Source organism: Pseudomonas sp. LD120, assembly GCF_009861525.1.
GTDB lineage: Bacteria > Pseudomonadota > Gammaproteobacteria > Pseudomonadales > Pseudomonadaceae > Aquipseudomonas.
The window spans coordinates 459,677-515,909 of sequence record NZ_WVHL01000002.1; the positions used below are offsets into that span (position 1 = coordinate 459,677).

Consider the following 56,233-nt stretch of genomic DNA (forward strand, 5'->3'; position numbering starts at 1 on the left):
GCCTATGAACAATTGCGGCAACAGGTCGAGCACGCCACGCCGTTCAACCGCCTGAGCTGGCTGCGGGGTGCCGAACGCGCCCTGCAGCCGCAGCAGTTGCACATTCTCTTGGGTTGGCAGGGCGAACGCCTGGTGCTGTGCCTGCCGTTGATCGTCGGTCGCGAGTCCAGGGCCGGGCTGTCCCTGCGGGTGCTACGCCATCTGGGCCACCCCTTGAGCGATCGGCTGGCGCTGCTGGTGGCCGAACCGGCGCACGGCGCGATGCTCGAGGCCCTGCGGGAAATCTGCCGGCGGTTGCCCCACGACGTGCTGCAACTCCACGAACTGGTGGACGCCGAACGCTTGCTCAGGCCCTGGCGGCGGGGCAGTTGGTACAGCCACCAGGCCCTGAGCTGCCGGGCGCCGGAACACTTGATCGTTGACAGCGACCGTGAGGAAGCCAAAGGCACCTTGCGCTATGAACTGCGCCGGGCGAAGAAGCGCTGCGCCGAAATCGACGCCCGAGTCATCCGCGTGACCCCCTTGGCCGAAGACATCGACGCGGTGCTCGAAGCGCTGCGCGAGGTGGAACAGGCCAGCTGGAAAGGCGCCGACGGCCTGGGGATTTTTTCCGGACAACCGCGTCAGCAATGGATGCACAGCGCGTTGCGGGGCTTGGCCGCCGAGGGCTGCCTGCGAGTGGTGATGCTTGAGCACCAGGGACGCTGCATCAGCTACCGCCTCGGGTTGCTGGAGCGCGGCCGCCTGTATGACTACAACATCGCCTTTCTCGCCGATTACGCCAACCTCGGCAGCGGTCGCTTGCTGCTCGATGAATGGATTCGCTGGGGGCTCGACGAAGGCTGGCAGTGGGTCGACGCCTCGCGGGTCAGCCTCAGCCGTTCCAGCCATCAATTGCATGAACGCATGAGTGGCGTGGTCGAGCACCAGCGCTGGAGCTTCTATTCCTGGCGCCCTCGGGGCTTGCTGGCCGGTGTCGCCGAGCGCTGCTGGCAGCGCCTCAAACCTCACCTCAACGCCTGGCGCGAACGTCGCCAGAACGCCACAGCACAAGGGGTTCGCCCATGCAACAAACCCTGAGCGTCACCCGCTCGCAGCGGGTCATCGTCAACGCCGACGACTTCGGCCTCGACCTGGACTACAACCAACTGACCCTGCGCGCCTTCAAGCGGGGGGTCATCAGCTCGGCCACCCTGATGGCCAACATGCCGGCCTTCGAGGACGCCTGTCGCCTGAGCCACGAGCACGCCTTGCTCGGGCGCATCGGCCTGCACTTCAACCTGACCTACGGCGCGCCCTTAAGCTCGGCCATCCTCGCTCAGGCGCGGTTCTGCAATGCCCAGGGCCAGTTCGACCTGAAACTGCCACGCTCGGTCCTGCGTCTGCCGCTAGCGGCGGTCGACGCGGTGTGGCAGGAGCTGGAGGCGCAGTGGCAGCGTTGCATCGATCGGGGCCTGCGCCCCAGCCACATCGACTCTCACCAGCACGTGCACAATCTCTGGCCGATTGCCGCAATCGTCGCCCGTTTCGCCGCTCGACAAGGGGTGCCGGTGCGGCTGGCACGCAATGTCGGCGGCAATATCGGCCCGCTCAAACGGGTATTCAAAAGCGCCCTGAACCAGCGTATCCGCTGGCTGTCGGGACCTGGCGTGAGTTCGGTGTGCACCCCCAAGGACCTGTTAGAAGGTGTGGGTCTCGGGAGCTTGGTGGAAGTCGTGGCCCATCCGACACAACTGGCCGATGGCGATTTCGGCGACGACTACCTGCCACCCGGGCAATCTCTGGAACAGTTGCTGAACCGCGCCCTGCCCCAGCATCAACGGATCGCCTACAGCGAACTGTGAAACCGGACCGGGCGGAGGGCGGAAACCGTCGGCAGTCGGCAGTCGGGGTATACGGGACGGGAACGAAATATTTCAAAATCTATCAAGATCTTCTTAATGATAGATTAACCCTAAATAAACACTCTATTGCGCAGCGTACTGGCCCGGAACGCTTTTAGGGCCTCGTGCGAGGGCAGTCCCCAGACTGAACCGTCACTGTCTGTAATGGAGAACCACGATGAACACACGCAAGCGCTTTGCTCTGGCCGCCTTGGCCCTGTGCGGATTCACCGGTCTGGCCCAGGCCTCGGATGTCAATGTTGAAGTTGTGCCCTATGAGTACGGCATGCGCCTGGACGTCGCCAAGGTCATCTCGATGACCGAGCCGCCGACCCGCCGCTGCGAGGTGGTGACCGCCAATATGCGCTACATCAACAAGGCTGGAGAACTGGCGGAAATCTCCTACCAGAAGCACGCCCAAGCCTGCATGTACGAAAACTGATGCGGCGTGCCGCAGCCAACGTGGCTCGCCGCGGTGAGCGGTGTCAGGAAACCGCGCTCAATGGGCCCTGCGCGTGAGGCCAGGCAGCCCGCCCGGGGCGTTGGCCAGGTCATAGCGCAATTCGGCGATCAATTCGTTGATTTCCCGACAGCCATTGAGCTGCGCAGCGTCGATGCCACTGACCACCAGCTCGACTCGGTCGGTTTCATGGTCGCCATAGACCTTGACCGTCATCGACAGGTCCGGGCTCAGGGTGCATTGGCAACGTTTGGGCAGAAAGCTGCTCTCAATGATGTTGCGCAGTTCCAGGGCAGATAAAAACATGCTGACGCTCTCCTTTTATTCAACACGACCAATCAATGGGCAAATGCCTACTGGCCGCAACGTCCGTGTTCGCTAGCGATCCTGGCTCTGGTCCGTTTTTGCCTAACAGACGATGCCAAGTTACAGAGTAAGCCGCTTTGGCGACCTTGCTAAATTCGATTTTGCTCTCAGTACCGGGGGTTTTGACTTTAAGCCGGCCATGGCGGGCGGTTGCGCTGCTGGCTTGCCGCGCCGCAGAATGCCCGGGTCGTTGTGCCTGGGTTGATCCATTGCCGAAGAATCCCGCCTGGAACAACGCTGATCCTTCCCCTCGCCCGGAGCACCCTCCTTGATTACCTGCCATGTCAGATACGTGATCGATCCCTACCAACTGGCCGAGTTCGAAGCCTATTCCAAAGCCTGGATCGCGGTGGTCAGGCGTTTGGGCGGCACCCACCATGGCTACTTCCTGCCTTCGGAAGGGGCCAGCAACATTGCCTACTGCCTGTTCAGCTTCCCGTCCCTGGCCGATTACGAAGCCTATCGCCAGAGCGCTCTGAGCGATCCGGAAAGCGTGGCCCTGGTGGCGTCGGTGATGGAGAAGAAGTTCATCCTCAGTTATGAGCGCAGCTTCATGCGTCCACTGCTCTCGTAGGAAACGCTCGGGCGGCCTACCGCTTTGCCGCGTAAAGGCCGCAAAGGTGGGAGCCCCTTTAGCGGGCGTCTTCGCTGACAAGCCAGCGGCTAGGCCGAGATGCTGCTCAAGGCGGCGCGTTCGGCGACGTGGCGCAGGCTGTCAAAATTGATGTTGGCGCCAGAGTCGATGGCCACCAGGGTCTGGCCGCTGATGCCGTTCTGGGCCACGTACTGCTTGATCCCGGCCACTGCCAAAGCGCCGGAAGGCTCGGTGATCGAGCGGGTGTCGTCGTAGATGTCCTTGATGGCGGCGCACAACTGGTCGTTGCTGACGCTGATCACCTGATCCACGTGATGCCGGCAGATCTGAAAACCATGCTCGCCGATCTCTGCCACCGCGACGCCGTCGGCAAAGGTGCCCACCTTGGGCAGGATTACCCGTTTCCCCGCCGCCAGGGCCTGTTGCAGGCAGTTGGAATGCTCGGACTCGACGCCAACAATGCGCACTTGCGGCCGCAGGTATTTCACATACGCGGCGATCCCGGCGATCAGCCCGCCACCGCCCACCGGGACGAAGATCGCGTCCAACGCGCCCTGCTGCTGACGCAGGATCTCCATGGCCACCGTACCTTGCCCGGCAATCACCAGCGGGTCATCGAAAGGCGAAACGAAGGTGCTGCCCACGTCCTGCGCAAGGCTCAAGGCGTGGGCCAGGGCAAAGGGAAAACTCTCGCCGTGAAGGATCGCTTCGGCGCCCCGGCTGCGCACGCCCGAGACCTTGAGTTCCGGGGTAGTAGCGGGCATGACGATGGTCGCCTTGATCCCCAGTCGCTGGGCCGCGAGCGCCACGCCCTGGGCGTGATTGCCGGCGGATGCGGTGATCACGCCGCGTTGTTGCTGTTGGCTGTCAAGCTGCGCCAGGCGGTTGTAGGCGCCGCGGATCTTGAAGGAAAAAGTCGGTTGCAGGTCCTCGCGCTTGAGCAAAACCTGATTGCCCAAGCGCTGCGACAGAGCGGGTGCCGCTTGCAGCGGCGTACAGATCGCCAGGTCATAGACCGGCGCAGCAAGAATCATCTTCACATAGCGTTCCAGCAAGGCCATGTCAGTGCTGGACGAGGGCGGGTCAAGACGGCTGAGGCAACTCATGGTGGATCTCCTGGCTGTGTTCGGAGCCCGGGAGACAGAGAGAAAAAACCCGCCTCCAGGGCGGGTTGGGTGCAGTCGTCAGCAAGCCCGCCAATCAGGAATGGCGGTAATAATGCTTGGCTGGGAACGATAGGCAGAAAAAGTCATGGACCGGAAACTAACCGCGCCAGCCCCTTGCGGTCAATGCTTTTCTCCAGGACTCACGCACGGCACCAAAGCCCTCCCCTCCGGCTCCCGGGTCCCGACTTGCCGCTTGCCGCTTGCCGCTTGCCGCTTGCCGTTGATTATACGAAACATATACGATTCATATACTTTTTCAAGGGAGCCCCCAAACATGGGCATCGTCAAGATCTCCGATGAACTGCACGAGCAAATCCGCGTGGCCAGTGCCACCATGGACCGCTCAATCAACGCCCAGGCCGAGTTCTGGATCAAGATCGGCCTTCTCGCCGAGCTCAATCCGCACTTGGCCTACAACGACCTGATCAACAAGCTGCTGTTGAACAAACCCGACCTGATCAGGGGCCGCGCATGACTCAAGCCTTGATCAAGACCCCTGAGCAACTGGCGCTGATGCGCGAATCCGGGCGCCTGTTGGCCCAGGTGTTCACCTTTCTCGACAGTTTTGTCGTCGCCGGCCTGTCCACCCTGGAACTGGACAGCGCGGTGGAACACTTCATTCGCCACCAGCTCAAGGCGCGCCCGGCCAGCAAGGGCCAGTACAACTACCCGTATTGCATCAACACCTCGATCAACGAGGTGGTGTGCCACGGCATGCCCCACGCCAAGGTCGTGCTCAAGGACGGTGACATCATCAACATCGACATCACCCTGGAAAAAAGCGGCTACATTGCCGACTCCAGCAAGATGTACCTGATCGGCACGGTCGATCCCAAGGCCCGGCGCCTGGTGGACACCACCTTCGAGGCCATGTGGGCGGCGATCAGGGTGGTGCGTCTGGGAGCGCGGCTTGGCGATATCGGCCATGCGATCCAGTCGTGCGCCGAAGCCAGGGGCTACAGCGTGGTGCGCGAATACTGCGGCCATGGCATTGGTCGGCAGATGCATGAAGAACCGCAGATCCTCCACTTCGGCCGCCCAGGCACTGGCCTGGAACTACGCGAAGGCATGGTGTTCACCATCGAGCCGATGCTTAACCAGGGCAGCGCCCGGGTGCGCGGGCTCAAGGACGGCTGGACCGTGGTCACCCGCGACAACGGCCTGTCGGCCCAGTGGGAGCACACCGTCGCGGTGACCCGCGACGGCTTTGAAGTGCTGACCTTGCAACCGACCTGAGGCGCCCTGCCCAACCGGCCACGAGGCCTGGGCTCCGGCGTATTGCGGCGCGGGCGATCGGCAGCGACGGCGCTACTTCAGACCGAGCTTGTACAGGGCCCCGTTGTACTCGTCGGTGAGGAAATAGAGATAACCGTCCGGGCCTTGGCGCACATCGCGGATACGCGCCTTGAGCTCGCCCAGCAGACGCTCTTCGTGGGCAACCCGGTCGCCGTCAAACTGCAGGCGGATCAGCTCACGACTGGCCAGCGCCCCGATAAATACGTTGTGCTGCCAGGGTTTGAAGCGCTCGCTGTCATAGAAGGCCATGCCGCTGATGCCCGGGGACTGTTCCCACACATGCCGCGGCGCCACGGTGCCCGGCGCAGTCTGCCCGATGGCTTCGGGAATCGGCTGCCCCGAGTAGTTGATCCCGTGGGTCGCCTGGGGCCAGCCGTAATTCTTGCCACGTTCAATCAGGTTGATCTCGTCACCGCCCTTGGGCCCGTGCTCGTTCTCCCACAGGGTTCCGCTCCAGGGATTGAGCGCCGCGCCCTGGGGGTTGCGGTGGCCGAAACTCCAGATCTCCGGCCGCACCCCGGCCTGGCCGACAAAGGGGTTGTCGTCCGGCACCCGGCCATCGGCATACAGGCGCACGATCTTGCCCTGAAGCGTGTCCAGATCCTGCGCGGTGGCCCGGTTGTTGTTCTCCCCCAGGGTGATGAACAGGTAGCCGTCGCGGTCGAACACCAGCCGTGAACCGAAGTGATTGCCGGTGGACAGCTTGGGCGCCTGGCGGAAGATCACCTGAAAATCCTTGAGCTCGCTCAGGTCATCGCTCAAGCGGCCACGACCCACGGCGGTGCCGGCAGTCCCCCCCTCGCCACCGCCCTCGGCGTAGGACAGGTACACCCGGCGGTCCTGCTTGAAGTCCGGCGACAGTGCCACATCGAGCAAGCCACCCTGGCCATTGGCCCAAACCTCGGGCACCCCGCTCAACGGAGCCGAAAGCTTGCCGTCCGGGCTCACCATCCGCAGGTTGCCGGGACGTTCAGTGACCAGCATGCCCTGGCGATCCGGCAGGAATACCAGGGCCCAGGGATGCTGCAAACCTTGCACCACCGGAGTCAGGCTGAGACTGCCCTGCTCACTGGCAAAGGACTGGGCGCTGGCCGCCGAAGCGGGCAAGACACTGCCCAGCAGAGCGCTGGCACACAAGGTGGCAAAAAGGGTTTTACCCAACATGCTCGCTTCCTTCTATGGCTCAAGAGAATCCCTGGCGACCCGCACGACAGCGGCCGCCCATCCAGAGGCACCTCAGCGCCGGTTGCTGTTGTCGTTATCGATATTGCGGGGACTTTGCACACGTGGATCGGGGTTTGGTCGCTGCACTCCGCCACGGGGATAGCCATTGCCAATACCGCGGTTCTCCAGAGTGGGCGGCCGGCCAATGGGCGCGGTGCTGGGCCCACGCACCGGCGCTCCGGGTGCCCTGCATGCTGTTGGGATTGGCCCGGCGAATGGGGTTGCTGTAGGGGTCGTTGTTGCTGCTATTGGGCAGGTTTTGCGCCAGTTGTACGGAACCTGGCAGCGCTTTGAAAGAAGGTGTTTCAGGGCTGGCGGCCCAGGCGCCGCCACTGGTCCAAGCCAGCGTGATCAATGCGGCGAAGCCGCGAGCCAGACTGTTCATGACAAGTCTCCTGAGAAGCGACAAGGTATCGAATACGATTCCACGCTACGCCCAGGGTTCGGCTTTGTTAATTGAATAATCCTTTAGAACCTGTAACACCCGATGTCCACGCTCACGCCATCCGCAGGAACCGCTTGCCGGCGAAGAGGCCGCCGAACCTGGCCTCGGGCTTGAGGGTGCGTTCGCTGGCAAGCCAGCTCCCGTACAAGCCTGCAACCGTACGCCGGTGCAGGCCGAGTGTGGGCTGGGCCGATCAGATGTAGATGAACAGCAGCAGCAATGCGGCAAAGATCGCCCACTTTTCCAGGTAATAGCGGGTACGGTTGCGTTTTTTCAGTTCCTTGCCCCGCAGGCGGATCTTGTACAGCTTGTTGAACGCGCGGTTCAGGCCGCCGGTCTTGTCGCCATCGGCATTGGGCGAACCCGCGGCCGACATCACGGTGCGGCTGAACCAGCTGTTGAACGCCGTGGCCCAGCGATACTTCAGTGGCCGCTCGACGTCACAGAACAAAATAATGCGGTTCTGCTCCGTGGTGTTTTCCGCGTAGTGAATGTAAGTCTCGTCGAACATCACCGCTTCGCCGTCGCGCCAGTGATAGCGCTCGCCGTCGACCTCGATATAGCAGCCTTCACTGTTGGGCGTGGACAGCCCCAGGTGGTAGCGATACGAACCGGCATAAGGGTCGCGATGGCGCACCAACTTGGAGCCCGGCGGCAACTCGGCGAACATCGCCGCCTTGATCGAACCGATGCTCTGCACCAGCTCCGTGGTGCGTGGGCACAGCTTCATCGCCGAAGGATGGCTGTCGCCGTACCACTTCAGGTAAAAGCGTTTCCAGCCGGTCTTGAAGAACGAATTGAAACCCACATCGTTGTACTGGTCCGAACGCTTGATCTCACCGGCCTGCAACAGGTTCTGGCCCTCGGCACGAATCTCTTCCCAGTGTTCCTGCAACTTGTTCATCTCGGGAAAGTCGGCCGGATCCAGGTAAGGCCGGTTGGGCTGTTTGGAAAACAGGTAGAGAAAGCAGTTGATGGGGGCCAGGAAGGTTGAGTGATCACTCAGTTGGCGCCCCAGTTTATGGCGCACGCGCCCCCGCAGGTGTACGTACGCAATGGATAAAACGTATACAGCGGCAATGATGAGTTTCACGGAAATCGTCACACGTCAGAAGAGAACATGCTGCGCCCCTGAAAGCCCGAAGGGCCAAAGGCAAATGGCAGCGTCTGCGTTTAAAAAAGCGAAGTCGGCAACGGACTGCGTCGCCGATCCGACCCTCGGCATCCGGCCGTTGGCGGGCATTTTAGCCACACTCTGTAACAAAGGGTTAACTCAAATTTGTGAAAAACTGCGGTGCTTGCCCAGGCAATCAGCGCCCGCGCGGTGTTTGGATTCAGCTCAATCAACCTTGTCCCAGCGCCGCTGCGCCCCAGCCCGTATCACCTCAGCGCAGGCCAAGGTATCCTGCGCGGCGCGGCCCTCCCTCGGCCCGGCAAGGACCACAGAGTAAATGAGCACTGCGCTGCGCCCGACCCTGATTCTGCTGCCCGGCATGGACGGCACCGGTACGTTGTTCACGCCACTGCTGCAGGCCCTGGAGCCGGGCTGGCCGGTGCAGGTGGTGCATTACCCCGTGGACCAGCCGTTGGATTACCCGGCCCTGGTGGAACGGGTGATGCAAGCGCTGCCGACTGACCGCCCCTTTGTGTTGTTGGGCGAGTCGTTTTCCGGGCCAGTGGCGGTAGCGGTCGCTGCTCGCTGCTCGAACGGTCTGCTGGGGTTGGTACTGTGCAGCAGCTTTGTCTGCAATCCCCGTCCTGGCTGGGCCCGGTTGCACCCCCTGCTCGGTTTCCTGGCGTTGCAGCGGCTGCCGTTCTGGCCGATGGACGCACTGCTGCTGGGGTGCTTTTCCACGCCCGCGCTACGCAGCGCCCTGGCCGCCGCCATCGCTCAGGTCGACGAGGAGGTTCTGCACGCCCGCCTGCGTGCGGTGATCTCGGTGGATGTGCGCCATGCGTTGGCCAACACCCAGGTGCCACTGTTGTACCTGCGAGCGGGCCGCGACCGCCTGGTGCCCCGGAGCTCAGGGCAACAGGTCTTGCAATGGCGCGAAGACGCCCAAGTGCTGGATATCGACGCGCCCCACTGCCTGCTCCAGGCGGCGCCCGTCGAGGCCGCCGCACACCTGTTGCAGTTCATGCGCCGACTGATGAGCCGCCCCGCCCCGGACCACTGACGACGAAACATCCAGCCCACGGGCTAAAATCCCTGCCCGCGCGTCATACAACTGCTCGTTTACATATGCGACAATGCGCGCAAATTCCAACATGCACCCCGCACTCTTTGCTCAGCAACCTGGCCCAACGCTGGAATGTTGCGCTCGACGTACGCCCGCTGGCTCAGCTCCACCCCCAGACCGGTCCGACCTGGAAGGCTCCAGATCGCGCTCTGTGGATTCAAGGTCAGCGCTAAATCATTGGTAGGTAAGTAATTGATCTCCACAGCTAACATCACCATGCAGTTCGGCGCCAAGCCGTTGTTCGAGAACGTTTCGGTCAAGTTCAACGGCGGCAACCGTTACGGCCTGATCGGCGCCAACGGTTGCGGCAAGTCGACCTTCATGAAAATCCTCGGCGGCGACCTTGAGCCATCTGGCGGTCAGGTCATGCTGGAGCCGAACGTGCGCCTGGGTAAACTGCGCCAGGACCAGTTCGCCTATGAAGAATTCACCGTCATCGACACCGTGATCATGGGTCACGAAGAACTGTGGAAGGTCAAGGCCGAGCGCGATCGTATCTACTCGCTGCCGGAAATGACCGAAGCAGACGGCATGGCTGTGGCCGAGCTGGAAACCGAATTCGCCGAGATGGACGGCTACACCGCCGAATCCCGAGCCGGTGAACTGCTGCTGGGCCTGGGCATTCCCCTGGAACAGCATTTCGGCCCGATGACCGAAGTCGCTCCAGGCTGGAAACTACGGGTGCTGCTGGCCCAGGCGCTGTTCTCCGATCCGGAAGTGCTGCTGCTGGACGAACCGACCAACCACCTGGACATCAACACCATTCGCTGGCTGGAAAACATCCTCACGGCGCGTAACAGCACCATGATCATCATTTCCCACGACCGGCACTTCCTCAACAGCGTCTGCACCCACATGGCCGACCTGGACTACGGCGAGTTGCGCCTGTTCCCGGGCAACTACGACGAGTACATGATCGCCGCGACCCAGTCCCGCGAGCAGCTGCTGTCGGACAACGCCAAGAAGAAAGCCCAGATCGCCGAGCTGCAGACCTTCGTCAGCCGCTTCTCGGCCAACGCCTCGAAAGCCAAGCAGGCCACGTCCCGAGCCAAGCAGATCGACAAGATCCAGCTGGCCGAAGTCAAGCCGTCGAGCCGGGTCAGCCCGTTCATCCGCTTCGAACAGACCAAAAAGCTGCACCGCCAGGCGGTGACCCTGGAGCGCATGTCCAAGGGCTTCGATGGCAAGACCCTGTTCCAGAACTTCAGCTTCACCGTCGAAGCCGGCGAGCGCGTGGCGATCATCGGCCCCAACGGTATCGGCAAGACCACCCTGCTGCGCACTCTGGTGGGCGAACTGACCCCGGACGCCGGCACGGTCAAGTGGACTGAAAGCGCGGAGCTGGGCTACTACGCCCAGGACCACGCCCATGACTTCGAAGACGACGTCAGCCTGTTCGACTGGATGGGCCAGTGGACCCAGGGCGAGCAGATGATCCGTGGCACCCTGGGCCGCATGCTGTTCTCCAACGACGAGATCCTCAAGTCGGTGAAGGTGATTTCCGGTGGTGAGCAAGGCCGCATGCTGTTCGGCAAGCTGATCTTGCAAAAGCCCAACGTGTTGGTGATGGACGAACCGACCAACCACCTGGACATGGAATCCATCGAGGCCTTGAACCTGGCCCTGGAAAACTACCCGGGCACCCTGATCTTCGTCAGCCACGACCGTGAGTTCGTCTCGTCCCTGGCCACCCGCATCATCGAGCTGAGTCCAAGTGGCGTGACCGACTTCAGCGGTACCTACGACGACTACCTGCGTAGCCAGGGCGTGATGTTCTAAAGCAGCAGCCTGTTTCAAGCCACAAGCGTCAAGAAAAGCCCCGTCCGTTGTGACGGGGCTTTTTCATTTGGGCCTCGCTGGCCGGTGCAGAAACCTTCGAACCTTGTGCACTATCGGTCAGCGTCTTCGCCGGTAAGCCCGCGCTTGCAGGGCTCGCAGCGCCGCTGGGCTTATCGGCGAAGCAGCCTTCAGGCCTTGCACATCAGCGGTCTGCGAGGCGTTGGGGAAAGATAGTTAGCCTGCTTCCTTTTATGAGCGCGCCACGCGATGATGCGGATCTCTAACCGCCGCCCGCGAACGAGCCTTCATGCCCGAGCCACAGACCTCCGCTCAAAGCTCCATGGCGATCACCCTGCAGATCGTCTCCATCGTCTTCTATACCTTTATCGCCTTCCTCTGCATCGGCCTGCCAATCGCCGTGCTGCCGGGCTACGTCCACGAACAGCTGGGCTTCAGCGCGGTGGTCGCCGGGCTGACCATCGGCGCGCAATACCTGGCCACCCTGCTCAGCCGGCCCATGGCCGGGCGCCTGTCGGACACTGTGGGCACCAAGCGCTCGATCATCTACGGCTTGCTGGGGATTTTGCTCAGTGGCCTGCTGACCCTGGGTTCGGTGCTGGTGCAAGACTGGCCGCTGGCGAGCCTGACTGTGCTGCTGGGTGGACGCCTGCTGCTGGGCGTGGCCCAGGGCCTGATCGGGGTCGGCACCATCAGTTGGTGCATGGGCCAGGTGGGCGCGGAGCACACCGCACGCTCGATTTCCTGGAACGGGATTGCCTCCTATGGCGCCATCGCCATGGGGGCGCCGCTGGGGGTGGCGATGGTGCAGCAGTACGGGTTCGCCAGCCTGGGGATCGCCCTGTCGCTGTTGGCGGTACTGGCGCTGCTGCTGATCCGCAACAAACCCTCGGTGCCGGTGATTCGCGGCGAGCGCCTGGCGTTCTGGGCGGTGTTCGGACGCATCGCCCCTTTCGGGACCAGCCTGTGCCTGGCATCCATCGGCTACGGCACCCTGACCACATTCATTACCTTGTTCTACCTGAGCCGCGGCTGGAGCGGCGCAGCTTACTGCCTGACGGTATTTGGGGTGTGCTTTATTTGTTCGCGGCTGCTGTTCATCTCTTGCATCAGCCGTTTTGGTGGCTTTCATTCAGCGATTGCCTGCATGTGCGTCGAGGCCCTGGGGCTGACCCTGCTGTGGCTGGCGCCCTCCACCACATGGGCGCTGATCGGCGCCGGACTGACCGGCTGCGGCTTGTCGCTGGTCTACCCGGCCCTTGGCGTCGAAGCGATCAAGCAAGTCCCCAGCAGCAGCCGCGGCGCGGGCTTGAGCGCCTATGCGGTGTTCTTTGATCTGGCGCTGGCGATTGCCGGTCCGCTGATGGGCGCGGTGGCGCTGAACCTGGGCTATTCGTGGATTTTCTTGTGCGCCGCCCTGCTGTCGATCGCCGGTTTGGGGCTGACCCTGCTGCTCAAGCGCCGTGCGGGCGCCTGAATCACGGGCCCGTGGTCTGTATCGCCGCCCGGCTCGGCTTGCCGAGTATGTGAGTGAAGAACGCACCGGCTTCGGCAATCAGGCTGCGATGTATGTCGTCGCGGTCAACGCCGTCGGCATCGGTGCACAAGGCCGGCATTGCCACCTGTTGCTCAGCGCTGCATGGCGCCATGAACACGAAATGCCCGGCCCCGGGCAGCAGCTTGAAATCCGGGGCCACTGGCAACTTGCGCGCCAGGGCGGCGGCGTTCTTGTCCAGGGCCACCAACTGGTCGCCATCGCCGCTGTACAACAGCACCGGCACATGCACCCCGGACAAGGCGTCGCGCCCAAACTTCAAGCTCAGAGGCGCCAGCAGCATCAGCGCCTGCACCCGCGGATCAGCCACCGGCTGTAGATCGTCGCGATCAACAATCAGTTCACCCTGGGTGTTGCAGGCATCACGATCATCGGGGCGTTCCTGGCAGTAACGACGCAGACGGTCCAGGTCGGGAGTGGCACCGGACAGGATCAAGGCGGTCTCGCCTCCAGCCGAATAGCCAATCACCCCGACCAGCTCGGCATTGACCGAGGGCCACAGCAGCGGGTCGCTCAGGGTCGCTGTGATGGCTGCTGAGATCTGCATTGGCCGTCCATACAAATTGCTCAGGGTGCCCAGGCGGCTGTGGTCCTGGGCGTTGTCGCCAGGGTGAATCACCGCCACCACGACAAAGCCCTTGCGTGCCAGGGACGTGGCCAAATCATGCAGGGCCAGGGGCGTACCGGTATTGCCATGGGACAGCATCAGCAGCGGGAAGCGTCCGATGGCCGTCTTGGCATCGCGGGAGGCGGCAATCCGATAACCCTCGACCCGGCTGCTGTGCTCAATGCCGGTGGAGGGATAAAACGCGATGGCGTGCATCGGCTGCTGGTCCAGGGGATCGAGAAAGGTCATCTGGTGAAAGCCGACGCTCCAGTGCGGATCGAGCGCTGGCGCGGCGCGCACTGAAATCGGGCCGTAAAACAGGCAGATCAGTAACAGTGCACAGCGAGGTTTCATCACAGGCCCACCTTTGCGGCTGGATCGGCAACGCCGTTGCCCCCTCGCCATCCCTGGCGGCCAGGGCACTGAAGCCGAACCGGCCCGTTATCCAGGTCACGCCGATACCAGGCGTTGCACCTTGCACTGCATAACCTGGGCCATAAACACCCAGAAAGCCTGGATAAAAAACCCTGCGGGCGGATCAGGTGAAGCCCTGATCAACCAGCAGGGTTGAGTGTTGCCTGAGCGGCGACCTGTCTTGACTCAAGTCCTAGGCGGCAAACTGCTGTTCGCTGATGTACGCCAGCGCATCACTCATGGCTTGGCTACGGACCTCTTCACCGTAGCTCAGGCCGTGGGCGCGGACGAATTCGACGTCGCTGATGCCGAGGAAGCCAAACAGCACTTTCAGGTAGTCCTCATGGGCAGCCCCCGTGGCCTGCCCAACGTGCAGACCGCCAGCGGTGGATACCACGATCACCTTCTTGCCAGCGCACAGGCCTTCTGGGCCGGCTTCGGTGTAACGGAACGTCTGGCCGGCCACGGCGATACGGTCGATCCAGGCCTTGAGTTGGGTCGGGATGGTGAAGTTGTACATTGGGGCGGCGATCACCAGCACATCGGCGGCCTGGAACTCGGCCAGGGCCTGAGCACTGAGCTGGGCTTCATGGTGTTGCGCGGCATTGCGCAGTTCAGCAGCGGTGCCGGCGGCCAGCAGCGTGGCGGCGGAGAAGTGGCTGATGGCATCGCCCGCCAGGTCACGGTAAGTGACGACCGTGTCGGGCTGGGCGGCTTTCCAGGCTTGGACCACGCGGTGGCTCAACTGCCGGGAGGCCGAGTGCTCGGCAAGAATGCTGGAATCGATGTGCAAGAGTTTCATCTGGGTTCTCCAAGTGAGGACCGCCCCTGAGCGATCGGATGCCGGCAATCCTACAGATGAATTCAATAGCTGATTAGTCGGCACAAATGCGATAGTTCGTCCCATCAGCAGGACAATAGAGCTTCCCCTCCATGCAAGACCTCAACGATCTGTATTACTTCGCCAAAGTGGTGGAAGCCGGTGGCTTTGCCGCTGCCGGACGTTTGCTGGGCGTTCCCAAGTCCCGCCTGTCACGGCGGGTTGCCGAGCTTGAAGAACGGCTCAAGGCGCGGCTGCTGCAACGCACCACCCGCCAGTTGAAGCTCACCACCGTGGGCGAACGCTACCTGCGCCATTGCCAAGCCATGTTGCTGGAAGCGGAGATGGCCGACGAAGCCGTGGCCAGCATGGCCAGCGAACCCCGAGGCCGCCTGCGGGTGTCGAGCCCGGTGGGCCTGGCCCATGAATTGCTGACCCCGCTGGTCAGCAGCTACCTGCAGAAATACCCGCAGGTGCAGTTGGACATGCTCTTGCTCAATCGCCGTGTCGATCTGATAACCGAAGGTATCGATGTGGCCCTGCGGGTGCGCGAACACGGTGATGAGGACCCGCTGCTGGTGACCCGCCGCCTGCGGCCGGCGCAGACGGCAATGGTCGCCACGCCAGCGTTCCTGCGGGACAACCCGGTGCAGCATCCACAGGACCTGTGCCGCGTGCCGATCCTCGGTGCCCTGGAGGCCGACCGACTGGTGCACCTGCGCCTGCTGGATCAACAAGGCAACGCCTGCGACCTGGCCCTGGAAGCGCGCCTGGGCATCGACGACTTCATCGTGCGCCGCGCCAGCGCCCTCGCCGGACTGGGCTGTACCGTGCTACCCATGCTGTATTGCGAGGAAGAGCTGGCCAGCGGTCGCCTGGTGCAATTGTTGCCGCAGTGGTCATTGCCCGGCGGCTGGCTGCAAGCGGTGTATCCTCACCGCCGGGGTATGCTGCCGGCCGTGCGCGCCTGGATCGAGCACCTGAGTGAATCCTTCAAAGGCTGTGGAGAACGACTGCTGTGAACGACGCATCCCTCAATGAACAACAAGTGGCGGCCTTTTGCCTGAGCCTGCCCGGCGTGCGGGAAGACTATAAATGGGGCGGCGTGCGGGTGTTCTCGATTGCCACCAACAAAATGTTCGCGCTGCAGAACCTGCGGGGCGAATCCCTGGCATTCAAGGTCGACCAGGAGCTGTTTCTTGGCCATGTCGACCGCCCCGGCATTGCACCGGCGCCCTATCTGGCCCGGGCCCACTGGATCATCATGCACACGCCCTACCCGCTGGGCGCGACAGAACTTACGCAGCTGTTGCAGCGCTCCCATCAGTTGGTGGTGAGCAAATTGCCCAAGCGGACCCAGGTCGGCCTGCTGCTCTAGAACAGCGTCAGCAGGCTGCTCTGAAGAAACATTCGGTCGATCCAGTACACCTGATGCAGGGCCACGATCAGCCAGAACAGCGTCTGATAGGAAACCTTGCGGGTCTTGTGCCGTAGCAGTTGCTGGGCCAACAAGGCGCCGGGCCAGCCGCCGGCCAGCTCCAAGGCATGCAGGACATTCTCCGGGGTGCGCTGGCCCTGCATCCGAGCCTGGCGCTTGTCGTGCCAGTAAAGCAGGAAGGTCAACAGGCTGACCGCGCCATAGGCGGCCAGGGGAAGGACCGAAACGGCTCGCCACCACAAGGACAGCGACCCCAGCAACGGCAAGACGCAGAGCGCTAGAAACGCCAGCAACTTGGCCCGTGGGTGCTGGATTCGCGAGCCGCTGCCGGAGCGCGAATCACCACGCGTCGCTTTCACGGCTGGGCAGCTGCCCAATCGACCCAGCCGAACTGCCAGGTCGCCAGGATCAGTAGACCGAAGGCAATGCGGTACCAGGCAAACACCGCATAACTGTGGCTGGCGATGAACTTCAACAGGCCCTTGACGGCAATCATGGCGAAAATGAATGCGGTGACAAAGCCGATGGCGAACACCGGAAAATCATCGGGCTGGAACAGGTGCCGGTATTTGTAGCCGGAGTACACCGCCGCACCGACCATGGTCGGCATCGCCAGGAAAAACGAGAACTCGGTGGCGGTCTTGCGCGACAGGCCGAACAGCAACCCGCCAATAATCGTCGAACCGGAGCGCGAGGTGCCCGGAATCATCGCCAGACACTGAGCAAAGCCGACCTTGAGGGCATCCTTCCAGGTGATCTCGTCCACCGTCTCGGCGTGCACCTGATGCTGCCGGCGCTCGGCCCAGAGCATGATGATGCCGCCTATCACCAGGGCCGAGGCCACGGTGATGGGGTTGAACAGGTAGGCGTGGATCAAGTCGGCAAAAATCACCCCCAGCACCACCGCCGGAAGGAAGGCGATCAGCAGGTTAAGGGTAAAACGCTGAGCCTTGGGTTGGGTCGGCAGCCCCATCACCACATCCAGGATCTTGCGCCGGAACTCCCACACCACAGCCAGGATCGCCCCCAGCTGGATGATGATGTTAAAGGCCATGGCCCGCTCGCCACCAAAGTCGAGCAAGTCGGCCACTATGATCTGGTGCCCGGTGCTGCTGATGGGTAAAAACTCGGTCAGCCCTTCAACAATCCCAAGTACCAATGCCTGCGCGGCGGTCCAAAGATCCATCAATCCCCCATAAGGCGATGCTCGGGGCATGCCTCTTTTTTAAATAGTCAAAGCTGCTGCATCGAACGTAGCCGAGATCACGGCTTGAGTAAGATCACCACAAACCTATGAAAATTCTGTGAAAAATTTAGAAAGGTTCAGGTTTTACGTAAAGTCGCCGAAATCCTAACAGAGCCGCGTAAAACACGTCGCGATGTTATTGGACTTCTGTAGGGTTGGCGCTCAAGGGCAGGCATGCTTGGATGCTCGCGGCCTTTTATGACAAGAATGAGAATCTGGAGTGACCGGATGATGAATAGCTTACGCAAGATGTCCATCAGTCAGCGCCTGTGGCTGATCTTAATCGTAGCGGTGCTGACCCTGGTAACCCTGGGCGTGCTGATGCTCGGGCAGATTCACCGCGATCTGTACCAGGCTAAAGCACAAAAGACCGAACATGTGGTACAGACCGCCGCGGGCGTGCTCACCTACTACCAGGGCCTGGAGGCCAATGGCAGCCTGAGTCGCGAGCAAGCGCAGAAACAGGCGCTGCAAGTGATTCGCGGGTTGCGCTACGACCAGAGCGACTATTTTTGGATCAACGACCTGACCCCGGTCATGATCATGCACCCGACCAATCCCAAGCTCGAAGGGCAGAACTTGAGCGCGATCAAGGACCCGGACGGCTTCGCGCTGTTCAACGCCATGGTGACCCTGGCCAAGGCCAAGGGCGCAGGCATGGTCGACTATCGCTGGCCCAAGCCCGGCGCCCAGGCACCAGTGCAGAAGGCTTCCTATATACAGCTGTTCCAGCCTTGGGGCTGGATCATTGGCTCCGGGGTATACATCGATGACCTGCAGCAAGAGTTCTATGCCCAGGTACTGCAGGCGTCGTCCATCGGCCTGGTGATCGCGCTGCTGATGGCTGTGCTGGTGGTGCTGATCGTACGCAGTATCGTCGGCCCTCTACGGGAAACCGTGCAGGCGATGGCCAATATCGCCAGCGGTGAAAGCGACCTGACCCGCCGCCTCGACACCCACGGCCAGGATGAGGTGACCGAATTGGCCCGCCACTTCAACGGCTTCACTGCCAAGTTGCGCACCGTGGTGACTCAACTGCAGAGCAGCGCCGCCGCCCTTGAACAGTCGTCCAATGAGTTGGGCAGCAACGCCTCCGATGCCCAGGAGCGTAGCCAGCAGCAATCCCAGCAGATGGAGCAGGTGGCCGCCGCCATCAGCCAAGTCACCAGCGGCGTCCAGGAAGTGGCGAAGAACGCCGAACATGCCGCCGGCGAAGTGCGCGAGGCCGAAGCCCAGGCCCAGCAGGGCCAAGTCAACATCGATGGCAGCCTGCAACAGATCGAACAGTTGTCCGGGACTATCGATCAGGCGGTGGACGTGATCCGCACGCTGGCGACGGAAAGCACCCAGATCGGCACCGTGCTGGAGGTGATCCGTTCGATTGCCGAACAGACCAACCTGCTGGCGCTGAACGCAGCCATCGAAGCCGCCCGGGCCGGGGAACAGGGTCGTGGTTTCGCCGTGGTGGCCGACGAGGTGCGCCTGCTGGCCCAACGTACCCAGCAGTCCACCGCAGAAATCCAGGGCATGATCGAGCGCCTGCAAAGCCACTCGGAAGCGGCGGTCAAGGTCATCGGCGACAGCAGTCGGGCTTCACAACTGACCATCGAACAGGCCGGTCTGGCCGGCGCCAGCCTGAACGCCATTGGCCAAGCCCTGCGCACCCTCAACGGTCTGAACGCCTCGATTGCCAGCGCCACCTTGCAACAATCCCATGTGGTGGAGGACGTCAACCACAACATCAATCAGGCCGCCGGACTGTCTCAGGGCACGGCGCTGGCGGCCCAGCATTCCAGCACCGCCAGCCATCATCTCAAGGCGCTGTCGGAACAGCTCAACGGCCTGCTGCGCCAGTTCCGCGTCTAAGCCAGGCTGGCCTTCAGAGGCCCCGGACTAACGTACGGGGCCGACTCTGGGTACAATCCGCTCCCTCCTCCACTTCCCCAAGGAATCGCCATGTCCGGGCTTGAACTGTTTGCCGCTGCGCTCGGCGTCATCGCCGTCTGGCTGACGGTCAAGCAGAACCCTTGGTGCTGGCCCATCGGCCTGGTCATGGTGTTGCTCTACAGCTGGATCTTCTACGAGGTCAAACTCTATTCCGACATGCTGCTGCAGGTGGTCTACGCGGTGTTACAGCTCTACGGCTGGTGGCAGTGGACCCGAGGTGGCGCACAGCATCAGGGGCGGCCGGTCAGTCAGTTGCAGGCCAGCGCACTGCTCCAGGGCCTGGCGCTTGGCGCGCTGGGCAGTCTGTTGCTCGGCGCCGCCATGGCCCACTGGACCGATGCCGCGCAGCCCTGGCTGGACGCAGCGCTGACCGCGTTCAGCCTGGTAGCGCAATGGTGGATGGCACAAAAGCGCGTGCAGTGCTGGCCACTGTGGGTGGCGCTGGACGTCATCTTCGTCGGCCTGTTCATCTACAAGGCGCTGTACCTGACCGCCGCCCTCTATGCGCTGTTTACCCTGCTGGCCCTTCAGGGCTGGCGCACCTGGCGCGCCGATCCGGCCCTGCAATCGTGAAAGTGCTGGTCCTGACCGGCCCTGAGTCCAGCGGCAAAAGCTGGCTGGCGAGCGAGCTGCACGCGCGCTTTGGGGGGCTTCAGGTGGGGGAATACGTGCGCCACTTCATTGAGCAGCAGCGCCGTGATACCTGCCTGGCGGACATCCCCGAAATCGCCCGCGGCCAATTGGCCTGGGAAGATCAGGCACGCTCCCGGCAGCCCGAGCTGCTGATCCTCGACACGCATCTGCTGAGCAACCTGCTGTGGAGCCAGACGCTGTTTGGCGACTGCCCAGCGTGGCTGGAGTCGCAACTGTTGGCTCGGCATTACGACCTGCATGTGTTGCTCTCGCCCGAGGGCGTGGCCTGGAGCGACGACGGTCAGCGCTGCCAGCCGCAACTGGCGCAACGCCAAGCCTTCTTCGAGGCCACGCGGCAATGGCTGGAGCGACATCAGCAGTCTTATCAGGTGATCGGTGGCGATTGGCAGCAGCGCCGGCAACAGGCGTTCGACCGGGTCCAACAGCTTCTCCTGGATTGACCCGGCCGCTGGAGCAACGGCTCCAAGTGTCCACTTGTGAAACACTCCCCTGGCCGCCAAGTGCCTATTTTCCTGGTCTCGGTCCACCGCTCAGGAAATTGTTACGTTACTGATACACCCGAGCAGCAACCCTTGTTCTAGAGCATTTCCTTGCTCATGGCAGAAGGCCTTCTGCGGCTGCTGTTTCAATGCTGAAACAATGCCCCGGCCTTCGCCCGGTGTGTTATCTGTAAGCCATTGAATTATATGCAGTCATGAAAAGCGGCACGGCTTCTGCTCTCTCCCTCTCAACGCTGACTAGGGCCAGCACTGAGAAGAAGGAATGCCGCCGTGGGGACGCTCAACAAACGTTTGACCCGTTTATTGCTGATCGGCTGTGCCGTCAGCGCGGCGTACAGCCTTCCAGCAGTGGCCGCGGGGAATGGCGAGATCATCATCCAGCGCAACGTCCAGGCACAGCCTCTGGGCCGCGCGCCCCTGCAGAAAGACCCCAATCCCGTTTCGGTCAACACCAACTCTTCGTCCCTGGTCAACCAAATGGCCGGGAGCGAAATGCTCGACAGCGACTTCGCCGGCATCAAGACCGGCTCGCTGATTCGCGGCACGCTGATGCAGGGAAACAACGGCATCCCCGGCATGAATGTACTCAATAGCAGCCACAGCAATGGTTTGCCCGGCATGGCCGTCGGCCACGGTGGCGGCTCGGGAGCCAGCATTTCCAATTCGATCAATCGCAGCATCAGTTCCGGCCTGGCGCCGTTGAACAACATCGGAGGGCAGTGACATGCGCCGCTTTATGTTGTTCCTCGGGGTGCTGGCGTGTACCGCTGCAGTGGCCGACCCGGCAAGCCAGGTTACCGACACCTCGACCCTCTACAACTCCGGCGTCGGCTACAACGGCAATTTCAACGTCAATCAGGCCGCCGGCGATCAACAACAGCAAACCAACGTGCGGGCCATCGCCATCGGCACCCACGCCACGGCCACCACCAGCATCCAACAACGCCTGTCCACGCCGGCTGACCGCTCGGTCAACGCCAGCAGCAGCATCGGCGGCAACGCATTCAGCAACGGCAACGGCGCACTGGGCGTTAACCAGTCGGCCGGGGCCAACAACCAGATGGCCAATGTCCTGCGGATCAGCATCAGTGCCCATCCGCAAAGCATTGACGACAGCGTCCTGTCCCAACAGAACGTGGCGCTGTTACCAAACTCGGGAGCAACTGGCACTCAACAAGGCAGCCGCCAGGTCGTTACCAGCGACCAGGCCTTCACCGGCAGCCGTGGAGTGATTCAGGTGAACCAGAGTGCCGGGGTGGGGAACCGCATGGCTAACACCCTGAGCATACGGGTCGCAGACTGACCCCTCGTAGTGCAATTAGAAAGTACCAACACTTAACCAACTAATAAGCACCGGAGAAACACCATGAAACCTACAATGGCTCTCAAACCACTGGTTTTCGCACTGGCCGCAGTCATGGCAATGGCCGCTCAGGCAGGTGGTAATCAAGGCAACAATGGCGGTCATGGAAACAACGATGACCATGGCAATAACAACCAAGGTCCAGACCTCAGCACCCTGCTGCAAATCACCGCTGGGGCCGGTGCTGCCGTGATCGACGTGCAGAACAGCAATACCAACGTGGTGAAAAACCAGGGCACCAACAACAACGCCAAGATGGACAACTCCCTCAACAACTCCAACGGCAACATGGGTGCCAACGTGGCCGCCGGCGACGGCAACCAACAAGATAACGCCGCGGCCCTGGCAACCGCTGACGAAAGCTTCATCTTCGGCAGCGCCGTGGCGGCTTCCAGCGCCACCCAGGTCAACAGCAACAACTATGTGAAAAACTCTTCGACACAGAACAACGCTGTGTTGAACAACTCCGGCAACAACGGTTCCGGCAACATCGGCATCAACGTCACCGCCGGCGACTTCAACCAACAGAAAAACAACCTGGCCATTGCAGTATCCGGTGGTCGCGTAGCAACCGCTGCAGCGGCGGCCAACCAGTCCTCGACCAATCTGGTCGTCGACAACAAAGGCGTCCAAGCCTACAAAAAAGACACCCTCTCGGGCGGCTTCGTTGCCCACGGCAGCTACAAAGGGACCGGCAGCGGCACGATCGAAGGCGACGATGGTCACGGCGGCGGCTATGGCAACAACAACCGCGGTGGTGGCCATGGCAACGACGATCAAAAATTCACCTTCAAGGAACAAGGCTCCATCGAACTGGCTGGCTACTGGACCCAGCAAGTGCTGACCAAAGACGGCTGGAAAAACCCAGTGGTCAACAACGCCAGCATGACCAACTCGATGAACGGCTTCTCCGGCAACGGCGGCGCCAACGTCTCGGCCGGGGTGGGCAACCAACAAAGCAACTCGCTGTCCATCGCCGCTGGCTGCAAAGCCTGCATGTAATCGCGATCGTAACGAAAGCCCCGGAAACGGGGCTTTTCCACAGTCCGACCTAGGCGTAACGATCATGCGTACTGCGATCCTCCCTCTCTTGCTGTGCCTGTGCGCCCCTGTTCAGGCGGCGCAAATGGCCGTCGCCGGCCTGCCGGGCGGCAACCTGATCTTCAAACAGGTGCAGAGCGTGCGCGAACGCAAGTTCAGCAACATCGTCGAGCAGAAAACCGACTTCAGCTGCGGCGCCGCTGCGCTGGCGACGGTTTTGCGCCAAGCCTACTGGCTCGACGTCGATGAAGAGCACGTCATCAAAGGCATGCTGGTGAATTCGGATCAGAACTTGGTCCGCACCCAGGGGTTTTCCATGCTCGACATGAAGCACTACATAGAAAGTATCGGCATGCGGGCACGAGGCTACCGAATTCCGCCCGAAAAAATCGAGGCGGTGACCATTCCGGTGGTCGTGCTGATGGACATTCGCGGCTACAAGCATTTCGTGGTGATGCAGCGCGCCCACAACGGCTGGGTCTACATCGCTGACCCGGTACTGGGCCACAAACGCTACACCTATGAAGATTTCGTCAAAGGCTGGAACGGCATTGTGTTCGCCATCATCGGTCCCGGCTACGACAAGACTAACGTCTTGCTCGCCCCACCTGCCCCGCTGACCGCGAAAAACAAGCTCGACAACTTCTACCCGGTCAAAGACTCGGAACTGATGGATTTCGGTTTCATTCAAAGCGATTTCTTCTAGAAGAGCGCTCAACGAAAAAAAGGGGGGCAGGACGCTCCAGGAGCAGCAGATGAAAACTTCATACTGGCTGGCGGCCATTTGCTTGACCGCAGCGCTTCCAGCCCATGCTGGTTTCAAGCCTGAACTCATCCAAGATCAGGAACTGTCGCAATTACGAGGTCGATACGTGATGCCGGGGCGAATCATCAGCTTCGGCATTGTCATGAGCAGTACCTGGCGCAACGCCAGCGGCGACTTGATCGGCGCCACCACGTCGCTGCAAATCCAGCAAGCCACCATCAAACCGCAGTTCTACGTTTCCACCATCAGCCAGATGGGCGACGGCACAACGCCAAACCCGGGCACCGGCAACGTGATTGGCGGCGCGGGACTGGCCAGCAGCCAAGGCGTGACCCAGAGCGTGCGGGCCGCCGGTGACGGCAACACCGCCTACAACAACATTGCTATCAATGTCACGGAAGCCAATCAGGCACCGGCATTGGCGGCCGGAATGGGCCAGGCGTTACTCAACGGGCAGACCATCAGCGGCAGCAACGCCGCCGGCAGCGTAGCCGTGTCGGCCTTCAATGGCGGCATCCAGATGGCAATACAGGCCAACGGCAACCAGGGCAGCGCCTTGCAACAGGTGGCTCAAGGCAACTTGCTGCAAAACACCCAACTGCTGGGCAACAGCAACATGGTCAATAACATGACGCAACTCAATGTGGTTCTTAGAAACAACGGGGCTAGCAATGGTGCCCTAGACTGCAATTTGACGGCGCTCAATGCACTGCGCAAGTTCTGATATTGAACTACGCTCTTCTGCGACCATTGGGGTTCACAAGGGACGGTTTATTTCATGTATCGATCGGTTTCATTACGCGCAATAGTCTGTTTAAGCACTCTATTACCGGCAGCCTTAGTCCAAGCGGCACCGGATGCTGATGTAGAGACCCTGAAACGTGAACTTCTGGAGCTCAAGCAACGTTACGAAGTGCAGCAAAGAGCCTTGGCCGTACTGGAACAACGAGTCCGGCAGGTCGAAGACCAACCGGCGGCACCGCCACCCCGGCGTCTGGTGAAGTCGCCGGCAGACCTGAGGGGCAACCAACAGGTCGCAGGCACCGGGGCGAAAGCCGCCTCGGGTGGTGCGGCGGGTGGTTCATCCTATGGCCAATCGCTCAAGGACGACTCGGCGCCCGCACAGAGCGTCAGCAACCTGTACGACGAAGCCAGTGGCTTCTTCGGTGGCGGCAAGTTCAGCGTCGAGACCGGCTTGACCTACGCCCGCTACGACGCTCGGCAACTCACGGTCAACGGCTTCCTTGCGCTGGACTCGATCTTTCTCGGCAACATCAACCTGGATCGGATCAAGTCCGATACTTGGACCCTGGACCTGACAGCCCGCTACAACCTCAACAACCGTTGGCAGTTCGACATCAACGCGCCGGTGATCTATCGCGAATCCACCTTTCAGTCCGGCGGCGGCGGCGGCTCCGGCACCCAGACCACCGAAGAATCGGTGACCCGTGACCCGACATTGGGGGACGTGAACTTCGGCGTGGCTTACAAATTCCTCGACGAATCGGAGTTCTGGCCCGACGCCGTGGCCACCCTGCGAGTCAAGGCCCCCACCGGCAAGGAACCGTTCGGGATCAAGCTGGTTCGATCCGCAGGCAACGACAACCTGTTCGTACCTGAAAGCCTGCCGACCGGTAACGGTGTCTGGTCGATTACCCCCGGGATCTCCCTGGTCAAGACTTTCGATCCGGCGGTGCTGTTCGGCACCCTGGCCTACACCCACAACCTGGAAGAGTCGTTTGACGACATCAGTTCCACGGTTGGCAGCAAGACCCCTGGCAAAGTCCGCCTGGGCGACAGCTTCCAGATCGGTGCCGGTGTCGCCTTCGCCCTCAACGAAAAGATGAGCATGTCGTTCTCGGTGTCGGACCAAGTCCAGCGCAAGAGCAAGCTCAAGCCCAACGGCGGCGACTGGCAATCGGTGGTGTCCAGCGACGCCAACGCCGGGTTCTTCAACGTCGGCATGACCATTGCCGCCTCGGATAACCTGACCATTGTCCCCAACCTTTCCCTGGGCATGACCGAAGATGCGCCAGACTTCAGCTTCAGCCTGAAATTCCCGTACTACTTCTAAACGGCCCCCCGCCAAAACACTCAGGCCCGCTGCGATCCCCATCGCAGCGGGCCTGAGTGTTTGCTCACCGCCCTAGCGGATCTGATGCTTGTGCAGCAAACGGTAAAAAGTCGGCCGTGACACTCCCAGAACCCGAGCGGCGACACTGAGGTTATCGCTGTGCCGGCTCAGCACATCGCACAACGCCTGACGCTCGGCGCGACGCTTGTAGTCCTCCAGGGTGCCCATGGGAGCCTCCTGAGTCGCCAGGTTTTGCAAGCCCAAGTCGCTGGCCTGGATTTGCCGTCCTTCAGCCAGCACCAGGCCGCGGCGTACCCGATTGGCCAACTCGCGGACATTGCCTGGCCATTCATGATTGCCCATGGCGACCAGCGCGTCCGCGCTGAAACTGCGCGGCCGGCGGCCGGTTTCCTGACTGTAGAAATGCGCGAAATGACTGGCCAGCATGCCCAGATCGCCATGACGCTCACGCAACGGCGCAGTGACCACCTGCAGCACATTGAGCCGGTAATACAGGTCCTCACGAAAACGGCCACTGCTGATGGCCGCCTCCAGGTCCACATGAGTCGCCGCCAAAACCCGAACGTCCACGGCGATTGGCTGGCTACCGCCGACCCGCTCGATGCTTTTCTCCTGGAGAAAACGCAGCAGATTGGCCTGCAACTCCAAAGGCAGGTCGCCGATTTCATCGAGAAACAAGGTGCCGCCGTGGGCCGCCTCGATGCGCCCGACCTTGCGTTGATGAGCCCCGGTAAAGGCGCCCTTTTCATGGCCGAACAGTTCGGACTGAATCAGGTGTTCCGGAATCGCCCCACAATTGATCGCGACAAACGGCTTGTCATGACGCTGGGACTGCCGATGCAGGGTGCGCGCCACCAACTCCTTGCCGGTGCCACTTTCCCCGCGGATCAACACGGGCGATTCGGTGGGCGCCAGCTTGCTCAACAACTTGCGCAGGTCACGGATCGGCCGACTCTCGCCCAGTAGCTCATGTTCGGGCTGGTCGACATGAATTGCGCCCTGCCCGCGTAAACGCGCCATGCCAAAGGCTCGCCCCAGGGTCACCTGGACCCGAGACACATCGAACGGCAGGGTGTGGAAATCGAAAAACCACTCGCAGACAAAATCACCGACCTTTTGCAGGCGTAGCACTTCGGGGCTCAAGACCGCGATCCACTCGGTGCCGCTGTGGCTGATCATCTCCTTGATCGCCTCCGGCCGCTCCAAGTGAAAGGGTTGCAGACGCAACAGACCGACATCGCAGGAGCGTTCGCGGGAGGACTCCAAATCACAACTGTCGACATCCCAACCGATGCTGCGCAACCCGGGCAATAGGCGATGACAGTCGTCACAGGGATCAACCACCAGCAATCGACGCTGTACGGGAGCTTCGAGCATGACTGTTCCTTGGCGCCAAATAGTGGAAAAGTTAGTAGAAACAGTAGTTTGGCAAACCTGGCTGTAACATTAGCAAGCGCTTGACGCCTGTATGTACCCATTGCTTATAACGCTGCTTACCGAACGAACTAAGCGACTCGGCCAACCGTCACCCGGGTGACTGATTGTCGCAGTTATTTTTTAACCCCCGCCAATAAGGGACCGGCTGCTGAGCCTCTGGTCGAAAGTTGTAAAAAGTTGTTTTCCGGTGTGACCCGCCCCCCACCTCGGTGCATCAGTACAAGTGCACAGCCGAAGGGTAAGCCCAACCGACGGCACATCATTTGATTGGGCACATAGAGAGAACACCCCATGAACGCCCCGCTCCGTATCAACGAAGCACTTTTGATCGCCGACCGCGCATTCCAGCCTTTTCAATGCGTGGCCTGGGCTCCACAAGACGGTAATGGCGAGCTGAGCCTGACCGTCATCGACCGTACCAGCAAGCGCATCGGTCAAACCCAGATTCCAAGCAGCGCCTATTGCGATCGTGCTCAACTGGAAGGCCTGCTCAAACAAGCCCGCGCCGAACTGAGCCAAGACGGTTATGCCCTGCAGTCATGGGCAATGCCCAAGTAATAGTGGCTAATACGGATCACCCGCCAGGTGATCCGTTTATTTTTACGCAACAACTAAGCTAGCTAACTATCTGCCCCGTTCTACTACTGCGTGTTGCCATAACCTTAGTTGCAGAACACCCCTTGCTTTATTAATGGCCTTATTCAGGACGAACACGGCAAAGTCCTGTCCTCCTTTTCCCCGGCTTTATTTCAAGCCACCAAAACGCCGGTAGAAACTTTCCCCTACATCCGGCAGCGGACCGTCGGCGTTTTCCAGCGCGGTGGCCAACCACTCTTCAGCCTTGGCATAGATCAACCGGTAGATATTGCGACACAACTGACGTGCCGCGCGGCCTTCCCAATCGCCCGGCAGCAGTTCGTCCGGCAGTTGCGGGTCGCGCAACAACAGCTTGCGGTATTCATGGATCAACAGCAGGCGGGCCAAAAAGCAATCGGCCGGCTGCAGTTGCTCTTGCTCGCGCAGGGCCTGCCAGAGCGGGCGAAACAGCTGGATGAACTCACTGTAATGGCTGGCCAACTGGTCGATGTTCCAACTCTCGCGCACTTGCAAGCGCAAAGCCCTGGAACCGAGCACGTCCTGCGGGGTGGTTTCGAAGACGATGGTGTCCTCCTGGGCACCCAGCTCCAGCAGCGTGGCATTGATGTCGGCACGATCACTGCGAGGACAGGCCAGCAACACCGGCGACATCGCGCCAAAACCTTGCCACTCCAGCTCTTCACGCACTTGCTTGCGCAACTCTTGCTGCAGTTGTGACAGCATCACCAGGCACCAGGCACCATCCCAGGCGGGGACGCCCGCGCTGTACACCCGCTTGAAGGCCTTGTCGAAACGCCGACGCCCGGTCAGGGTCAGGCTGTAGTAGCTGCGCCGGCCGACCTTCTCGGCCGTCAGCCAGCCTTCCTTGCTCAGACGAAAGATCGACGTGCGGATCAGCCGCTCATTGATCCCCATCGGCTCCAGCAACTGAATCAGGCTGCCGAGCCAGACCGTACCGCCATGGGGTTCGATGGCGTCGCCGTACAAGGTGATGATCAACGAGCTGGCGCGGATCGGGGTCTGCTCCTGAAAGCGTTTGATCAGGTGGTTAAGTGGCGCTAGGGACGACATGGATGTACCGGAAAAAGGAAGGAATAGAGTTGGTTTCAGGCGCTTGCACGGGCCGGCCGAGCTTACGGGTGGTGCTTGGGGCGTAAATCGCTGCCACCGATTCGCGGCCGCTGAGGCTCGACCTCGGTCAATGGCTCGCAGACCTGCATCTGCTCCAGACAGCGCCGAGTCAAGTGCTGGTACTCACGGGTACCGGCTTGCTTCCAGGCCAGCTCCTCGTCGCTTAATCGGCGACTGACCCGCGCCGGCGCGCCCATGACCAGAGACTGCGCCGCGCACTCAAAGCCGGCTTTGACAAAGGCGGCCGCCGAGACAAACGAGCGCGGCGCGATATAGGCATTGTCCATCACCACGGCATTCATGCCCACCAGTGCATCGGCGCCGATACGACAGCCATGCAGCACCGCGCCATGACCAATGTGGCCATTGCGCTCGACCACCGTGTCGCTGTCGGGAAAACCATGCATGACGCAGGTGTCCTGCAGATTCGCCCCCTCCTCCAGGACAATCCGTCCAAAATCTCCGCGCAGACTGGCCAGCGGGCCGATATAACAATGAGGGCCGACTATCACATCGCCGATCAGCACCGCCGAAGGGTGCACATAAGCACTGGGGTCGACCACCGGGGTCAATCCATCGAGGCTGTAACAGGTCATGGGATGTCCTTCTGGGTCTGTTCAGGAGTGGGCCGGTCAGTGGACGCGTCGACACACGCACACAGGCGATTGATCGAAGGCACTGCGCAGGGCCGGCGAGCATTTTGTATCAGATGATTGAACACCGACAAGGATGAAAAACCGCCTCCTCCTGCGCATAACCCTGGGCTGCCCGGGTAAGAGTCGGCGACTTCGGACTCAATGACTGACAACAAATCGCACCAATTAAGACACACTAAATTCATTTTGATGTTGATTTTTCGTATCGCGTTGGCGATATACTCGGCGAAAACCGGCTCGCGAGCCGATCCAATAATCGAGCCGACCACCGGCCGCGCCACCCCGAGGACATCCACCATGCCTCACGACCTTGCCGTCGCCCCCCCTGACCGGCGCCGCGCTCACCTCAGCCCCGCACAGAGTGCTCCGCCCGTGAACTTTACAACCATCCTGTTCTCCATCAGCGAGGGCGTTGCCCTGCTCAGCCTCAATCGCCCCGACCAGCTCAATAGTTTCAACCCGCAGATGCATCGCGAGGTCCAGGCGGCCCTTGAACAACTGCGCACCACCCCAGAAGCACGGGTGCTGCTGCTGACCGGCGAAGGCCGCGCATTCTGTGCCGGACAAGACCTGGGAGACCGCAACGTCGCCCCCGGCCAAGCATCACCGGACCTGGGGCAATCCATCGAGCAGTTCTATAACCCCCTGGTGCGCGCGCTGCGCGACCTGCCGTTGCCCGTAATCTGCGCAGTCAACGGCGTCGCCGCCGGCGCCGGGGCCAACCTGCCGCTGGCCTGCGACCTGGTGCTGGCGGCACGCTCCGCCAGCTTTATCCAGGCCTTCTGCAAGCTTGGGCTGATTCCCGATTCCGGCGGCACCTGGCTGCTGCCACGGCTGGTGGGCATGGCCCGAGCCAAGGCCCTGGCGATGCTGGGTAACCGTTTGAGCGCCGAACAAGCCGAGCAATGGGGGCTGATCTACCAGTGTGTCGACGACTCGCAACTGCGCGATGAAGCCATGAGCCTGGCCCGCCACCTGGCCCGCCAACCAACCTACGGCCTGTCCCTGATCAAGCACAGCCTCAACGCCAGCCTGCACAACAGCTTCGATCAGCAGTTGGAACTCGAACGCGACCTGCAACGCCTGGCCGGCGGCAGCGAGGACTACCGCGAAGGCGTCAGCGCCTTCATGGAAAAACGCACGCCTGTGTTCACGGGGCGCTGAGCCAAGGGCCCGACGCCTTGCGCATCGAGCGGCGATAACCCGCCCGACAAGGATGTACCCGGGGAAGTCCCCATGCTCGCCCGGACACACACTCAGCACCCGCGCGCCACCGGGTTAAAAGACAACAACAATTCGAGTGAAACCATGAACATGCCGATTGCCACATGCGTGCCCGAAGCGCCGTTGGACCCGATGGAAACCGCCAGCATCGATCAGTTGCGCCAGCATCAGTTGGAGCGCCTGCGCTGGAGCCTGAACCACGCTTACACCAAGGTGCCGCTCTATCGCCAGCGCTTCGATGCCCAAGGCGTCCATCCCCAGGACATCAAGCGCCTGGAAGACCTGGCACAACTGCCCTTCACCACCAAGTCCGACCTGCGTGATTACTACCCCTACGGCATGTTCGCCGTGCCGATGCAGGAAGTGGTGCGCCTGCATGCCTCCAGCGGCACCACCGGCAAACCCACGGTGGTGGGCTACACCCGCAACGACATCGACACCTGGGCCCAAGTGGTGGCCCGGTCGATCCGCGCCGCCGGCGGGCGGCCCGGCGACAAGGTGCATATTGCCTACGGCTACGGCCTGTTCACCGGAGGCCTGGGGGCGCATTACGGCGCCGAACGCCTGGGCTGCACGGTGATCCCGATGTCCGGCGGGCAGACCGAAAAGCAGGTGCAACTGCTCAAGGACTTCCAGCCGGACATCATCATGGTCACGCCCTCCTACATGCTCAATATCGCCGACGAGATCGAACGCCAGGGGCTCGACCCGCACACACTGGCCCTGCGCCTGGGGATCTTCGGCGCCGAGCCCTGGACCGACGAACTGCGCAGCGCCATCGAGCAGCGCCTGGGTATCGCCGCCCTGGACATCTACGGCCTGTCGGAGATCATCGGCCCCGGGGTGGCCATGGAGTGCGCTGAAACCCGCGACGGCCCGACCCTCTGGGAGGACCACTTCTACCCCGAGATCATTGATCCGGCGAGCGGCCAAGTGTTGCCCGATGGCGAGATGGGCGAACTGGTGCTCACCTCCCTGAGCAAGGAGGCCCTGCCGATGATCCGCTACCGCACCCGCGACCTCACCCGCCTGCTGCCGGGCACGGCGCGCCCCATGCGGCGCATCGACAAGATCACCGGGCGCAGCGACGACATGCTGATCATTCGCGGAGTCAACGTGTTTCCCACCCAGGTGGAAGAGCAAGTGCTGAAAGTCGCTCAATTGGCGCCCTGCTACGAGATCCACCTGTATCGCCACGGCAACCTCGACAGCGTCGACATCCACGTCGAGCTCAAGGGCGCGCAGCCGCCGCTGAATGACGAACAGCAACGCATGATCTGCAGCGAGCTGAGTCGCCACATCAAGACCCATATCGGCATCAGTTCACGTATCGTTTTACAACCCGCATTCAGCATCAAGCGCTCGGAAGGCAAGGCCTGCCGAGTCATCGACAAGCGACGCTGAGCCCATGAAAAGTCAAAGCCCTGCAATCGCGGGGCTTTTTTTCGCCGGCCCAATAGCGCGACATGGCAAAGCGATACAGAAAATAATTACGACACCATTTTTTGTGTTTGATATTTATTTGTGTATCACATATAAACACCTGCACGCCCATTCACACCTTCAAGCCCGGGAGACAGCGCATGTACGCACAACTGGTAGAAACAGGGGTCAAGCGCATCAAGCCGCACTCGGAAATGTCCGAACAGGAACGCGCCTTCCAGGAAAAGATCGACGGGGAAATCAAGATCGAGGCCAAGAACTGGATGCCCGAGGCGTACCGGCAGACGCTGATCCGGCAAATCTCCCAGCATGCCCACTCGGAAATCGTCGGCATGCTGCCTGAGGGCAACTGGGTCACCCGCGCCCCGACCCTCAAGCGCAAGCTGCAACTGATGGCCAAGATCCAGGACGAAGCCGGCCACGGCCTGTACCTGTACAGCGCCATGGAAACCCTGGGCGCCGACCGCGACGAAGAAGTCGCCAAACTGCACAGCGGCCGCGCCAAGTACTCGAGCATCTTCAACTACCCGACCCTGAACTGGGCCGACATGGGTGCGGTGGGCTGGCTGGTGGACGGCGCCGCCATCGTCAATCAAGTGGTGCTGCAGCGCACCTCCTACGGCCCCTACGCCCGGGCCATGGTGCGCATCTGCAAGGAAGAGAGCTTTCACCAGCGCCAGGGCTACGAAATCCTCCTGACCCTGATGCGCGAGGGTAACCAGACGCAGAAGGACATGGTCCAGGACGCCATCAACCGCCTGTGGTGGCCGGCGCTGATGATGTTCGGTCCCAGCGACGAACACTCGCCCAACAGCGCGCAATCCATGGCCTGGAAGATCAAGCGCCAGAGCAACGACGAGCTGCGCCAGCGCTTTATCGACCAGACCATCCCCCAACTGGAACTGCTGGGCTGCACCTGTCCCGACCCGGACCTGAAGTGGAACGCCGAGCGCGGCCACTACGACTTCGGCGAGATTCAGTGGGACGAATTCTACGAAGTGCTCAAGGGCAACGGCCCGTGCAACCAAGAGCGCCTGGAAACCCGCCGTCGGGCCATCGACGACGGTGCCTGGGTCCGCGCCGCCGCCGTGGCCCACGCGCAGAAAAAATTCAACCAGAACGCCGCCTGAACGCGCACGGCCCCGTGTCCTCCAGGGCCGGCGCGCAACGGTGACCCAGCAGCCCCGATGTGGAGTTAACCCGATGTCTGAATGGACCCTTTACGAAGTCTTCGTGCGCAGCAAGCACGGCCTCAACCACAAACATGTCGGTAGCGTGCACGCCGCCGACCACGCCATGGCCATCAACAACGCCCGCGACCTCTACACCCGGCGCAGCGAAGGCGTAAGCCTGTGGGTGGTGCCCTCGGCCCTGATCGTCGCCTCCTCGCCGGATGACAAGGACCCGCTGTTCGACCCCGCGCACGACAAGGTCTACCGCCACGCCAGCTTCTATCAGTTGCCCCCCGAAGTCGGACACATGTGAGGTCGGCCATGAACCCTGCAAACGATCTGATCAACCACCTGCTGCGCCTGGGCGACAGCGCCCTGATCCAGGGCCAGCGCCTGTGCGAATGGTGCGGCCGGGCGCCGGCTCTGGAAGAAGAACTGGCGCTGATGAATGTCGGCCTCGATCTGGTGGGCCAGGCCCGCAACTGGCTGGACTATGCTGCCGAACTGCTGGCCGATGGCCGCGACGCCGACCACCTGGCGTTCCGCCGTGACGAGCGGGCCTACCGCAACCTGTTGTTGGTGGAACAGCCCAATGGCGACTTCGCAGTCACCTTGCTCAAGCAGTTTTTCTACGACGCCTGGCACCTGGAAACCCTCAAGGGCCTGAGCCAGTCGGCGGATGAACGGATGGCCGGCATCGCCGCCAAGGCGCTCAAGGAGGTCACCTATCACCTGCGCCGCTCCAGCGCATGGGTCGAGCGCCTGGGCGACGGCACCGAGGAAAGCCACCAGCGCATGCTGCAGGCCATCCCGCGGCTGTGGCGCTTCACCGGCGAACTGGTCGAGCACCACGCCACGGAAATCGAGCTGCACCGGGCCGGCCTGTGGGCCGATCCGGCCCAGGTGGCCGAAGCCTGGCGCACCAGCGTCGAAGCCCTCTTCGCCCGGGCCACCCTGCCCGTGCCCGAGGCACCGAGCCATTTCTACCTGGATGCGCGAACAGGCCTGCACACCGAACACCTGGGCCCACTGCTGGCCGAGATGCAATTTCTGCCGAGGGCCTACCCCGATGCAGTCTGGTGAACTGATTGGCAGCGACCAGGGCGCAAGAGCCCTGCAACAGGGCGATCTGGACCTGGCCTGGAGCACCCTGGACCGGGTCATGGACCCGGAAGTGCCGGTGGTCAGCGTGCTCGACCTGGGCATCGTCCGCGACCTGGACTGGCAGGCCGGCCATCTGCAGGTGGCGCTCACCCCGACCTACTCCGGCTGCCCGGCCACCGAAGTGATCGAGAACGACATTCGCCAGGCCCTGGAACAGGCCGGCTTCAAGGCCCCGCGCCTGGTGCGCCAACTGACCCCGGCCTGGACCACCGACTGGATCACCCTGCGCGGTCGTCAGCGCCTGCAGGCCTACGGCATCGCCCCGCCTGCCGGGAGCAGCAAGCACAGCCTGCTGGGCGAGGCACCCCAGGTGCTCTGCCCGCAATGCGGCAGCGCCCACAGCGAGCGCCTCAGCGAATTCGGTTCCACCGCCTGCAAGGCCCTGTACCGCTGCCGTGACTGCCTGGAACCCTTCGACTATTTCAAGTGCATCTGAGCCGCCGGCCGACTCAAGAGGACAACCACCATGAGCCCGTTCCACCGCCTGACCATCAAAGACGTGCGCCGCGAAACCCGCGACGCGGTGTCCATTGCCTTCGAGATTCCCCAGCACCTGCAACAGCAGTTCCTCTTCACCCAGGGCCAGCATCTGGTGCTGCGCACCGAACTGGAAGGCGAGCAAGTGCGCCGCTCCTACTCCATCTGTACCGGCGTCAACGACGGCGAGTTGCGCATCGCGGTGAAGCGTGTCGCCGATGGCCGCTTCTCGACCTATGCCAATGAACAGCTCATGCCCGGCCAATCGCTGGACGTCATGCCGCCAACCGGGCACTTTCATGTGGCGCTCGATCCCCTGCGGCGCGGCCATTACCTGGCGGTCGCGGCGGGCAGCGGCATCACACCAATCCTGTCGATCATCAAGAGCACCCTGGAAACCGAGCCCCTGAGCCGCATGACCCTGCTCTACGGCAACCGCTCCAGCCACTCGGCACTGTTTCGCGAGCAACTCGAAGACCTCAAGAACCGCTACCTGCAACGGCTCAACCTGGTGTTCGTGTTCAGCCGCGAACAACAGGACATCGACCTGTACAACGGCCGCATCAACCAGGAGAAATGCCAACAGCTGTTTTCCCGTTGGCTCGACGTCAGGCAACTGGACGCGGCCTTTATCTGCGGCCCCCAGGCCATGACCGAAACCGTGCGCGACGGCCTCAAGGCCGCCGGCATGAGCGCCGAGCGCATCCACTTCGAGCTGTTCCACGCCAGCGCCGACGGACAGAAACGTCAGGCCCGGGAAGCCGCCCGCGCCCTGGATCCGCAGGTCAGCCAGATCACCGTGATCAGCGACGGCCGGGCCCTGGCCTTCGAGCTGCCGCGCAACAGCATGAGCCTGCTGGACGCCGGCAATGCTCAGGGCGCCGAGCTGCCGTATTCGTGCAAGGCCGGGGTCTGCTCCACCTGCAAGTGCAAGGTCATCGAAGGCGAGGTGGAGATGGACAGCAACCACGCCCTGGAAGACTACGAAGTGGCGGCCGGCTACGTGCTGTCCTGCCAGTCCTTTCCTCTCAGCGACAGGGTGGTCCTGGACTTCGATCAACCCTGAGCAAAGCGCCGGTATGCGTGCCCCCAAACAACAACAAGAGAAAACAGCTCATGAGCCCACAAGAGATAGACCGCATCACCCAGCACCCGGACTTCATCCAGTTGGTCCGGCGCAAGCAGCGCCTGTACTGGTCGCTGACCCTGATCATGCTCGCGGCCTACTACGGCTTCGTGTTGCTGGTGGCCTTTCACCCCGGACTGCTGGGGCAGTCGCTGTCTGGCGGTGCGACCACCCTCGGCATGCCGGTGGGCGTGGCGATGATTTTCCTGGCCTTCGCCCTGACCGGTTTCTACGTGCACCGCGCCAACCACCGGCTGGACCCGCTCAACGACAAACTCAAGCGCGAGTACCGGTCATGAAGCGCCTTAGTGGATGGTGCCTGCTGCCCTGCCTGCTGGCCACGGATCTGGCCCTGGCCGCCGAACACCCCCCCCGCCCGCTGAACTGGAACGCCATCGGTATGTTCCTGGTGTTCGTCCTGATGACCCTGGCAATTACCCGCTGGGCCGCCCACCGCACCCGTTCGGCCAGTGACTTCTATACCGCCGGCGGCGGCATGAGCGGCCTACAGAACGGCCTGGCGATTGCCGGCGACATGATCTCCGCAGCGTCCTTCCTGGGCATCTCGGCGATGATGTTCCTCAACGGTTACGACGGTCTGCTGTACGCCCTGGGAGTGCTGGCCGGCTGGCCGATCATCTTGTTCCTGATTGCCGAACGCCTGCGCAACCTGGGCAAATACACCTTCGCCGACGTGGTGTCCTACCGTCTGGCGCAGACCCCGGTGCGCCTGACTTCGGCCTTCGGCACCCTGACCGTGGCGCTGATGTACCTGGTGGCGCAGATGGTCGGCGCCGGCAAGCTGATCGAATTACTGTTCGGCATCGACTACCTCTACGCGGTGATGCTGGTAGGCCTGCTGATGGTCTGCTACGTGACTTTTGGCGGCATGCTGGCCACCACCTGGGTGCAGATCATCAAGGCGGTGATGCTGCTCTCGGGTACCAGCTTCATGGCCTTCATGGTGCTCAAGCACTTTGGCTTCAGCACCGAGGCGCTGTTCGCCCAAGCCAGCGCGGTGCACGCCAAAGGCAGTGCGATCATGGCCCCGGGCGGGCTGCTGTCGAACCCCATCGACGCCATTTCCCTGGGGCTGGGCATGATGTTCGGCACCGCCGGGCTGCCGCATATCCTGATGCGCTTTTTCACCGTCAGCGATGCCCGGGAAGCGCGCAAGAGCGTGTTCTACGCCACCGGATTCATCGGCTACTTCTATCTGCTGCTGATCGTGGTCGGCTTCGGTGCGATTGTCATGGTCGGCGCCGAGCCTGAGTACCGCGACGCCGGCGGCGCGATCATCGGCGGCGCCAACATGATTGCCGTGCACCTGGCCCAGGCGGTGGGCGGCAACTTGTTCCTGGGCTTCATCTCGGCGGTGGCCTTCGCCACCATTCTCGCGGTGGTGGCCGGGCTGGCGCTGTCCGGGGCCTCGGCGGTGTCCCACGACCTGTATGCCTGTGTCATGCGCAAAGGCCAGGTCAGCACCCGGCAGGAAATGCACGTGTCACGGATCGCGACCTTGTGCATCGGCGTGATGGCAGTCCTGCTGGGCTTATTGTTCGAATCGCAGAACATCGCCTTTCTCTCAGGCCTGGTGCTGGCGATTGCTGCATCGGTGAATTTCCCCGTGCTGTTTCTTTCCATGTTCTGGAAAGGCCTGACCACCCGCGGCGCAGTGGGCGGTAGCCTGGCCGGGCTGGTGTCGGCGATTGTGCTGCTGATTCTCAGCCCGGCGGTGTGGGTCAACGTGCTGCACCACCCCCAGGCGTTGTTCCCCTACACCAACCCGGCGCTGTTTTCCATGAGCCTGGCGTTCTTCTGCGCCTGGGCGCTTTCCGTCAGCGACCGCTCAGCCCGCGCCGACCTGGAGCGCGGCCGCTACCTGGCGCAGTTCATCCGCTCCATGACCGGAATCGGCGCCTGCGGCGCCAGCAATCATTGATGCCGTCACGCGGCCTCGTCCGCGCTCGGCCTGATCTCATTTTCAGGAGCCATCGCCATGCCTCAGTCTTCTACCCTGCAAAGCTTCATCGCCGGCCGCTGGGTCGGCCAACACCCAGGTCAATCACTGCGCAGCGCCATTGACGGGCATAGCGTGGCGCACACCCATGAAGAGCCGCTGGACTTCGCCGAGGCCCTGCAACACGGACGGCAGCAAGGCGGCAAGGCCCTGCTGGCCCTGGATTTCCAGCAGCGGGCCCAGCGCCTCAAGGCCCTGGCGCTGTACCTTGGCGAGCGCAAGGAACAGCTGTACGCCCTGTCCCACCACAGTGGCGCGACCCGGGCCGACAGCTGGATCGACATCGAAGGTGGCAACAGCACCCTGTTCAGCTACGCAGGCCTCGGCTCCCGTGAACTGCCGTCGGGCAACCTGTTGCACGAAGGCCCGGCGCAATCTTTGAGCAAGCTCGGCAGTTTTGCCGGCACCCACATCCTGGTGCCTCGTGGCGGCGTGGCGGTGCACATCAACGCCTTCAACTTTCCCATCTGGGGGATGCTGGAAAAGTTCGCCCCCTGCTTTCTCGCCGGCATGCCGTGCATCGTCAAGCCGGCCAGCGCCACCAGCTACCTGACCGAGGCCGTGGTGCGCCTGATGGCGGACTCCGGCCTGCTGCCCGAAGGCAGCCTGCAACTGGTGATCGGCAGCACCGGGGATCTGTTGGATCGCCTGCAAGGCCAGGACCTGGTGACCTTCACCGGATCCGCCAGCACCGCTGGCAAGCTGCGGGCCAACGCCAACCTGATTCGCCACTCGGTACCGTTCAACGCCGAAGCCGACTCCCTGAACTGCGCCATCCTGGCCCCGGACGTCACCCCCGACGACCCGGAGTTCGAATTGTTCATCAAGGAAGTGGTGCGGGAAATGACGGTCAAGGCCGGGCAGAAATGCACCGCCATTCGTCGCGCCATCGTTCCGGCCAAACAGCTGGACGCCGTGGCCACGGGCTTGCGCGAGCGCCTGTCGAAGGTGGTGGTCGGCGATCCGTCGGTGGAAGGCGTACGCATGGGCGCCCTGGCCTCCCATGAGCAACAGCGGGACGTGGCCGAACGCCTGGAGAGCCTGCTGCACAGCAGCGATCTGTTGTTCGGCGCCCGGGACGGCTTCGAGCCCCGGGGCGACAACGTTAGCCAGGGCGCGTTCTTTGCCCCGACCTTGCTGCTGTCCCGCGATCCGCTGGCGGACGGCGGCGCCCACGACATCGAGGCCTTTGGCCCGGTCAGCACCTTGATGGGCTACGACGACCTGGACCAGGCCCTGGACCTGGCCGCTCGCGGCAAGGGCAGCCTGGTGGCCAGCCTGGTGACCAAGGACCCGGGCATCGCCGCCCGGGTCATTCCCCGGGCCGCCAGCTGGCACGGCCGGCTGCTGGTGCTGGACCGCGAGTGCGCCGGCGAATCCACTGGCCACGGCTCGCCGCTGCCGCAACTCAAGCACGGTGGCCCCGGTCGCGCCGGTGGCGGAGAAGAGCTGGGCGGCCTGCGGGCGGTCAAGCACTACCTGCAGCGAGCCGCAGTGCAGGGCTCGCCGAGCATGCTGGCGGCAGTGACCGGTGAATACGTGCGCGGCGCCAAGGTCATCGAAACCGAGGTCCACCCGTTCCGCCGGCACTTCCAGGACCTGCGGATCGGCGAGTCCCTGCTGACCCACCGGCGCACCGTGACCGAAGCCGATCTGGTGAACTTCGGCTGCCTGTCCGGGGACCACTTCTATATGCACTTCGACGAGATCGCTGCCAAGGACTCCCAATTCGGCAAACGTATTGCCCACGGCTACTTCGTGCTCTCGGCGGCGGCCGGGCTGTTCGTGTCTCCGGCACCGGGGCCGGTGCTGGCCAACTACGGCCTCGACACCTTGCGCTTTATCAGCCCGGTGGGCATTGGCGACACCCTGCAAGCGCGCCTGACCTGCAAGCGCAAGATCGACCAGGGCAAGCAAAGCCCTCAGGGCATTGCGCAGGGCGTCGTGGCCTGGGACGTGGAAGTGACCAACCAGTTGGGTGAGCTGGTGGCCAGCTACGACATCCTGACCCTGGTGGCCAAACGCTTGGAGTGAACCCGGCGTGACCCGCGTGGGCCGGCCATCGAACAGGCCCGCGCGCCCCTCCTCCCCCTTTTTGGTGAAAATTGTGGCAAAAGGTTTCATCGTTTCTTGATTCTCAACCCCGCTTGCGGCAAGTTGCGCGCTTCTCACTACTAGGAGCAGTCAATGTCCGGCTCAATGGCCCAGGCGTTTGCCCATAATTTTCTCGGCCACTCACCCCGTTGGTACAAGACAAGCATTGTCGCGTTCCTGCTGCTCAACCCCTTGCTGTTCTTCTACGTCAGCCCAGTGGTGGCCGGCTGGTGCCTGGTGATCGAGTTCATCTTCACCCTGGCCATGGCCCTCAAGTGTTACCCCTTGATGCCCGGCGGCCTGTTACTGGTCGAGGCGCTGTTGCTGGGCATGACCACGCCGCAAGCGCTGTACGACGAATTGGTGCACAACTTTCCGGTGATCCTGCTGCTGATGTTCATGGTAGCCGGCATCTATTTCATGAAGGAGTTGCTGCTGTTCCTGTTCTCCCGGCTGCTGCTGGGCGTGCGTTCCAAGGTCCTGCTGGGCCTGCTGTTCTGCTTTTTGTCGGCCTTTTTGTCGGCGTTCCTCGATGCACTGACGGTGACTGCGGTGATCATCAGCGCCGCGGTGGGCTTCTATTCGGTGTATCACCGGGTGGCCTCCGGCAACGACCCACGCCAAGACAGTGGTTATAGCGATGACGAGCAACTGCAGCCGCTGCATCGCGACGACCTGGAGCAATTCCGGGCCTTCCTGCGCAGCCTGCTGATGCACGGCGCGGTCGGTACCGCGCTGGGCGGTGTGTGCACCCTGGTGGGCGAACCGCAGAACCTATTGATCGGCCATGAAATGGGCTGGCACTTCGTCGAGTTCTTCAGTCAGGTCGCACCGGTCTCGCTGCCGGTATTGGGCGCCGGCCTGGTGACCTGCGTTCTCCTGGAGAAGCTGCGCTGGTTCGGCTACGGCACCCTGTTGCCGAAGAACGTACGCCAAGTACTGGCCAACTACGCCGCCGAAGACAACGCCAAGCGCACCGCCAGCCAACGTGCTGCGCTGCTGGTACAGGGCCTGGCCGCGCTGGTGCTGATTGTCGGCCTGGCGCTGCACGTGGCCGAAGTCGGGCTGATTGGCCTGTTGGTGATCGTGCTGATCACCGCCTTCACCGGGATCACGGATGAGCATCGGGTGGGCAATGCGTTCAAGGACGCCATGCCCTTCACCGCCTTGCTGGTGGTGTTCTTTGCGGTGGTGGCGGTGATTCACCAGCAGCAGTTGTTCACGCCGTTGATCCAATGGGTGCTGGCCCTGCCCGCCGATCAGCAACCAGGCATGTTGTTCATTGCCAATGGCGTGCTGTCGGCCATCAGCGACAACGTGTTCGTCGCCACCATCTATATCACCGAGGTGAAACAGGCGTTCATCTCCGGACAGATGAGCCGTGAACACTTCGAGGCCCTGGCGATTGCCATCAACACCGGCACCAACCTGCCCAGCGTGGCCACGCCCAACGGGCAAGCGGCGTTCCTGTTCCTGCTGACCTCGGCGATTGCGCCACTGGTGCGGCTGTCTTATGGACGGATGGTGTGGATGGCCCTGCCTTACACCGTGGTGATGGGCACGCTGGGCTGGTATGGCGTGACTTACTGGCTGTAGGCACCTCGCCTGCCGAAGGCCGCGCCTGGGTTCGCCAGGCCGGGCGCGGTCTTCATCGCCGCTACGCGGTTGCCGACAGCAGGCCAACCACCTCGGCGGCGCCTTCAAGGGCACCGCTGCCCGGCTCTTTTCCTGCCCTTATCCGAGGGCGTGCCAGACCCGACCGTCACGGGCCAGCAACTCGTCAGCGGCCGTCGGACCGTCCTCGCCCGCCGGGTAGCGCTGTAGCGCCCCATCCTGCTGCCAGGCATCGATGAAAGGCTGCACGGCGCGCCAACCGTTCTCAATGTTGTCGGCCCGCTGAAACAGCGTCTGATCGCCAACCAGGCAGTCATAGATCAGGGTTTCGTAACCGGTGGAAGGCTGCATTTCAAAAAAGTCGCGATAGGCAAAACCCAGCTCGATATTGGCCATGTCCAGGCTCGGCCCGGGCTTTTTCGCCAACAGGTCGAACCACATGCCTTCGTTGGGCTGGATCTGGATACGCAGGTAAGTCGGCGACAGGCGCTCGACCTCGGTATCGCGAAACTGCGCGTAAGGTGCCGGCTTGAAGCAGATGACGATTTCGGTGTCGCGCACACTCATGCGCTTGCCGGTACGCAGATAGAACGGCACCCCGACCCAGCGCCAGTTATCGATCATCACCTTCAAGGCGACGTAGGTTTCGGTGTTGCTGTCTGGCGCGACATTGGCTTCCTCGCGGTAGCCCGCCACGGGCTTGCCGGCCGACTCGCCGGCGCCGTACTGGCCGCGCACCGAGTTGGCGCGCGCCTCTTCCAGGGACCAGGGACGAATCGCCCCCACCACTTTGGCCTTTTCGCCGCGCACCGCATCGGCGCCAAACGCCGCGGGGGGCTCCATGGCCACCATCGCCAGCAGCTGGAACAGGTGGTTGGGCACCATGTCTCGCAGGGCACCGGTGTGTTCATAAAAGCTGCCACGGGTTTGCACCCCTACGGTTTCCGCCGCGGTGATCTGTACGTGGTCGATGTAATGATTGTTCCAGAACGCCTCGAACAGGCTGTTGGAAAAACGGCTGACCAGGATGTTCTGCACGGTTTCCTTGCCCAGATAATGGTCGATGCGATAGATCTGCTTCTCGCTCATGACCTTGAGCAGGCAAGCGTTGAGCGCCTCGGCGGTCTGCAGGTCGGAGCCGAAGGGCTTCTCGATGACGACCCGGCGAAACGCCTCCTCGCCCTCTTCCAACAGCCCCGCCGCCCCCAGCCGCTGCACCACTTCGCTGAAAAAGCGCGGGGCGGTGGCCAGGTAGAACACCGCATTACCCGTACCGCTGGCGGCAATCCGCGCCGCCAGTTCGGCATAGGTGGAATCTTCAAGGAAATCGCCCTGGACGTAGCTGATACCACGGGTCAGGCGGGCCCAGACGGCAGCGTCCACCGCTGCCCCCGAACCTTGTTTGTTGAGCACTTCATCGCGAAGGAAGTCTTCCAGCAAGGTGGCGAATTCAGCGTCGCTCACAGCATTGTGGTCAACGCCGACTATCCGCAGCCCCTGGTCCAGCAAGCCGTCGCGGCTCAGGTTGTACAACGCCGGCATCAACAGGCGCTTGACCAGATCACCGCGGGCGCCGAACAGGAACAGCGTGGTCGGCGGTGCCGGCAACGCCTTGGACTTCTTTCGCGTGGCGGTCATTTCTTACCGGTCTCCACATGGCCACCGAAGCCGAAGCGCATGGCCGAGAGCAACTTGTCGCCATAGGTGCCTTGGCCACGGGAGCGGTAGCGGGAGAACAGCGAGTTGGACAACACCGGCACCGGCACCGCCTGCTCCATGGCCGCTTCAATGGTCCAGCGCCCTTCGCCGCTGTCGGCGACGGAGCCGGAGAAACCATCGAGTTTCGGGTCGCCCGCCAGGGCATCGGCGGTCAGGTCCAGGAGCCAGGACGACACCACGCTGCCGCGCCGCCAGACTTCAGCGATGTCCGCCACATTCAGGTCGAAACGCTGATCTTCGGGGAGCATGTGCGACGACTTGGTCTTGAGGATGTCGAAGCCCTCGGCGAAGGCCTGCATCATCCCGTACTCGATGCCGTTGTGGATCATCTTGACGAAGTGCCCGGCACCGGCGGGACCGGCGTGGATGTAACCATGCTCGGCGCGATCATCTTCGGCGACCCGGTCCTTGGTCCGTGGAATCGAACCCAGGCCCGGCGCCAGTGCGGCGAACAGCGGGTCCAGGCGCCGCACTTCATCGGCGTCACCGCCAATCATCATGCAGTAGCCGCGTTCCAGGCCCCAGACCCCGCCCGAGGTGCCGACATCGATGTATTTCAGGCCCTTTTGCCCCAGCTCCCGCGCGCGTCGGATGTCGTCCTTGTAGTAGGTGTTGCCGCCGTCGATGATCACATCGCCCGGTTCCAGCAACTGGCTCAGGGTGTCGATGGTGTCTTCGGTGGGCTCACCGGCGGGCAGCATGACCCAGACCGCGCGGGGTTGCTCCAGGCCCGCCACCAGGGCGGGCAAGTCGGCCACGCCCTTGGCGCCCTCGGCGGCCAGGGTGCTGACAAAGTCGCTGTTGCGGTCAAAAACTACGGTTTCGTGCCCATTGAGCATCAGGCGCCGTGCAATGTTGCCGCCCATGCGGCCCAGTCCAATAATCCCCAGTTGCATGTGCTGATGCTCCTACTGCAAAAAAATCAGATCAAAAAATGTATAGCCCAACGGGCCAGGTACCCACTTCAAGGGGCGCAACTATACAAGGCGAGAAGCACCAAGACAGCGCAATCTTCAGACATAAAGCGAGTTTTTGCCGGCAGCTGCGCTTAACGCGAGGTCAACCGGCCTGCCCGTCGGTGCCCGGCCGATATGGCCTGATTGAGAATTAGTCCCACCACGTGGGGCGAAGTTTCACAATCTTTGAGTGGATAACGACACAAAAGCCGACGAAGACACAGCGACCACACAAAATAAAAAAGTTCCCATCGCAAAAAAAAGAAATCAGAATTGGCGCCGCATAGTGCTTTGCGCAAGGACCGCGACCACCGAAGCATAGTTGAGACACACCATTGGCGAGGTGAAGCAATGGGCACACCACTACCGGCACGACCTGCACAAACCCTGTACGTCACCCTTCGTCGCGACGAACTGCGTCAGCTCAAAGAAGAACGCGATCGCTTGCAACAGGAGCTCGCGCAATTGCGTCTGCAACTGCAGAACCAGGAGCAGCCCCAGGCAGTGGTGCCGCACCTTCCCCGCGGCCACTGAAACTCGCCCGGCCCACAGGCATCGCCGCTGATTGGCCACGCTTGTCAGTGGCGCCTCACTCCACCTCGATAAGCCGACACGGCGCACCATACCCAACGCTCAGCTAACGAACTTTTCACACGCTCCGGCCGATACTGGCGGCCATTGTGGCCGTCTTGTTACAGGACGCTGCCGGCATCGCGACGCTGAACCGGCGCGCAGTGATCATGGATTTGTGGAGAGCGCTGAATGGCATTGTTCAAACGCAGCAACACGTCTGCGAAAGGTTTTGACTGGATGGGCCTGCTCTGGCTGTTCCTGTTCTTCTGGTACTTCTCCGGCATCACCCAACTGCTGATACAACTGACCGACACCTCCGGTTTCGCCGGTTTCCGTCAAGCCTTCTTCATGAGCGCCATCTGGCTAGCGCCGATGCTGCTGTTCCCGGCGCGCACCAAAGTCATGGCGGCGGTGATTGGCGTGGTGCTCTGGGCCTGCTCCATGGCCAGCCTTGGCTACTTCTTCATCTACCAGCAGGAGTTCTCGCAAAGCGTCATTTTCATCATGTTCGAGTCCAACCCCTCGGAAGCCGGTGAATACCTGACTCAATACTTTGCCTGGTGGATGCTCCTGGCGTTCCTTGCGCACACCGCCTTGGCGATTTTCCTCTGGACCCGCCTGCGTCCGGTCTACTTGCCCAAAACCCAGGCTTATGTGGCGGCGCTGGCAATCCTCCTGGCCATCGTCGGCTACCCGCTGCTCAAGCAGATCTCCCGGGCCGACACCCTGGCCGCGGGCCTGGAAAAGTTCGAAACCCGCGTCGAGCCGGCGGTACCATGGCAAATGCTGATCGCCTATCGCCGCTATCGTGAACAACTGGCGGGCATGCAAGGCATGCTCGACAGCGTCAGCAAGATTGCCCCTCTGACCAACCTCAAGGACAGCGCAGCCAATCAGCCCGCGACCCTGGTGCTGGTGATCGGTGAGTCGACCAACCGCCAGCGCATGAGCCTCTATGGCTACCCGCGCCAGACCACGCCGGAGCTGGACAAGCTCAAGGACCAGTTGGCGGTGTTCAATAACGTCATTACCCCGCGCCCCTACACCATCGAGGCGCTGCAGCAGGTACTGACCTTCGCCGACGAAGAAAACCCCGACCTGTACCTCAAGACACCCTCGCTGGTCAGTGTGATGAAGCAGGCCGGCTACAAGACCTACTGGATCACCAACCAGCAGACCATGACCAAGCGCAACACCATGCTCACCACCTTTTCTGAACAGGCGGACGAGAAGGTGTACCTGAACAACAACCGCAACCAGAACGCCCGGCAGTACGACGGTGATGTCCTTGAGCCCTTCAGCAAGGCCTTGGCCGACAGCGCGCCACGCAAATTCATTGTGGTGCACCTGCTGGGCACGCACATGAGCTACCAGTACCGCTATCCGCCGAGCTTCGACAAATTCACCGACCGCCAAGGCGTACCGGCTGGCGTGCACGACGACCAGGTGCCGACCTACAACAGCTACGACAATGCCGTGCTGTACAACGACTTCGTGGTGTCCAGCCTGATCAAAGACTATGCCAAGACCGATCCCAACGGTTTCCTGCTGTACCTGTCGGACCACGGTGAAGACGTCTTCGACTCGGCCGGGCATAACACCCTGGGCCGCAACGAAGGCAAGCCGACCGCGCCGATGTACACCATCCCGTTCATCGCCTGGGCCTCGCCGAAATGGCGCGAAACCCATGACTGGAGCCTAGCATCCGACCTCAATCGCCCCTACAGCAGCTCCCAGCTGATTCACACCTGGGCTGATCTGGCCGGCCTGAGCTTTGACGAAATGGACACCAGCCGCAGCCTGGTCAGCGCCGACTTCAAACCGCGGCCCTTGCTGATCGGCAATCCCTATGCACGCCAAAGCAAGTCGCTGATTGACTTCAGCCTGATGAAGCCCAAGGCACCCGCCGGGCCGGCCGTGGTGCAGCAGTAAGCGCCCCTCCCTGCGGGGGCTGCAATGGCCCCCGCGGCGAACGAAGCGTTCTTCGCGCCAAACACCCGCGCGGACACATCATGTCAAAAATGTAGTCTTTTACTCAGACTGCCGTTAACCCTTACTTAATAGACTTCGATGAAACTTCTCCCATCGCTTGTTGCCCAGGGATGAAACAAGTATCGAACATTCTTAAAGTAGGTAGCGCAGTATGAAACTTGCAACTCTCGCACTCGGAAGTTTAATCATGATCGGCTCCAGCACTGCTTTTGCCGAAGGTGGTTCCGAGCGCGCACAACAGTTCTACGAGAACTTCCGCGTCAACCAGCAGCAAATTCACGGCAATAAAACTGAGAACATCGCCAACATCGAAAAGCCTGACAACAACAATTCCAGTCATTCTGTTGCGGACACTCGGAAACAGCCCAAGAGCTGATGAAGCTTTAGTGCAATACCCACTCTGGACAAACTGCTCCGTTGCTAGAGATGGATGTTTGGCGCCCTACTGGGCGCCTTTTTTATAACCGTGCGAAACCCCGCGTGGTGGTTGACATGGCCGATGCAAGAGCCTCCCAGGCATTTGCCACCCAGGACGCTCCAGGTGACCTTGCGCGCCCGCCCCCACATCACGCCGCTCATCCATAACCCTTCTAAGGCGCTGAATTATCTCGATTCTTTTATTGACCCTGTAGTTACTTCAGGCTTCATTATCGGCGCCTTGGCTAACCGCCAAACCCGTGGCTAGAGGATTTTGCAATGCGCATTCTGGTAGTTGAAGACGAAGTAAAAACCGCGGATTACCTGCATCAGGGGCTCACTGAAAGTGGTTATGTAGTGGATCGAGCGAACAATGGCGTTGATGGTCTTCACCTGGTTAAACAGCAGCGTTATGAACTGGTGATTCTGGATATAAACTTGCCGCAAAAAGATGGCTGGCAAGTACTGCAAGATATTAATCGACAGCATTCGGCACGGGTTTTGATGCTCACCGCCCGAGGCCGTCTGGACGATAAGGTCAGGGCTCTGGACATGGGCGCCGATGATTATCTGGTCAAGCCTTTCCAATTCCCCGAGTTACTGGCACGGGTCCGGACATTGATCCGCCGCCGTGCGCCTGTGGCTCAGGCGCAAGTTCTGCAAGTTGCCGATCTGCAACTTGATCCGCGGCGTCACCGGGCTTATCGCGGCGAGCGGCGTATTGACTTGACCACTAAGGAGTTCACGTTGCTGCACGTATTAATGCGCCATTCAGGGGAGGTCATGACGCGTGCACAGATCATTTCCCTGGTCTGGGACATGAATTTTGATTGCGACACCAATGTGGTGGAGGTTTCCATCAGCCGCCTACGGGCCAAGATCGACGACGCCAGCGACCTCAAACTGATCCACACCCTGCGCGGTGTCGGCTATGTACTGGAAGTGCGCCCATGAGCCGAGTCACCGGCGCCCCCCCTGCCCGCAGTTTGTCCATGCGCCTGGGGTTGACCGTCAGCCTGATGGGCGCAGCCCTGGTGTTGCTGCTGGCGACCCTGGCCTACCTGGCGCTGGATCACCAGTTGGACAACCTAGCGCGCAAAGGCATGCAGAACAAACTTGAGCAGATCCAGCACAGCCTCACCAGCGACCGCGACAGCAGTGATCTGACGGCGCGCCCGCATTCCCTGTTGGACCTGGTGATGGGGCACGACAACCTGCGCCTGAACGTCTTCTCCACTGATCCGCTGGCCAGCCCGTGGCTGGAGGCCGGCGGCGGCGATCAGGCCACGCTGCCCGCCGCACTGAGGCAAGCGCGCGTCGACAGCGACCTGCAATGGCGCGACAGCCGTGGCCAGCAATGGCTCAGCGCCTCGCGGCAAATGCGCCTGGGCAACGGTGATGCGGTAAGGGTGGTGCTGAGCCTGAATCGCCACAACGATCTGGCCCTGCTCAGTGCTTACCTGCGCTCCACGCTGATCGCCCTGCCGCCGTTGCTACTGTTGATCGGTATCGGCGCCTGGTGGCTGGTGCAGCGGGGACTGCGGCCGCTGCAGCAGTTCACCCGGGTCGCGGCCAAGGTCACCACCCAAGACCTGACCCATCGTCTGGACCTGGACAACCTGCCTAGGGAGCTGGCGGAACTGGGTCAAGGCATCAACGTCATGCTGCAACGCCTGGATGGGGGCGTGCAGCGCTTGTCGCAGTTCTCCGACGATTTGGCTCATGAGCTGCGCTCGCCCATCAGCAACTTGATGGGCAAGGCCCAGGTGACCCTGTCCCGGGAGCGCCCCCCTGCCGAATACAAAGCGGTCCTGGAGGCCAGCATCGAAGAACTGGAGCGGATCATACGGATCGTCGCCGACATGCTGTTTCTGGCCCAGGTCAGCCAGCCGGCTTCGCAGGCCCGGTTCGTCCCAGTGTCGCTGGGGGAACAGGCGCGCAAGGTCTCGGCATTGTTCGCCCTGAGCGCCGAAGACCGGCAGCTGGCGTTGCAGCAAAGGGGCGACGCCTGGGTCCTGGGCGATCCGCTGATGATCCAGCGGGCGCTGTCCAACTTGCTGTCCAACGCCATCCGTCACAGCCCGTCCCAAGGACGGATCGATCTGCGGATCGAACAACAGGCGCACAGCGTGCGCCTGACGGTGAGCAACCCCGGACCAGGCATCGCGGCCTGTCACCTGCCTCATCTGTTCGAGCGTTTCTATCGCGTCGACAGCAGCCGCGCCCGCGCCGAAGGGGGTACCGGGCTGGGGCTGGCGATCGTCCGCTCGATCATGCAACTGCACCAGGGACGAGCCGACGTCAGCAGCGAACCAGGGCGGCTGACTGAGTTTTCCCTGGTGTTTCCCACGCTCGCCCCGGCGCCGCCGGGCGCTTAGAGCCAGATGCCACCCGCCACCGCGCCCAGCAACACCAAGGCCCAGGGCGGCACTCGGCCGCTGTGCAACAGCGCCAGGACCAGCAGCACCGCCAGCACGTCCAGGGGCCCGCTGACGCTGCTGGTCCACAGCGGCTGATACAGCGCCGCCGCCAGCAACCCCACTACCGCGGCGTTGACCCCGGCCAACGCCGCCTGGACCCCGTGCCGATGGCGCACAAACTGCCAAAACGGTACGACCCCGATCACCAGCAACAACCCCGGAAGAAAGATCGCCACCAGGCAAACCAGCGCCCCGCTCCACCCCGCGATGGCGGCCCCGAGAAAGGCCGCGACGCTGAACAGCGGCCCCGGCACCGCCTGGGCACTGGCATAACCGGCCAGAAACAGCGGGCTACTGACCCCGCCCGGCTCTACCACCTGTGCCTGCAGCAACGGCAGCACCACATGACCACCGCCGAAGACCAGCGCGCCCACCCGATAGAAACCATCGAACAGGCTCAACAAGCGATTCGGCCAGAGCAGCGCCAGTCCCGGCAACAGCACCAGCAGCACCAGCGCCAAGCCCAGGGCACAAAGCCCGAGACGCCGACTGGCGCCTGAAGGCTGAACCTCGATCCGGGCCTCGAACAGCGGCTTGATCAGCACAACGCCCGCCAACGCCGCCAGCAGCATCACCAGCAACTGCGCGCCCAACCCTGGCCAGCGCAGTACCAGGGCCGCGGCCATCAGCCCGATGGCGATGCGCAAGGGCCCGCGACACAGGCTGCGGGCCATCCCCCACAGCGCCAAGGCCACCACCGCGACCGCCACCAGTTGCAAACCCTTGAGCACCCCAGGCGGTACGCCACCGCCAATGCCCTGTGCCAACAAGACCAGCGCCAGCGCCGAAGGCAAGGTAAAACCGGCCCAGGCGCACAAGGCACCGGGCACCCCCGCGCGGGACAGGCCCAGGGCAATGCCGACCTGGCTGCTGGCCGGCCCGGGCAAAAACTGGCACAGCGCGACCAGTTCGGCGTAAGCCGCCTCCCCCAGCCAACGCCGGCGCTGGACAAACTCCTGGCGAAAATACCCCAAGTGCGCCACCGGCCCGCCGAACGAGGTCAGCCCCAGGCGCAAGAACAGCAGGAAAATGCGCCAGGGCGAGTCACCGGGACGCTGGGGCTGGGCGATTGGCGCGACGTCGAGCATTACAAGGCTTTGCTCCAGAACAGCATGCGGCCCTGAGCGGGATCGAGCATGGCGTTGGCAAAACCACAGGCCTGATAGGCCGCCTGGGCGCGAAGGTTGCCTTCCAGTACTTCCAGGGTGATCTTGCAGCAGCCCCGTTGCCGGGCGATGTCCTCGACCTTCTGCAACATGCGCTTGCTCAAGCCCCGGCCACGAAAGCTCTCCAGCACCACCACATCGTGAACATTGACCAGCGGCCGACAGGCAAAGGTCGAAAAGCCTTCGAAGCAATTCACCAGGCCCACCGCTTGCCCCCCGGCAAAGGCCAGCACACTGAACGCTTGAGGCCGCTTGGCCAGCTCCGCCGGCAGCTGTTCAAGGCTGTCCGGCGCCAGCGCCTGCCCGCCCCCCATGGGGTCCAGGGCATAGTGATTGAGCAGTGCGCCTATGGCTTCGGCATGCACCGGGTTGCTGTAACTGGCTTGCAAGACCACAACATCGGCAACGTCCATGTTCATCCTCGATCAACACGTTGAAAGTAAACCCACAGCTTCAGGCCGCCTGGATTGTAGGCTGGGGGATTTGACCAAACGAAGATTTTTCACCCCCCTTTCAGAGAAAAATCTTAAGCAATGGTAACCACTCTCAGCAGGCGGAACCGCTTCCCCTCAAGCCTCGGGCGTCTGGGCAAAACGTTGCAGTTGCATTGCTTGCAAGCGACTGAGGGTGCGCCGGAAGGGAAACGCCAAGTAGCCCTCGGTGTACAGCAGCTCCATCGCGACCCGGGCCTCCAGGTACAGCGGTACGTTGCGGTCGTAGCACTCATCCACCAATGCGATGAAGCGGCGCACCGCATCGTCATGGATCGACAGTTGCGGCAATTGGCGATCACCGGCCGCCACCCGCTGGGCGCCGTCCTCGGTGCCGCGGGCGATACGCCCAGGGCGCTGCTGGGCACTGAGGTTGGGCACTTCGCTGAGGAAGATCGCGTGAAACCGATCACACAGGGCCATGAAGTCCATGGCGGAAAAGGGCTGCTCGCACAGGTCGCAAAAGCGACACCAGATCACCGTCGCGGCGACCTTGACCACGGCCACCTGGCGGTAACCGAGCAACAGGACATCAGTGGACACCGCCTGCCCCGCACTCATCTGCGCAAACAACGGCGCCAGGGCGCTGGGCTGATCGGCGGTGCGCACCCAATAGCGCTGCGTCGCCGCGCCTGGGTGCAGGCGGTGATCCTGCGGGCCGTCCACCGTCACCACCTGCAGGTGCTGGCGAATCGCGCTGATCGCCGGCACAAAGCGCTCACGGTTGAAACCGTCGGCGTACAACTGCTCGGGAGGCTGATTGGAGGTGCAGACCATGACCACACCCTGCGCGAACATCACCTGGAACAACCGCCCAAGAATGATCGCATCGCCAATGTCGTTGACGAACAACTCGTCGAAGCACAGCACCCGCACCTCTTGTGCCAGCTCCTGGGCCAGCGCCTGCAGGGGATCGGCGGTGCCGGTCAGCTGGAACGAACGCTGGTGCACCCAACTCATGAAGTGATGAAAGTGCTGACGTCGCGCCGGCACCTTGAGGCTTTGATGGAACTGATCCATCAGCCAGGTCTTGCCGCGCCCCACCGCTCCCCACAGATAGACCCCTGGCACCGCCTGGCGACCTTGCTCCAGGGCTTCATGGCATTGCTGCAAGGCTTGCACCGCCCGGGCCTGCGCCGGATCGGCGACAAACCCATCCTGCTCCAGGGCATGCTGATATGCGCTCAAGGGGGAATCGAAGGGCATGGGCCAATGGCCTCCTGGCAAAAGAGCCGCAGTATGCCATCGCCCCGCGATACCGGCGCGGGGCGTTGCCGCGCCCTGGCCTCAGGGCTGGTCGGCCGTAAAGTGTGGGCGGTCTTCGCCTTGCAGGCGCTTGCGCCAGGTCCGCAACCAATCGCTGCGCCGCCCCGGATACGCCTCACCCTGCTCTCGGGCTGCGGCAATGCGGTCGGTGCGAAAAGTCCGGTAATCCTCGCGCAGTTCGCACCAGGCAACGATCACCCGCGCCTCGTTGAGAAACCCCAGGGCCAGGGGCCAGATCAAGCGCTGGCTGGGGATCTGATGGGCGTCGGCGTAGTCGATCAACAGCTTGGCTTGATGAGCGATGGCTTGGCGAAACACGTTCAGCGACACCAGATTGTCAGGAAAACCGTAGCCCGGCGGCCCCGGCAACAAGGTCGGGTTACGCAAGGCGTCCTGGGCGGCTGGCGCCAATACCGCGGCGATTTTGGCCATCGCATCGGCCGCGGCCTTGCTCAGCACCTCGTCGCCGCGCTGATCAACGTAACGCAAGCCCAACACCACCGCCTCGGTCTCGTCGGCATTGAGCATCAACGGTGGCAGGAACAACCCGCTGCGCAGCACGTAACCGATCCCCGCCTCGCCGTGGATGGGGGCCCCCAGGGACGTGAGCTCGGCGATGTCGCGGTACAGGGTGCGCTCGGAAACCTCCAGCTCGGCGGCCAGGGTTGCTGCCGTGACCGGGCGACTCTTGCTCCGCAGTATCTGCAACAGGGTAAGTAAACGACTGGCTCGCGACATCGCGGCGACCTCCTGAGAAAACCGGGGCACCATAACAGAGCCTACTGACAGTGAGTGTCAGTAGGTGTATTTGGAGCGCCGCAACCCAGCACCGCCAGTGCAACGGCGCGGCTCCAGCTCAGGGCATAGGTCGCGCGGTTGAATACGGCGCACCAGGCCAGCAGGCGGCGGCAGCGAGGCCCGCCCCGCCAACGGGCGAAGCGGGTCACGGCATAAGGGTAAATGCGCAACGGGCGCCGTCGATGCCTTGAAAAGTTGCCCTTGCGCCGGTATTTGCCCTTCAGGCAACGACACCTTTCTGGCATCCTGCGCCTCCTTTTTTCTGACCGGGTGCGCAAGTCTTGTCCCACGCCATGCCGTTGCCGCTCACGTCCCGCCCACTTTGCGGCGTGTGCCGCGCTGTAATCACACGCCACCGCCAGGCCTTCTCCCATGACCGCACCTGATCGCTCCCCGCCCCGCTACACGTCCGACCTGATCTACGGCCTCAATGACCGTCCGCATTTCAGCGCGGCGATCTTCGCCGCCCTGCAGCATGTACTGGCCAGTTTTGTCGGCATCATCAGCCCGACCCTGATCTTCGGCGGCGTGCTGGGCCTGGAAAGCGAGCTGCCCTACCTGATCAGCATGGCGCTGTTCGTTTCCGGCCTGGGCACCTTCGTCCAGGCCCGGCGCCTGGGGCCAATCGGCTCGGGCTTATTGTGCGTGCAAGGCACCAGCTTTTCCTTTATCAGCGTGCTGCTCAGTGCCGGTTTCATGGTCAAGGGCAGGGGCGGCAGCACCGATGACATCCTCTCCACCATCTTCGGCATCTGTTTTGTCGCGGCCTTTATCGAGATGTTCCTCAGCCAGTTCATCGGTAAGCTGCGCAAACTGATCACCCCGGTGGTGACCGGCACCATCATCACCCTGATGGGCCTGTCGCTGATCAAGGTGGCGGTCACCGACATGGCCGGCGGCTACGGCGCCAGCGACCTGGGCGCGGCGAGCAACCTGGGCCTGGCGGCCTTGGTGCTGCTGACCATCGTCGTGCTCAACCGTTTCAACCACCCGATGTTGCGCCTGGGCTCGATCGTCATCGGCCTGACCCTAGGCTTCGTGGTGGCCTGGCTACTGGGCCGGGTGGACATGGCGGCCCTACCCGAGGTGCCGCTGGTGAGCGTGCCGGTGCCGTTCAAGTACGGGTTTTCCTTCGACCTGATCGCCTTCATCCCGCTGGCGGTGATCTTCCTGATTTCGCCCCTGGAGGCGGCCGGTGACCTGACCGCCAACTCGATGATTTCCCAACAGCCGGTGAAAGGCCCGCTGTACATCAAGCGCATCAAGTCCGGGCTGCTGGCGGACGGTTTCAACTCAGCGGTGGCGGCGGTGTTCAACAGCCTGCCGATGGTGACCTTTGCCCAGAACAACGGGGTGATCCAGCTGACCGGCGTCGCCAGCCGCTACGTGGCCTACTTCATTGCCGGGCTGCTGGTGCTGCTGGGCCTGTTCCCGATGATCGGCGCGGTGCTGCAACTGATGCCCAAGCCAGTGCTGGGCGGTGCCACCCTGATCATGTTCGGCACCGTGGCGGTGGCCGGGATCAAGATCCTCGCCGAGGCCGGGCTGCATCGGCGCAACGTGCTGATCGTGGCGATTTCCCTAGGCATGGGCCTGGGGGTAGCGGCGGTGCCGGAAGTGCTGCGCGAGCTGCCCAAGGCCCTGCACAACATCTTCGAATCGCCGATCACCGTGGGGGCTTTCTGCGCGATCGTACTCAACATTTTCCTGCCGGAAGAATTCCTCGAGCTGGAAGAGGATGAGTTCGACCCCGAAGCGGCGACCCTCAAGGTGATGCAAGACCCGGACATGAGCGGCCAAACGAACTCCTGAGGCCCAGCGGCGTCTATGCTGCGTGTGCCGGTGATGGGCCCTAGGCCTTGGAGGTTGGTCGAGGGCTTTCCAGGCTACAAGGTGCCGACCCGCCATTCACTTCCATTGCCGACAGGTATTGCATGCGTAGATTGATCGCCTTGACCCTGGTACTGCTCAGTCTCAGCGCCTGTGCGCTGTTGCCCCACCGCGACCCGCTGGCAATCAACGTGGTGGGCATCGAGCCGCTGCCCAGCCAGGAGCTGGAAATGCGCTTCGCGGTGAAACTGCGCCTGCAAAATCCCAATGAAACCGCCATCGACTACAACGGCGTGGCCCTAGACCTGGAAGTCAACGGCCGCCCGCTGGCCTCCGGGGTCAGCGACCAGCAGGGGCATATCGGCCGTTACTCGGAGGACATCCTGGTGATTCCAGTCAGCGTCTCGGCGTTTTCCGTCCTGCGTCAGACCCTGGGGTTGAGCCAGACCCAGACCCTGGACAATCTGCCCTA

General features: G+C 62.3%; 56 protein-coding genes and 3 pseudogenes (2 of these 59 cut by a window edge). 40 read left to right on the forward strand and 19 right to left on the reverse strand.

The window, feature by feature from the left end:
• The 3 genes from PLD_RS05055 to PLD_RS05065 form a co-directional block, all read left to right on the forward strand.
• A protein-coding gene (locus PLD_RS05055; protein WP_159890425.1) for a GNAT family N-acetyltransferase crosses the window boundary here: on the forward strand, positions 1-1,080 show its 3' portion. It extends 57 nt beyond the left edge of the window; only the last 1,080 of its 1,137 coding nucleotides appear in the window; the start codon falls outside the window, past its left edge; its stop codon occupies positions 1,078-1,080.
• Positions 1,065-1,844, forward strand: coding sequence for a ChbG/HpnK family deacetylase (locus tag PLD_RS05060; RefSeq protein ID WP_159890427.1), 780 nt, complete (start codon positions 1,065-1,067; stop codon positions 1,842-1,844). The genes PLD_RS05055 and PLD_RS05060 overlap by 16 nt, the downstream gene beginning before the upstream one ends.
• A 217-nt stretch (positions 1,845-2,061) precedes the next feature.
• Positions 2,062-2,325: a DUF2790 domain-containing protein gene (locus tag PLD_RS05065; protein ID WP_159890429.1), complete on the forward strand. Its 264-nt coding sequence runs from the start codon at positions 2,062-2,064 to the stop codon at positions 2,323-2,325.
• A 57-nt stretch (positions 2,326-2,382) separates the two neighbouring features.
• Here the strand turns inward: PLD_RS05065 and PLD_RS05070 are convergent, their stop codons facing one another.
• A complete protein-coding gene (locus PLD_RS05070; protein ID WP_159890431.1) occupies positions 2,383-2,649 on the reverse strand; it encodes a DUF1652 domain-containing protein in 267 nt (88 codons plus the stop codon).
• Positions 2,650-2,977: 328 nt separating this feature from the next.
• Here PLD_RS05070 and PLD_RS05075 point away from each other — a divergent pair, with 328 nt between their 5' ends.
• Positions 2,978-3,283: an NIPSNAP family protein gene (locus PLD_RS05075; protein WP_159890433.1), complete on the forward strand. Its 306-nt coding sequence runs from the start codon at positions 2,978-2,980 to the stop codon at positions 3,281-3,283.
• Between the two features lie 107 nt (positions 3,284-3,390).
• On the opposite strand, the pseudogene ilvA reads toward PLD_RS05075, so the two are convergent.
• Positions 3,391-4,365, reverse strand: a pseudogene (gene ilvA, locus PLD_RS05080) (threonine ammonia-lyase, biosynthetic); the annotation flags it as partial.
• 379 nt (positions 4,366-4,744) lie between these two features.
• Between ilvA and PLD_RS05085 the strand changes: the two are divergent.
• Positions 4,745-4,945 carry a ParD-like family protein gene (locus PLD_RS05085; protein WP_159890437.1) on the forward strand — a complete coding sequence of 67 codons (201 nt, stop codon included), beginning with the start codon at positions 4,745-4,747 and terminating at the stop codon, positions 4,943-4,945.
• On the forward strand, positions 4,942-5,706 hold the full coding sequence (map, locus tag PLD_RS05090; protein ID WP_159890439.1) for a type I methionyl aminopeptidase: 765 nt from the start codon (positions 4,942-4,944) through the stop codon (positions 5,704-5,706). The genes PLD_RS05085 and map overlap by 4 nt, the downstream gene beginning before the upstream one ends.
• A gap of 72 nt (positions 5,707-5,778) precedes the next feature.
• Here the strand turns inward: map and PLD_RS05095 are convergent, their stop codons facing one another.
• From PLD_RS05095 to lpxO, 3 genes and pseudogenes are all read right to left on the reverse strand, one after another.
• Positions 5,779-6,930, reverse strand: coding sequence for a PQQ-dependent sugar dehydrogenase (locus tag PLD_RS05095; protein WP_159890441.1), 1,152 nt, complete (start codon positions 6,928-6,930; stop codon positions 5,779-5,781).
• A gap of 72 nt (positions 6,931-7,002) precedes the next feature.
• Positions 7,003-7,375, reverse strand: a pseudogene (locus tag PLD_RS30590) (hypothetical protein).
• Positions 7,376-7,628: 253 nt separating this feature from the next.
• On the reverse strand, positions 7,629-8,528 hold the full coding sequence (gene lpxO, locus PLD_RS05105; RefSeq protein ID WP_159890443.1) for a lipid A hydroxylase LpxO: 900 nt from the start codon (positions 8,526-8,528) through the stop codon (positions 7,629-7,631).
• A 358-nt stretch (positions 8,529-8,886) separates the two neighbouring features.
• Between lpxO and PLD_RS05110 the strand changes: the two genes are divergently transcribed.
• The 3 genes from PLD_RS05110 to PLD_RS05120 all read left to right on the forward strand — a co-directional run bounded on the left by PLD_RS05110 (position 8,887) and on the right by PLD_RS05120 (position 12,949).
• Positions 8,887-9,612 (forward strand): alpha/beta fold hydrolase, encoded by a 726-nt coding sequence (locus PLD_RS05110; protein ID WP_159890445.1) that lies wholly within the window; start codon positions 8,887-8,889, stop codon positions 9,610-9,612.
• Positions 9,613-9,867: 255 nt separating this feature from the next.
• Positions 9,868-11,454: an ABC-F family ATPase gene (locus tag PLD_RS05115; protein ID WP_159890447.1), complete on the forward strand. Its 1,587-nt coding sequence runs from the start codon at positions 9,868-9,870 to the stop codon at positions 11,452-11,454.
• 307 nt (positions 11,455-11,761) lie between these two features.
• A complete protein-coding gene (locus PLD_RS05120; protein WP_159890449.1) occupies positions 11,762-12,949 on the forward strand; it encodes an MFS transporter in 1,188 nt (395 codons plus the stop codon).
• A gap of 1 nt (position 12,950) precedes the next feature.
• Here PLD_RS05120 and PLD_RS05125 read toward each other — a convergent pair whose 3' ends face one another.
• Together PLD_RS05125 and PLD_RS05130 are read right to left on the reverse strand one after the other, a co-directional pair.
• Positions 12,951-13,988, reverse strand: coding sequence for a dienelactone hydrolase (locus PLD_RS05125; protein WP_159890451.1), 1,038 nt, complete (start codon positions 13,986-13,988; stop codon positions 12,951-12,953).
• Positions 13,989-14,241: 253 nt separating this feature from the next.
• Complete coding sequence (locus PLD_RS05130; protein WP_159890453.1) at positions 14,242-14,850, reverse strand: FMN-dependent NADH-azoreductase; 609 nt, start codon at positions 14,848-14,850, stop codon at positions 14,242-14,244.
• A 131-nt stretch (positions 14,851-14,981) separates the two neighbouring features.
• On the opposite strand from PLD_RS05130, the gene PLD_RS05135 reads away from it, so the two are divergent.
• Together PLD_RS05135 and PLD_RS05140 are read left to right on the forward strand one after the other, a co-directional pair.
• Positions 14,982-15,890, forward strand: coding sequence for a LysR substrate-binding domain-containing protein (locus tag PLD_RS05135; protein WP_159890455.1), 909 nt, complete (start codon positions 14,982-14,984; stop codon positions 15,888-15,890).
• Positions 15,887-16,246: an MmcQ/YjbR family DNA-binding protein gene (locus tag PLD_RS05140; RefSeq protein ID WP_159890457.1), complete on the forward strand. Its 360-nt coding sequence runs from the start codon at positions 15,887-15,889 to the stop codon at positions 16,244-16,246. Before PLD_RS05135 ends, PLD_RS05140 begins: the two co-directional genes overlap by 4 nt.
• On the opposite strand, the gene PLD_RS05145 is transcribed toward PLD_RS05140, so the two are convergent.
• Both PLD_RS05145 and PLD_RS05150 read right to left on the reverse strand, forming a co-directional pair.
• The gene (locus tag PLD_RS05145) at positions 16,243-16,665 is read right to left on the reverse strand and encodes a DUF1294 domain-containing protein (RefSeq protein ID WP_159890459.1); all 423 of its coding nucleotides are present in this window, start codon (positions 16,663-16,665) and stop codon (positions 16,243-16,245) included. The two genes, PLD_RS05140 and PLD_RS05145, sit on opposite strands and share 4 nt — an antisense overlap.
• Positions 16,662-17,492 (reverse strand): undecaprenyl-diphosphate phosphatase, encoded by an 831-nt coding sequence (locus tag PLD_RS05150; protein WP_159890461.1) that lies wholly within the window; start codon positions 17,490-17,492, stop codon positions 16,662-16,664. The genes PLD_RS05145 and PLD_RS05150 overlap by 4 nt, the downstream gene beginning before the upstream one ends.
• Before the next feature lie 381 nt (positions 17,493-17,873).
• Here PLD_RS05150 and PLD_RS31010 point away from each other — a divergent pair.
• The 10 genes and pseudogenes from PLD_RS31010 to PLD_RS05195 form a co-directional block, all read left to right on the forward strand.
• Positions 17,874-18,560 (forward strand): annotated as a pseudogene (locus tag PLD_RS31010) (cache domain-containing protein); the annotation flags it as partial.
• A gap of 123 nt (positions 18,561-18,683) precedes the next feature.
• Positions 18,684-19,418 carry a methyl-accepting chemotaxis protein gene (locus PLD_RS31015; RefSeq protein WP_371928933.1) on the forward strand — a complete coding sequence of 245 codons (735 nt, stop codon included), beginning with the start codon at positions 18,684-18,686 and terminating at the stop codon, positions 19,416-19,418.
• A 90-nt stretch (positions 19,419-19,508) separates the two neighbouring features.
• Positions 19,509-20,072 (forward strand): nicotinamide riboside transporter PnuC, encoded by a 564-nt coding sequence (gene pnuC, locus PLD_RS05160; protein WP_159890463.1) that lies wholly within the window; start codon positions 19,509-19,511, stop codon positions 20,070-20,072.
• Positions 20,069-20,593 carry an AAA family ATPase gene (locus PLD_RS05165; protein WP_159890465.1) on the forward strand — a complete coding sequence of 175 codons (525 nt, stop codon included), beginning with the start codon at positions 20,069-20,071 and terminating at the stop codon, positions 20,591-20,593. Before pnuC ends, PLD_RS05165 begins: the two co-directional genes overlap by 4 nt.
• Positions 20,594-20,923: 330 nt before the next feature.
• The gene (locus tag PLD_RS05170; protein ID WP_159890467.1) at positions 20,924-21,376 is read left to right on the forward strand and encodes a hypothetical protein; all 453 of its coding nucleotides are present in this window, start codon (positions 20,924-20,926) and stop codon (positions 21,374-21,376) included.
• 1 nt (position 21,377) lies between these two features.
• Positions 21,378-21,956, forward strand: coding sequence for an adhesin (locus PLD_RS05175; protein WP_159890469.1), 579 nt, complete (start codon positions 21,378-21,380; stop codon positions 21,954-21,956).
• A gap of 63 nt (positions 21,957-22,019) precedes the next feature.
• Entirely contained in the window at positions 22,020-23,018 is a 999-nt protein-coding gene (locus tag PLD_RS05180; protein WP_159890471.1) for a heme utilization protein, read from the forward strand.
• Positions 23,019-23,082: 64 nt separating this feature from the next.
• Positions 23,083-23,763, forward strand: a complete 681-nt coding sequence (locus tag PLD_RS05185; RefSeq protein WP_159890473.1) for a C39 family peptidase — start codon at positions 23,083-23,085, stop codon at positions 23,761-23,763.
• A 49-nt stretch (positions 23,764-23,812) separates the two neighbouring features.
• The gene (locus tag PLD_RS05190; RefSeq protein ID WP_159890475.1) at positions 23,813-24,547 is read left to right on the forward strand and encodes a hypothetical protein; all 735 of its coding nucleotides are present in this window, start codon (positions 23,813-23,815) and stop codon (positions 24,545-24,547) included.
• 54 nt (positions 24,548-24,601) lie between these two features.
• Positions 24,602-25,897: a hypothetical protein gene (locus PLD_RS05195; protein ID WP_159890477.1), complete on the forward strand. Its 1,296-nt coding sequence runs from the start codon at positions 24,602-24,604 to the stop codon at positions 25,895-25,897.
• Between the two features lie 72 nt (positions 25,898-25,969).
• Here PLD_RS05195 and PLD_RS05200 read toward each other — a convergent pair whose 3' ends face one another.
• Positions 25,970-27,295: a sigma-54 dependent transcriptional regulator gene (locus tag PLD_RS05200; RefSeq protein ID WP_159890479.1), complete on the reverse strand. Its 1,326-nt coding sequence runs from the start codon at positions 27,293-27,295 to the stop codon at positions 25,970-25,972.
• 351 nt (positions 27,296-27,646) lie between these two features.
• On the opposite strand from PLD_RS05200, the gene PLD_RS05205 reads away from it, so the two are divergent.
• Positions 27,647-27,913 carry a hypothetical protein gene (locus PLD_RS05205; RefSeq protein WP_159890481.1) on the forward strand — a complete coding sequence of 89 codons (267 nt, stop codon included), beginning with the start codon at positions 27,647-27,649 and terminating at the stop codon, positions 27,911-27,913.
• Positions 27,914-28,099: 186 nt separating this feature from the next.
• Here the strand turns inward: PLD_RS05205 and paaX are convergent, their stop codons facing one another.
• From paaX to PLD_RS05220, 3 genes are all read right to left on the reverse strand, one after another.
• Positions 28,100-29,023, reverse strand: coding sequence for a phenylacetic acid degradation operon negative regulatory protein PaaX (paaX, locus tag PLD_RS05210; protein ID WP_159890483.1), 924 nt, complete (start codon positions 29,021-29,023; stop codon positions 28,100-28,102).
• A 62-nt stretch (positions 29,024-29,085) separates the two neighbouring features.
• Positions 29,086-29,679, reverse strand: a complete 594-nt coding sequence (gene paaY, locus PLD_RS05215) for a phenylacetic acid degradation protein PaaY (protein ID WP_159890485.1) — start codon at positions 29,677-29,679, stop codon at positions 29,086-29,088.
• The gene (locus PLD_RS05220; protein WP_159890487.1) at positions 29,676-30,038 is read right to left on the reverse strand and encodes a hypothetical protein; all 363 of its coding nucleotides are present in this window, start codon (positions 30,036-30,038) and stop codon (positions 29,676-29,678) included. The genes paaY and PLD_RS05220 overlap by 4 nt, the downstream gene beginning before the upstream one ends.
• A 73-nt stretch (positions 30,039-30,111) precedes the next feature.
• Here PLD_RS05220 and paaG point away from each other — a divergent pair, with 73 nt between their 5' ends.
• The 11 genes from paaG (at position 30,112) to nhaB (ending at position 42,055) form a co-directional block, all read left to right on the forward strand.
• A complete protein-coding gene (paaG, locus tag PLD_RS05225; RefSeq protein ID WP_159890489.1) occupies positions 30,112-30,903 on the forward strand; it encodes a 2-(1,2-epoxy-1,2-dihydrophenyl)acetyl-CoA isomerase PaaG in 792 nt (263 codons plus the stop codon).
• A 144-nt stretch (positions 30,904-31,047) separates the two neighbouring features.
• Positions 31,048-32,367, forward strand: coding sequence for a phenylacetate--CoA ligase PaaK (gene paaK, locus PLD_RS05230; RefSeq protein WP_159890491.1), 1,320 nt, complete (start codon positions 31,048-31,050; stop codon positions 32,365-32,367).
• 179 nt (positions 32,368-32,546) lie between these two features.
• Positions 32,547-33,536 carry a 1,2-phenylacetyl-CoA epoxidase subunit PaaA gene (gene paaA / locus PLD_RS05235; protein WP_159890493.1) on the forward strand — a complete coding sequence of 330 codons (990 nt, stop codon included), beginning with the start codon at positions 32,547-32,549 and terminating at the stop codon, positions 33,534-33,536.
• Positions 33,537-33,609: 73 nt separating this feature from the next.
• Positions 33,610-33,891, forward strand: a complete 282-nt coding sequence (gene paaB / locus PLD_RS05240; protein ID WP_159890495.1) for a 1,2-phenylacetyl-CoA epoxidase subunit PaaB — start codon at positions 33,610-33,612, stop codon at positions 33,889-33,891.
• 8 nt (positions 33,892-33,899) lie between these two features.
• A complete protein-coding gene (gene paaC, locus PLD_RS05245) occupies positions 33,900-34,661 on the forward strand; it encodes a 1,2-phenylacetyl-CoA epoxidase subunit PaaC (protein WP_159890497.1) in 762 nt (253 codons plus the stop codon).
• Complete coding sequence (paaD, locus tag PLD_RS05250; protein ID WP_159890499.1) at positions 34,648-35,178, forward strand: 1,2-phenylacetyl-CoA epoxidase subunit PaaD; 531 nt, start codon at positions 34,648-34,650, stop codon at positions 35,176-35,178. The genes paaC and paaD overlap by 14 nt, the downstream gene beginning before the upstream one ends.
• 30 nt (positions 35,179-35,208) lie before the next feature.
• Positions 35,209-36,285, forward strand: a complete 1,077-nt coding sequence (gene paaE / locus PLD_RS05255; RefSeq protein WP_159890501.1) for a 1,2-phenylacetyl-CoA epoxidase subunit PaaE — start codon at positions 35,209-35,211, stop codon at positions 36,283-36,285.
• 50 nt (positions 36,286-36,335) lie between these two features.
• The gene (locus PLD_RS05260; RefSeq protein WP_159890503.1) at positions 36,336-36,644 is read left to right on the forward strand and encodes a DUF485 domain-containing protein; all 309 of its coding nucleotides are present in this window, start codon (positions 36,336-36,338) and stop codon (positions 36,642-36,644) included.
• Positions 36,641-38,287: a cation acetate symporter gene (locus PLD_RS05265; protein WP_218575852.1), complete on the forward strand. Its 1,647-nt coding sequence runs from the start codon at positions 36,641-36,643 to the stop codon at positions 38,285-38,287. Before PLD_RS05260 ends, PLD_RS05265 begins: the two co-directional genes overlap by 4 nt.
• Positions 38,288-38,344: 57 nt before the next feature.
• Complete coding sequence (paaZ, locus tag PLD_RS05270) at positions 38,345-40,399, forward strand: phenylacetic acid degradation bifunctional protein PaaZ (RefSeq protein ID WP_159890505.1); 2,055 nt, start codon at positions 38,345-38,347, stop codon at positions 40,397-40,399.
• Between the two features lie 153 nt (positions 40,400-40,552).
• Positions 40,553-42,055, forward strand: a complete 1,503-nt coding sequence (gene nhaB / locus PLD_RS05275) for a sodium/proton antiporter NhaB (RefSeq protein WP_159890507.1) — start codon at positions 40,553-40,555, stop codon at positions 42,053-42,055.
• Positions 42,056-42,193: 138 nt separating this feature from the next.
• On the opposite strand, the gene zwf is transcribed toward nhaB, so the two are convergent.
• Both zwf and gnd read right to left on the reverse strand, forming a co-directional pair.
• Positions 42,194-43,711: a glucose-6-phosphate dehydrogenase gene (gene zwf, locus PLD_RS05280; protein ID WP_159890509.1), complete on the reverse strand. Its 1,518-nt coding sequence runs from the start codon at positions 43,709-43,711 to the stop codon at positions 42,194-42,196.
• Positions 43,708-44,688 carry a phosphogluconate dehydrogenase (NAD(+)-dependent, decarboxylating) gene (gene gnd, locus PLD_RS05285; protein WP_159890511.1) on the reverse strand — a complete coding sequence of 327 codons (981 nt, stop codon included), beginning with the start codon at positions 44,686-44,688 and terminating at the stop codon, positions 43,708-43,710. Before gnd ends, zwf begins: the two co-directional genes overlap by 4 nt.
• 411 nt (positions 44,689-45,099) lie before the next feature.
• On the opposite strand from gnd, the gene PLD_RS05290 reads away from it, so the two are divergent.
• The 5 genes from PLD_RS05290 to PLD_RS05310 all read left to right on the forward strand — a co-directional run bounded on the left by PLD_RS05290 (position 45,100) and on the right by PLD_RS05310 (position 50,108).
• Positions 45,100-45,282 carry a DUF6026 family protein gene (locus tag PLD_RS05290; RefSeq protein ID WP_159890513.1) on the forward strand — a complete coding sequence of 61 codons (183 nt, stop codon included), beginning with the start codon at positions 45,100-45,102 and terminating at the stop codon, positions 45,280-45,282.
• 228 nt (positions 45,283-45,510) lie between these two features.
• Entirely contained in the window at positions 45,511-47,253 is a 1,743-nt protein-coding gene (locus PLD_RS05295; protein WP_159890515.1) for a phosphoethanolamine transferase CptA, read from the forward strand.
• Between the two features lie 247 nt (positions 47,254-47,500).
• Positions 47,501-47,689, forward strand: coding sequence for a hypothetical protein (locus tag PLD_RS05300; RefSeq protein ID WP_218575853.1), 189 nt, complete (start codon positions 47,501-47,503; stop codon positions 47,687-47,689).
• A gap of 320 nt (positions 47,690-48,009) precedes the next feature.
• Positions 48,010-48,684, forward strand: a complete 675-nt coding sequence (locus tag PLD_RS05305; protein WP_159890517.1) for a heavy metal response regulator transcription factor — start codon at positions 48,010-48,012, stop codon at positions 48,682-48,684.
• Positions 48,681-50,108: a heavy metal sensor histidine kinase gene (locus PLD_RS05310; protein WP_159890518.1), complete on the forward strand. Its 1,428-nt coding sequence runs from the start codon at positions 48,681-48,683 to the stop codon at positions 50,106-50,108. The genes PLD_RS05305 and PLD_RS05310 overlap by 4 nt, the downstream gene beginning before the upstream one ends.
• Here the strand turns inward: PLD_RS05310 and chrA are convergent.
• The 4 genes from chrA to PLD_RS05330 form a co-directional block, all read right to left on the reverse strand.
• On the reverse strand, positions 50,105-51,298 hold the full coding sequence (chrA, locus tag PLD_RS05315) for a chromate efflux transporter (RefSeq protein WP_159890519.1): 1,194 nt from the start codon (positions 51,296-51,298) through the stop codon (positions 50,105-50,107). The genes PLD_RS05310 and chrA overlap by 4 nt on opposite strands.
• Positions 51,298-51,789 carry a GNAT family N-acetyltransferase gene (locus PLD_RS05320; protein ID WP_159890521.1) on the reverse strand — a complete coding sequence of 164 codons (492 nt, stop codon included), beginning with the start codon at positions 51,787-51,789 and terminating at the stop codon, positions 51,298-51,300. Before PLD_RS05320 ends, chrA begins: the two co-directional genes overlap by 1 nt.
• A 156-nt stretch (positions 51,790-51,945) precedes the next feature.
• A complete protein-coding gene (gene zapE / locus PLD_RS05325) occupies positions 51,946-53,073 on the reverse strand; it encodes a cell division protein ZapE (RefSeq protein WP_159890523.1) in 1,128 nt (375 codons plus the stop codon).
• 81 nt (positions 53,074-53,154) lie between these two features.
• On the reverse strand, positions 53,155-53,871 hold the full coding sequence (locus PLD_RS05330; protein WP_159890525.1) for a YafY family protein: 717 nt from the start codon (positions 53,869-53,871) through the stop codon (positions 53,155-53,157).
• 432 nt (positions 53,872-54,303) lie between these two features.
• Between PLD_RS05330 and PLD_RS05335 the strand changes: the two genes are divergently transcribed.
• Together PLD_RS05335 and PLD_RS05340 are read left to right on the forward strand one after the other, a co-directional pair.
• On the forward strand, positions 54,304-55,743 hold the full coding sequence (locus tag PLD_RS05335) for a nucleobase:cation symporter-2 family protein (RefSeq protein ID WP_159890527.1): 1,440 nt from the start codon (positions 54,304-54,306) through the stop codon (positions 55,741-55,743).
• 122 nt (positions 55,744-55,865) lie between these two features.
• Positions 55,866-56,233: the 5' portion of an LEA type 2 family protein gene (locus PLD_RS05340; RefSeq protein WP_159890529.1), read on the forward strand. The gene runs 94 nt beyond the window's last position; only the first 368 of its 462 coding nucleotides appear in the window; it begins with the start codon at positions 55,866-55,868; its stop codon lies beyond the right edge, outside the window.

Bases quoted from the DNA above. Each gene is read 5' to 3' on its own strand.
- PLD_RS05060 (WP_159890427.1), top strand. From the start codon at position 1,065: ATGCAACAAACCCTGAGCGTCACCCGCTCGCAGCGGGTCATCGTCAAC.
- PLD_RS05065 (WP_159890429.1), top strand. From the start codon at position 2,062: ATGAACACACGCAAGCGCTTTGCTCTGGCCGCCTTGGCCCTGTGCGGA.
- PLD_RS05070 (WP_159890431.1), bottom strand. From the start codon at position 2,649: ATGTTTTTATCTGCCCTGGAACTGCGCAACATCATTGAGAGCAGCTTT.
- PLD_RS05085 (WP_159890437.1), top strand. From the start codon at position 4,745: ATGGGCATCGTCAAGATCTCCGATGAACTGCACGAGCAAATCCGCGTG.
- map (WP_159890439.1), top strand. From the start codon at position 4,942: ATGACTCAAGCCTTGATCAAGACCCCTGAGCAACTGGCGCTGATGCGC.
- PLD_RS05095 (WP_159890441.1), bottom strand. From the start codon at position 6,930: ATGTTGGGTAAAACCCTTTTTGCCACCTTGTGTGCCAGCGCTCTGCTG.
- PLD_RS05110 (WP_159890445.1), top strand. From the start codon at position 8,887: ATGAGCACTGCGCTGCGCCCGACCCTGATTCTGCTGCCCGGCATGGAC.
- PLD_RS05120 (WP_159890449.1), top strand. From the start codon at position 11,762: ATGCCCGAGCCACAGACCTCCGCTCAAAGCTCCATGGCGATCACCCTG.
- PLD_RS05125 (WP_159890451.1), bottom strand. From the start codon at position 13,988: ATGAAACCTCGCTGTGCACTGTTACTGATCTGCCTGTTTTACGGCCCG.
- PLD_RS05130 (WP_159890453.1), bottom strand. From the start codon at position 14,850: ATGAAACTCTTGCACATCGATTCCAGCATTCTTGCCGAGCACTCGGCC.
- PLD_RS05135 (WP_159890455.1), top strand. From the start codon at position 14,982: ATGCAAGACCTCAACGATCTGTATTACTTCGCCAAAGTGGTGGAAGCC.
- PLD_RS05150 (WP_159890461.1), bottom strand. From the start codon at position 17,492: ATGGATCTTTGGACCGCCGCGCAGGCATTGGTACTTGGGATTGTTGAA.
- PLD_RS31015 (WP_371928933.1), top strand. From the start codon at position 18,684: ATGGAGCAGGTGGCCGCCGCCATCAGCCAAGTCACCAGCGGCGTCCAG.
- pnuC (WP_159890463.1), top strand. From the start codon at position 19,509: ATGTCCGGGCTTGAACTGTTTGCCGCTGCGCTCGGCGTCATCGCCGTC.
- PLD_RS05175 (WP_159890469.1), top strand. From the start codon at position 21,378: ATGCGCCGCTTTATGTTGTTCCTCGGGGTGCTGGCGTGTACCGCTGCA.
- PLD_RS05180 (WP_159890471.1), top strand. From the start codon at position 22,020: ATGAAACCTACAATGGCTCTCAAACCACTGGTTTTCGCACTGGCCGCA.
- PLD_RS05185 (WP_159890473.1), top strand. From the start codon at position 23,083: ATGCGTACTGCGATCCTCCCTCTCTTGCTGTGCCTGTGCGCCCCTGTT.
- PLD_RS05190 (WP_159890475.1), top strand. From the start codon at position 23,813: ATGAAAACTTCATACTGGCTGGCGGCCATTTGCTTGACCGCAGCGCTT.
- PLD_RS05195 (WP_159890477.1), top strand. From the start codon at position 24,602: ATGTATCGATCGGTTTCATTACGCGCAATAGTCTGTTTAAGCACTCTA.
- PLD_RS05200 (WP_159890479.1), bottom strand. From the start codon at position 27,295: ATGCTCGAAGCTCCCGTACAGCGTCGATTGCTGGTGGTTGATCCCTGT.
- PLD_RS05205 (WP_159890481.1), top strand. From the start codon at position 27,647: ATGAACGCCCCGCTCCGTATCAACGAAGCACTTTTGATCGCCGACCGC.
- paaX (WP_159890483.1), bottom strand. From the start codon at position 29,023: ATGTCGTCCCTAGCGCCACTTAACCACCTGATCAAACGCTTTCAGGAG.
- paaY (WP_159890485.1), bottom strand. From the start codon at position 29,679: ATGACCTGTTACAGCCTCGATGGATTGACCCCGGTGGTCGACCCCAGT.
- PLD_RS05220 (WP_159890487.1), bottom strand. From the start codon at position 30,038: ATGGTGGATGTCCTCGGGGTGGCGCGGCCGGTGGTCGGCTCGATTATT.
- paaK (WP_159890491.1), top strand. From the start codon at position 31,048: ATGAACATGCCGATTGCCACATGCGTGCCCGAAGCGCCGTTGGACCCG.
- paaA (WP_159890493.1), top strand. From the start codon at position 32,547: ATGTACGCACAACTGGTAGAAACAGGGGTCAAGCGCATCAAGCCGCAC.
- paaB (WP_159890495.1), top strand. From the start codon at position 33,610: ATGTCTGAATGGACCCTTTACGAAGTCTTCGTGCGCAGCAAGCACGGC.
- paaC (WP_159890497.1), top strand. From the start codon at position 33,900: ATGAACCCTGCAAACGATCTGATCAACCACCTGCTGCGCCTGGGCGAC.
- paaD (WP_159890499.1), top strand. From the start codon at position 34,648: ATGCAGTCTGGTGAACTGATTGGCAGCGACCAGGGCGCAAGAGCCCTG.
- paaE (WP_159890501.1), top strand. From the start codon at position 35,209: ATGAGCCCGTTCCACCGCCTGACCATCAAAGACGTGCGCCGCGAAACC.
- PLD_RS05260 (WP_159890503.1), top strand. From the start codon at position 36,336: ATGAGCCCACAAGAGATAGACCGCATCACCCAGCACCCGGACTTCATC.
- PLD_RS05265 (WP_218575852.1), top strand. From the start codon at position 36,641: ATGAAGCGCCTTAGTGGATGGTGCCTGCTGCCCTGCCTGCTGGCCACG.
- paaZ (WP_159890505.1), top strand. From the start codon at position 38,345: ATGCCTCAGTCTTCTACCCTGCAAAGCTTCATCGCCGGCCGCTGGGTC.
- nhaB (WP_159890507.1), top strand. From the start codon at position 40,553: ATGTCCGGCTCAATGGCCCAGGCGTTTGCCCATAATTTTCTCGGCCAC.
- zwf (WP_159890509.1), bottom strand. From the start codon at position 43,711: ATGACCGCCACGCGAAAGAAGTCCAAGGCGTTGCCGGCACCGCCGACC.
- gnd (WP_159890511.1), bottom strand. From the start codon at position 44,688: ATGCAACTGGGGATTATTGGACTGGGCCGCATGGGCGGCAACATTGCA.
- PLD_RS05290 (WP_159890513.1), top strand. From the start codon at position 45,100: ATGGGCACACCACTACCGGCACGACCTGCACAAACCCTGTACGTCACC.
- PLD_RS05295 (WP_159890515.1), top strand. From the start codon at position 45,511: ATGGCATTGTTCAAACGCAGCAACACGTCTGCGAAAGGTTTTGACTGG.
- PLD_RS05300 (WP_218575853.1), top strand. From the start codon at position 47,501: ATGATCGGCTCCAGCACTGCTTTTGCCGAAGGTGGTTCCGAGCGCGCA.
- PLD_RS05305 (WP_159890517.1), top strand. From the start codon at position 48,010: ATGCGCATTCTGGTAGTTGAAGACGAAGTAAAAACCGCGGATTACCTG.
- PLD_RS05310 (WP_159890518.1), top strand. From the start codon at position 48,681: ATGAGCCGAGTCACCGGCGCCCCCCCTGCCCGCAGTTTGTCCATGCGC.
- chrA (WP_159890519.1), bottom strand. From the start codon at position 51,298: ATGCTCGACGTCGCGCCAATCGCCCAGCCCCAGCGTCCCGGTGACTCG.
- PLD_RS05320 (WP_159890521.1), bottom strand. From the start codon at position 51,789: ATGGACGTTGCCGATGTTGTGGTCTTGCAAGCCAGTTACAGCAACCCG.
- zapE (WP_159890523.1), bottom strand. From the start codon at position 53,073: ATGCCCTTCGATTCCCCCTTGAGCGCATATCAGCATGCCCTGGAGCAG.
- PLD_RS05330 (WP_159890525.1), bottom strand. From the start codon at position 53,871: ATGTCGCGAGCCAGTCGTTTACTTACCCTGTTGCAGATACTGCGGAGC.
- PLD_RS05335 (WP_159890527.1), top strand. From the start codon at position 54,304: ATGACCGCACCTGATCGCTCCCCGCCCCGCTACACGTCCGACCTGATC.